Below are 57671 nucleotides of genomic sequence, written 5' to 3'. Positions count from 1 at the left end.
ACACTCGCCACCTTGATCATTTCCTGGATTGTGTTGGGTCTCGGTGCTTATCTGGTCGCCGACGGTCAGCTCGAAGGTGTTTTCCTCGCCTTACTCGTCATGACCTCGTTGACGGTGTTTGAAAATGCAGCCCCAATGGCGATTTTGCCGGGCTTCTTTGAAGACAGCCGCCACGCGGCGCGACGGCTCGATGATGTGGTCGAAGCGACGGTTGAACCGAACTATCGTCCGTTTGAGCTGACGCGGGCACCGGAACTCCGGGCCGAACAGGTCACGTTTGCGTTTCCCGATCAGGAACGTCCGGTCTTACGAGACGTCAGCGTGACATTTCCTGCCGGCAGCAAAACAGCAGTCGTCGGAGCGAGCGGCTCCGGGAAATCGACCCTACTGCAACTGTTGTTGCGCATGTATCCAGCAGACGGGATCCGGATTGAGGGAACGCTAGGTCAAGAGATTGATCCGGAAGCGGTATGGCGACAGTCGAATGTCGTCTTGCAACAAAACCATTTCTTTTATGGAACGATTCGCGACAATTTGAAGTTGGCCAGTAGCGAGGCAACGGATGATCAGATGATTGAAGCACTGAATCAAGTGGGTCTTTCGTTGCTCGCTCTAGACGACCGGGTGCTCGAAAAAGGGGAAAACCTGTCCGGCGGTGAAAAACAACGGCTGGCGATTGCCCGGATTTTCTTACGACAAGCTCCGCTCTACCTGCTTGACGAACCGACCTCATCGGTTGATGCCTTGACGGAACAGACCATCTTACAGCACTTGTTCGCACGTGCGGCGGATGCAACGCTGTTGCTAGTCAGTCACCGTCTCGCAGGACTTGAGGAGATGGACCAAATCGTTGTTATGGAACAAGGTCAAGTCGTCGAAGTTGGCACGTATGCCGATTTGATGGCACGACAAGGTGCTTTTTATGCTTTAAAACAAGTCGAACAGTCAGTTTTTACACCGGATCAACTGGTCCGCTGAACGAAAAGCCACATCCTTCGCTTTGTCAGCGTGGGATGTGGCTTTTTTTGTGGAATCATAGCTGGTTATTCAAAAATGGAGTTTCGATAACAGACGCTTTGATCCAACAGTCAGGCTGCTTAAGATGACAATCAGACAAACATACAAGAAAAAAGTATTGAGATTAAACACTTGAGCATTCATGAAGATACTAAATGCGTTGGTGAGGGACTCGGCATACTCAAAATCATCCGTGTTCTCTACGACGATCCGGATCAGCTCTTCTTGATAAGCCTGGTACCGGATGATTTGATACAACGAACCGCCGATGAGGTACAGTCCGCTTAGCAGTGTCATAATCATCAGCCAAATCGGGTGAAACGTAAGGTGCAGGAACAGACGTGCCATCGTAATCGTAGTAAATATAGCCAGTACCGGGAGAAGCAGAATCAACAGGAGAGCGGGATTGCCATTACCGGACGACTGATGCGGATAGGGTGTCATGACATAACCAAAACAAAAGCAACCAGCTGCAAGCAACAGTAAACCAATCGAGAGGCGTGAAAAATAGCGAATCGGCATGAGAACCTCCTGGAAAAGATGTAGTAGTTTTAGTGTACTCGATTGCCTGACGGGACAAGGGCAAAAGCTCGGACGATAGGTAAATGGAATTTTAATGGACGCTTCAAGCATCGGATGGTAAAGTAAGGAAAAAATTAAAGGGGGAGCACCGATGGAAATTCGTCGCTGTCAGACACAAGTGGGCGATCAAGCGATTGGCTATAATCATTATTATTCCGATTCGAACGAGGTCTGTTTTATGTTGTCCGGCGCAGGCTATGCTTATGACCATCCGTACTTTTACTTCAGCCGGATGATGTTACTAAAGCGGGGAGTCAACGTGATCGAGGTTCAGTATGTCTCGGACGACTTGTTCAGTTTACCGGACGAGCAGGGAGATGTGGAGATGAGTCGGCGGATTGAAGCGGTCATCGATGAGGTGTTACGGGCAAGAACGTATCAGACGATTCACTTCATTGCCAAATCGCTTGGAACAGTACCTCTGGTTTCCTTCATCCGGCGGGGACTTTTTCCGGATGCGACAATCGTTTTGCTGACACCCTTGTTAAAAGATCCGGCAATCGTCGAAGCGATTGCGAACAGCCGGCATCACGGTTTACTGGTCATCGGTGACCACGATCATCAGTTCAGTCCGGAAGCGTTGGAACGGTGCGGCAGTTCGAACCTCGTACTGGAACAAATAAAAGGGGCTAATCATTCGCTCGATATTGATTTTGAAGTCAATCCGTCTCTTCAAGTACTCGGACAGATCATGCAACGGACGGAAGAAGTTTTATTCCCCGTATCGGTTAAGGAGAACTGAAAAAACCGACAGAAAACTCTTGGAAGAGCGTTCTGTCGGTTTTTTTAATACGGTCGCATCAACGCACGGACAGGACTGCCGTCACCGTCGACAATCGGAAGCGGAACGGCGTTTAGATGATAGTCACCCGGTGTGATCGCATCGAGCACGAGCCCCTCCAGGATGTGGACACCGTGTGCTGCGAGGGCATGGTGGGCACTCATCTCTTTACTGTCGATCGCATCAACAGACGGCAAATCAAGTCCGATCAATTCGATGCCGAGTGCTCCGAGACGTTCGGCAAGACTCGGTGTCAGGACCGGAATTGTTTCCGGGAAAATCGACTTGTCGACCCAGCCGTCCGTTTTGATGATCAGTCGGCGGACATCGGTTAAATCAAACGCATCAAGGTCACTTGCGATAATCTCTGTTCGACCGGGCAGATAGATGACGCGGGCATGTCCGATATAGAGGTCCGGATCAAGATCAATCACTTTTTGACCGGCATCGTCAAAGTGAAACGGTGCGTCGATGTGGGTGCCGGTATGCAGACTCATCGTGACTTGACCGACGTTGACGGAACCGGTGTCGGCTTTACTCCAATTGATCGTGTAGTTGAACTTCGTATCGCCCGGCCAGGTCGTAATCGACGAGGTTAACGGTTGTGAGACATCAATCCAACGGTTCATTTCACATTCCTCCTCAAAGTTTTGTCCGGACTGACCAGAGTTCCGGGAAGAACCGGTGGTCGAGCACGCGGCGCAGGTAACTGACACCGGATGAACCGCCTGTGCCCGGTTTTTGACCGATGATCCGTTCGACGGTGCTCATGTGGTTAAAGCGCCACATTTGTTGCTGGCTGCCGATGTCGAGTAACTTTTCACCAAGTTCATATAAATCCCAGTACTGTTCGACGTCCTGATAGACGATGGCCCAGGCCGCTTCAACACTCGCATCGGCTTCCCAGTCTTGTGTGACGTCCCGGTTGAGGATGGCCGCATCAATCGGCAAGCCGCGTCGTTTCATCGCCCGCACGGTCTCGTCATAGATGCTCGGTGTCTTCAGGTCTGCCGTTAATTGAGCGAACAGCGCCGTTTCGTGCTCATAGACCCGAAGCATCTGTGCATTCTTAAAGCCGAGGGCAAACTCGATTTGCCGGTTTTGGTACGACTGGAATCCAGACGAATGTCCGAGCGAATCACGGAACTCCAGATACTCAGCCGGTGTCAGCGTCGACAGGACACTCCATGATTGAATCAGTTGTTGTTGAATTTTCGAGATTCGGGCGAGCATCTTAAACGACCGCTCGAGCTGATCGTCGGCAATCGCTTTAGTGGCGGCCGTCATCTCATGCAAAATCAACTTCATCCACAGCTCGCTTGTCTGATGGATGACGATGAACAGCATCTCATCATGGTGGTCCGATAAGCGTTGCTGACTCGTCAAGAGTGAGTCGAGCTGTAAATAATCCCCGTAAGACATATCTTTTTTGAAGTCGGTTTGAATCGTTTCCTCGATTTGTGTCGCATCCGTCTGTTTCATTCCAATCGATCCCCTTTACATCAAAGTGATTGTGAACGGTCCGTCTGATCCGCTTGCGGCGGATTGTTGCGTTTCCAAAAAACATAGGCAATCGTCAAGAACAGTAACCATGGAACTCCGAATTTCAAGACGATTTGGAAATCCGTGAACCAGGTCGTGATGACGAGGGCAAACAGCAGGATGGCCCCGAGTGCCGTCAAGTACGGATAGCCCATCATGCGGACCGGCAGTTTCCGCCCACCATCCCGTTCCCAGGCTTTCCGGAAATAGAGGTGGGAGATGAAAATCATGAACCAGGTGAAGATTGCTCCGAACATCGAAATCCCCATCATGAACGGATAAGACACGCTCGACTGGCTACTGATGACAGCGGCGAGGAAAATCCCCAGTGTCGAGACGGCAAGCGCGAACAAGGGAACACCTTTCGTATTCAAGCGGCTGAAAATCCGCGGTGCGTATGTTGCTTTCGACAACGAGTACATCATGCGTGTCGACGCATACAACTGACTGTTCATCGCGGACAAGGCAGCCGTCAGGATGATGAAGTTCATGATGCCGGCTGCTCCGGGAATCGATAACATCTCCATCACTTTGACGAACGGGCTTTGATCAACGCCGCCCGCCTGTTGCCACGGCACGATCATCAGCATCAAGGCAATCGTGATGACATAAAACGTCGATAAGCGGAAGACGGTGGCCTTCAGCGCTTTTGGCACCGCGACGTCCGGATCTTTCGCTTCGCCGGCCGTGACGGCAATCAGTTCCGTTCCGAGAAAACTAAACAACGAAATGAAGACGGCAATCCAGAGACCGGAAAAACCAAACGGCAGGAATCCGCCGTCGTTCGTGAAGTTTTGCGGTCCGATGTCCGGTGAGTTGCTGCCGAAGACCAGATAGGCGCCGAGAATCATGAACATTAAAATCGCACTGATCTTAATGACGGAGAACCAGTATTCAAACGTCGCAAACGTATTGACGGTCGTGGCGTTGATATAAATTAAGGCTACCGCAAAGACTAAAATCCAGACGTACCCGGGGACGTCCGGGAACCAGTATTTCATATAGATGGCGATCGCACTGACTTCAACACCGATCGCCAGGACGTTTGCGACCCAGTAGGAGTAGCGGACAAGAAATCCGGCATACGGACTGATGTACTGTTCGGCAATTGTCCCGAATGAGCCGGAGGTCGGGTGGGCGACGGTCATTTCTGCGAGGCAACCCATCAACAGCAGGACGATGAAGGCGCCGATCGCATAACTGACGAGGACGCTTGGTCCGGCGAGACTGATGGCGAGACCGCTTCCGAGAAAGAGTCCTGTTCCAATCGCACAACCCATCGCAATCATCGTCAGTTGGCGTGTTTTTAAGTCACGCCGTAGTTCAGTAGGGTGTTCTTTCATAATTCCTCCTTACGCGACGACTTCGCGTTCGTTCTTGAATTGTTCATATTGTTTTTCGTCCATGATCGTTTTCAAAATCGAGACGACCTCATAGACATCTTCAAACTTATTATACAAGGCAACAGGGGCGAGGCGGACAATATTCGGTGCCCGGAAATCAGGAATGACGTGATGTGCCTTCAATGCTTTACAGATCCGTGCCGCTTCCGGATGTTCGAGACTCAAGTGAGCACCACGCCGTTTGTCGTCACGCGGGTTCCCGATCACAAAGCCGTACGGCGTCAATTCCTGATCGACGAGCGTCATCATGTAGTCCGTCAGTGCGAGTGACTTTGTCCGGATTGCGTCAATCCCGACTTCTGCAAACAGCTCAAGTGCACCGATTTGCGGGGCAAGGCTCAAGACGTGCGGTGTTCCGATTTGGAAGGCACCGGCGTTTTCGGCGGGAGTCATCGTATGATCCATATCAAACTGTTTATCTTTACGGGAGCCGAACCAGCCGGTCAGACCTGGCAACGTGCCGAAATGCCGTTCATGGACAAACAGTCCGCCGACCGTTCCCGGACCGCCGTTTAAATGTTTGTAGTTGCACCAGTAGGCAAAGTCGACGCCCCAGTCATGAAAGGCATGGGGAATCGCACCGACGGAATGACAGCCGTCAAAGCCGATCAAGATACCGCGGGCATGCGCTTCCCGTGTCAGACGTTCCATATCTAAAATCTGACCACTCCGGTACAGGACGGTCGGTAAGACGATCAACGCAATCTCCTCCGTCATCGCGGCAATGATATCCGCTTCGTCGAGAAACCGTCCGTCACGACTCTCGACTTGGACGAGATGTTCTGCCGGATCGAGTCCGCGCAACCGCAACTGGCTTTGGAGCGCATAAATATCAGACGGGAATGTTAAGCTGTCGGCTAAAATCTTTGTCCGTTGTCCGGACGGGGCAAAAAACGTTGCCACGAGTTGATGCAGATTGACCGTCGTCGAACCGGTCACCATGACTTCATCCGCACTTCCGCCAACGAGCGGTGCGTTTAAGGCGGATAGTTTTTCCGACAGTTCAAACCACGGATGGCGTCCTTTCATCCAACCGTCAATCCCAAGTTCCCGCCAATCGGCGAGCGATTCCAGCAACGTTGCTTCCGCACGTTTTGACAACAATCCAAGTGAATTGCCGTCCATGTAAATCGAGCCTTCCTGCAGATAAAATTCGTCCCGGTAAGGGGCCAGTCGATCCTGTTCGTCTCGTTCGATTGCTTCCTCACGCTTAGCGGTCAATGCCATGTCCGTTCCTCCTTAAAATGAATCAGTAATCAATTTTGACAAAAGCGTAGCAAACAAATTGACATTGTGTCAATATTATCGGATAGAGAAGTAGGAGAGGTGGGGAAAATCATGAACTCAGACGACATGAAAATCGATAAACGGCATCTTCGGACGATCCGGACGCGGGAAAAACTGTTGGTGGCAGCCCGGGAAGTTTTTCTCGAAAACGACTTTCAAACGACGACGATTTCACAAATCATTAAGCGGGCCGGAGTGGGGTACGGAACGGCCTACGTTCACTTTGAAGGGAAGGATGAACTGCTGATCGTTTTGATCGAAACCGTAATGGATCAGTTCCATCAGGTCGCAGAACAGCCGTTTGAGCCCCGAACCGCCGAAGAAGCACGGGAGCAAATCGAACAGCAGGCGACTGCTTTTTTACAGCTTGCCGAACAAGAACGCGAGCTGCTCCGGATCGTCGAACAGGCAATCGGCGTATCGTATGCCATCCGGACCAAATGGAAACAAATCCGCGAACGCTTTATTGAGCGAATCAGCCGCGACATCCGTTATGCGCAAGCGACAGGACTCGCCCGTTCGGACCTCAATCCGACACTCGTTGCCCGCGGGTGGTTTTTTGCGAACGAAATGTATCTGTTCGAAGTCATCCGGGAAGAGACGACAGCGACGATTGACGAGATTGCGAAAACCTTGACGGCTGTTTATACGACCGGACTGTACCCACACGATTAAAGCCGACCGTTCCCGGGAATCCTTTAGGGAAAGGGAGCGATGTGCATGGCATTTGATTATGATTTGGATTTTGAGACGACAGATTTTCGGAAAGAACCGGAAAAGTATCGGGTCGGACGGGGCGAGCAGGGTGTCCTGCTCGTTGAACCCTATAAAGGAGAAATTCTGCCGCACTGGCGATTCAAGACGCCGGAGATTGCGAAGGAATCTTCTGAAAAAATCTATCAGATGTATCTCGATTATAAAGCGGCCGGAGACTTCGTCGGAATGGACATGGCGCGGAAGTTCATTCAGATGGGACATACACGGGCGCGCCGGTACACGAATTACAAAGGCGGACGCAAATATAAAAACAAAGCGACCGGTGAATTAAACGAGCGGAAAATCGATCCGGAAAAAGCGAAGTCGGCTGAGATTTTTCAAGAAAAATGGGATTTGATTCGGGCGGATGAAGAGTATTTAGCGTTAAAAAAAGCCCATCAAAAACAATACGGCTAAACGGACAGTCGGAAGTTCTTCAGGCAGAGGAGTGGAGACGGTGCGAAACGGATCAAAAATCATATTGGCGATCGTGGTTGTCTGTGTATTGGTGTTGAGTTGGTGGCTCGTGTCGCCGCTGTTCTTGAATCAAGCCGTGGACGAAGAGTTGCCGCCGAGTTCTTCGACGGTAAAACAGGAAGATGAGACAACAGCATCCGAGACGGACCAGTCGGAACCTACAACACCGGCTCCCGAAGAAGCACCGGCTGACTTCTCCGGAACGTTCGTGGACGGTGAAAAAAATTATCAAACGTCCGGAAAAATTAAAACAGTACCGGCAAACGATGCGTTATATCTGCGGTTCGAAGATTTTCAAACGACGAACGGACCGGACTTGTTTGTTTATTTGGTCGAGCCTGGTAAGGAGACAGCAGACGGGATCCGTCTCGGGGCGCTAAAAGGGAATCAGGGAGACCAAAACTATGTCCTCCCGAAAGACGTGGATTTGATGAAACACAGCCGTGTCGTCATTTGGTGTCGCGCCTTTGATGCTGATTTTGGCACGGGGGATTTAACAACAACCAGCCAATAAAAAAGCAACTTGCTTCCGGATGTGCTACTGGAAGCAAGTTGCTTTTTGTCTGGTATTAAGACGTTTGTTCGATTTTTTTGATCAGCCGGGATTGGCGGCGTTGCCAGATGACAGAACCAATCAAAGTCACAGCCAGGAAGACAAGTCCGAGCATGAACGGATAAAGAATGTTGACATCATATAACAGTCCGGCCAGTGTCGGACCGAGGACGTTTCCGATGCTCATGTAGGCGTTGTTCATCCCCATCGCAAATCCTTGTTCGTTTCCGGCGAGTTTTGAAATCATCGTGTTCAAAACAGGACGCAGGATCGACGTCGCAAGGAAGATGACGAGTGTGACGGCGAAGAAGCCGCCGTAACTTGCTGTCAGGAGTGACAATAAGAAGCCAAGCGTCGCGATCAACAGGAAGATGTTCAAGACTTTACCTTCGCCGAGACTGCGGGACAGTTTATCGACGACGAAAATCTGAGCAATGACACTGATGATTCCGGTCGATGTCACCATGATGGCGATGTCTTTTGGAGAGGCGCCAAATTGATTGTCGACGAACAGACCAAGAACGGACTCATATGCCATTAAACCAAAACTCATGACCAGTGTGATGACGAGCGGGACGAAGTACGGTTTATGGAACGACGCGCCGAGCTTGCTCCACATGGACCCTTCGTCGGGTGCCATCGCCGTTGCGTCATGGACGTCACTTTCTTGAAGAAGGATGACACTGAATAAGACGGCCAGAAGCGAGACGAGTGCCGAAACAAGTAACGGCAACTTCAGATCAAACTCGGCGAGGAAGCCGCCGATCCCGGGACCGATGACGATTCCGAGTGACATGGCAGCAGACACGTAACTGTTTCCTTTTGCCCGCTGATCCATCGTCGTGATATCCGCGACGTAGGCAAAAATCGCCGGAATCAACAGTGCTGCACCAACACCGCCGATCGCCCGTGAGATGTAGAGGATGGTGACGGAATTTGAAAAATAAAAGACGAACATCGATAAGGTTAATCCGATCAAACCGTAAATGATCATCTTGCGGCGACCGTACTGGTCAGCCCATTTTCCGGCAACCGGTGACATGACGAGCTGTGCTCCGGCAAAGATCGCGATCATCAAACCGGCAGCGGTACCGCCTTGACCGATTGAGGCTAGATAAGCGGGCAGAATCGGAATGATGATCCCGAAGCTCCCGACGGCGATGAACATGTTGATCATCAGGACCGTTAATTTTTTACGTTGATCCGCTTGCAAGGGGATCCCTTCTTTCTGCACGCTTGTGTAAGCGTTTATTGTGGCAACCTCTACTATCTTAGTTTCAAGGCAAAGATCCTGTCAATTTTATCGTACCGATACAAAAAGGACCAAATCTCAAGAAGCGAGATCTGGTCCTGGCATCAGGTGCTTTTTGTGAAGAAAAGTTTACGATGTTTTCTTGAACAGCCAGTTGACGTTTGGTGATAATAACGGTCGAAACAGTCGAACAACCGGACGACTCGATAAAATCCAGACGAAAAACAGGGCGAGCAAGAAAGATAAGCCGATTAACAGCAGGGGCGACTCGACGATCCAAGGCGGAACAGAATCCCGGAACAGGCGGACGATGAACGAGTGCAACAAGTAAATCGCCAATGTCTGAATTCCGATCTGATCAAATCGTTCCCCGAATGACCGATGTGGCACGAGCATCAGGACGGAAAAGATCATCACGGTACTGACCGCGTACAAAAAGAGTTGGATCAATGCCCCTTTTACAAGCGGCACGTCAAACTCACCGTACGTATCGCGGTAAAACAGCCAGACGGTATCAAAGCCGTTTTTCGTCCATACGGCCATCGCGACGGCAATCGAAACGGAGACAATCAATCCGGTCAATCGACCGACCGGTGACGTCAAGCGCTCCCGGATTGCACCCGTTGCAAGCCATCCCTGTTTTTTGACAAGGTAACCCATCAAGAAGAACGGGTAAAAACTGACGACTTTTTGGAGTGACAGGAAGTTCGTGATCGACCCCGGATTGGCATTGATGAGTAAGGCGAACGCCACACTGATCAACAACGGATAACGTAATGCCAGGAAACCGGGCGTCACGATTTGCCAGATGATGATTCCGAGAAGATACCACAGCGTCCAGCTCGGGACGAGCGGATGAAGCAATCCGTCAATGAGACCGTCGAACCCCTTATCATTGACATAAGCGAGATACACTTCATGAATCGATTGCCAGATGAGATAGAGGACAACAAACGAAATGATCCGTTTCGGCCGTACTTCTTTAAAGAAGTAACCGCTCATGAAGATGAAAGCCGGCATATGCAACAGATAGATGATGTTGTAGACGACTTGAACGGAATCATTTCCATCCAGATTACGGAACGTCTCGATCAGATGACCAAAAACGACCATGAAAATCAGTAAGACTTTATAGTTCCCGAGCCAATGATCATAAGAAGCGGTCACTGGTTTTGGTGTTGAATTCATTTGTTTTCTCCAAGAATGATTTGGTCGACGAAGCGCTCGCTTGACTTCCCGTCCTGATGTTCAAAGAAGTATTCGGCAAATGCTTTGACGTTTTGCATCTCGAAGTCTTCGTTTTTAATCCGTTCAATCAATTCTTCGGATGTTCGAACGATTGGGCCCGGAACAAATTCTTCGAAATCATAATAGAAGTCGCGTTTTGAGATGTAGTCTTCCAAGTCGTACGCAAAGAACAACATCGGGCGGTCGAGCAGTGAAAATTCAAAACAAGTGGACGAATAGTCCGTGATCAGAATATCAGAGACGAACAGCAACTCGTTGATTTCCCGGTGGTCGGTCAAATCAAGGAAAAAGTCGGCGTAGACTTCCGGAATCTCGAGGCGGCGCCGGACGAACGGGTGCATCTTCAAGACGAAGACATAGTCCTCGTGGAAGGCTTCATAAAGCGCATCCAAGTCCAGTTGGCTGAAATCGTAGTGTGCGCTCTTTGCGCCGTTTCCACGGAATGTCGGTGCAAACATAATGACTTTTTTTGTTTTAAAGATCGGATATTCTTCATAAATCCGCTCCTTGGCAGCTGCGATGTAATCTTGATCAAAGAACATGTCCGTTCGCGGAATACCGGTTGCGATGACTTGGTCTTCCCGCAGCCCAAACCCTTCAGCGTAATGACGGGCGACATGATGCGAGCTGACGATGGCTTTCGTGTAGTTCCGGTGACTGAGTGAGTTGGCACTTGGACCACCCGGTTTTCCGAGACGGCTGTAGCCGAATGTCTTAAAGGCGCCGACGGCATGCCAGACTTGGACCAGATCACTGCCTTTGCGGATATTAAGCGGATAGATCATCGGATAAAAATCATCCACTAAGATCGTCTTCGCCGTTGCGAGATGATACGGTAACGTAAATTTATCACGCCAATCACGTCTCGATTGAAGGTTCGGTTTGAAAAACGTTTTGACATCGAGGTTCAAGTCACGTCGTTCGATCTCGTTCAAGATGTAGGCGAAGTTCCCGCTGACATCACTTCTTGAATCAGAAGCAAAAATAACTTTATTGTCTTGGATTGGTTGCGTCCATTTCGTCACATTGTAAATCGTCTTGAAGGTAAACCGACGGAATTTAAAAGCCCGTTTCCGCCAATTTTTTTTCGACTTGTTGTATTTTTCAATCAATCGGACAAAACGTTTCGTCTCCCCTTGCTTAAGGGAATGGAAACCTAAAGTATTACTGTATTCCGAGTACTGGACGACCAGTTCATACTCGAGTTTGAGCAGAGCGTTGCTATGTTTTGTGTCCACGCGGTAGATGACCGGAATCAAGGCGCGTGTATCACCAAATGGTGCTTCATGTAAGATCGATTTGCCTTGGACAATGGCAAAAAAGGCATCAAAATAACCCATTGGCAACGGACGACCGGTCGGAGTAATGTGATTGAGGTCAAGTTCGCCACGGAATGTTTCTTCTGTCCAATCTCCTTCAAACGGGAAACGGAGGATAAACGTCCGTTTGTTTCGTTTGTTGCGGAAAATGACAGCCCGCTCGAGCGGAATCGGCTCCTCTGCGGCTTCGGACTGGATGTATCCATCCTCCGGCTGTGTGTCTTCTGTCAGTTCGGGAGTCGCTGGATTTTCAAAAAGTAACTGCTCGGCTTGAAGAAAATCAGTTAATCCGAAAAGACGTGCCTCAAAGCGGAATTTCGTTCCGGCTAGCTCTAGATAATCAACCTGTGCCTGCAAAATCGGCATCTGTGTTTCTTCTGTCAAAACAATCTCTCCTCGCTTAAATGGTTACAATGCATTTACACAATAATGACAGATTTTTAAAATCAACATGAACATAGTATAGTGATATTAGAAATCACCCATCATTATATCGTGATGAACCAAAAAAAATAGAACTTTGTCTATTTTTTTTGGTTTGGTGAACAAAATCGTCGAAAAAAAAGACCATATTTGAAGACATACCCACATCGCTGGCAAGTGGAAACAAAAAATTCTTTTTGACAAGGGAGGGAAGCAGGGGAACTCATGACAGCGCCGTCGTTTAGGGATGAGTCCTTTGCGTTACAAGATGATTTATGCAGCAATTTTAGCAGGTGGAAAAGGCACAAGAATGGGGAACGTGGATCGTCCGAAACAATTCCTCTCGATTGGAGAACGCCCGATTCTCGTCCATACCGTCGAAAAATTTTTACTACATGAAGATTTTGATCACATCATCATTGTGACCCCGACAGCGTGGATCAACTATACCCGCGATATCTTAGAGAAGTATATCGGCAAAGACCAACGCATCGTCATTACGGCCGGCGGGAACGATCGAAACGAATCCATCATGGCTGCCATCAATTGGATTGAAGATAAAAATGGATTGTCGGATGAAGACATCATCGTCACGCATGATGCGGTCCGTCCTTTCTTGACACACCGTATCATCAAAGAAAATATATCGACTGCTTTGGAATACGGGGCTTGCGATACCGTCATCTCGGCCATCGATACGATTGTTGCTTCAACGGACGGGAAAACCATCTCCGAAATTCCGGTTCGCGATCAAATGTATCAAGGACAGACACCACAAAGTTTCCAGATCACGAAACTCAAAAATCATTACGAAGCGTTGTCAGCAGAAGAACGTGCTATCTTAACGGATGCTTGTAAAATTTTGTTGCTAAAAGGCGAAGATGTTGCGCTCGTGACGGGTGAACTGTTTAACATCAAAGTCACAACCCCGTATGACTTGCGGATCGCCAATGCAATTCTGAAGGAGCGGATTCACCAATGATTAACCAAGTCTATCAACTCGTGGCGCCACGCCAAATCGAGGTGACGTATGACGAACGGTCACTCAATTCAGACCGGGTTGTCGTCCGTCCGACTTACTTGTCCATTTGCCATGCCGATCAGCGATACTTCACAGGAAGCCGCAGTGCGGAAGTGTTGGCGAAAAAGCTGCCGATGGCGATGATTCATGAAGGAATCGGCAAAGTAGTCCATGATCCGTCGGGAACGTTCCCGATCGGTACGTTAGTGGCGATGGTCCCGAACACGCCATCGGAAACGGATGAGATCATCGGTGAAAATTATTTGCGGACCAGCCGTTTCCGTTCGAGCGGATACGACGGATATATGCAGGATTATGTCTTCATCAAACCGGACCGGCTCGTCGTCGTTCCGGCTGACTTGGATCCTGAAGTCGCGGCATTCACAGAACTTGTCAGCGTCTCTGTGCATGCGATGACGCGTTTCGACCAGATTGCACACGGCCGCCGGGAAACATTCGGCGTCTGGGGCGACGGGAATCTCGGATTCATTACCGCCTTGATGTTGCGGAAGTTGTATCCGGAAGCAAAATTACTTGTGTTCGGAAAAACCCAATCGAAATTGGATTATTTCTCGTTTGCGGACGAGACGTACCACATCGATCAAATTCCGGAAGGCGTGTCCTTTAATCATGGATTTGAATGTGTCGGGGGCATCGGCAGTCAATATGCGATCAATCAGATGATCGACTACATCATCCCGGAAGGCACGATGGCCTTGCTTGGTGTCTCGGAAGAACCCGTTGCGGTCAACACACGAATGATTCTTGAAAAAGGATTGCGTGTGTATGGATCAAGCCGCAGTACACCGGCTGATTTTGCCCGGACGATGGAACTGTATCAACTGTATCCGGATATTCCGGCATACCTCTCGAATTTGGTCTCGGGTGTTTTCCAAATTCGACAAATCGAAGATATCCATCAAGCGTTTGAGAGTGATTTGACGAACCGTTTCGGGAAAACTGTCATGGAATGGTGTATGTGAGGATGAGACCGGAAAGAGAAGGGATCGCTTTATGAAACAGAAATTACGTTTGATTCAACGACGGACGGTTCACTATCTGCTTTTGTTAACGTATTGGGTGTCGAAATTTTTTCCACTCCAACAAAAAAAAGTTGTTTTCGCGACGTATCGTTCCGACAAGCTCGTCGATAACTTCCGCGCCGTCTATGACGAACTGGAAAGCCGGGAACTCGGTTTTCAGTATGTCTTTTTATTAAAACGGTTCCCGCAAAATGTATTCGGTCAGATCAAATATGTTTTTCATATGATGCGGGCGACTTATGAGCTGGCGACAGCACGTTATTTCATCATTGATGACTACTATTATCCGGTCTACGTCTCGCGGTTGCGTCCAGGAACCGAGGTCGTTCAATTGTGGCATGCGTGCGGCGCCTTCAAGAAATTCGGTTACAGTGTGCTCGATAAGTCGTATTCACCGGACGATGATTACCTGAAGATGGTGGTGATTCACCGCAACTATGCAAAGGTCTACGTGTCCGGCGAAGCGTGTATCGCACCGTTTGCTGAAGCCTTTGGAATGGATTCAAGCCGGATTTATCCACTCGGTGTTCCACGGACCGATCAGCTGTTAAATCAAAAACGGCAACTTCAGGTTGAGAGCAAGCTGTATGCACAATATCCGGAATGGCGCGCAAAAAAACTCATTTTGCTGGCACCGACGTTCCGCGGTAACGGACAGACGACCGCTCATTATGATCAAGAACTGAATTTCCAACAATTCCGAGACCAGCTCGGACCTGATCATATTCTCCTGTTACGGATGCATCCGTTTGTCTTGAATCGTCCTGTCGTTCCGGCAGAATTTGCTGATCAAATCATCGATATGACGGATTATCCGGATATCAACGACTTGATGCAGATTGCAGATATCTTGGTGACCGATTATTCTTCCGTCATTTTTGAATTTGCCTTGCTGAAAAAACCCATCATCTTTTTGGTCAACGATTTGAATGCGTACAAGGAAGAACGTGATTTTTACTTCCCGTACGAATCCTTTGTTCCGGGACCCATCGTGTCATCGTTTGATGATGTCATTACGTGGATCAAAACCAATCAATACGAAGCGGAACAAATCGAAGACTTCGCGGCCCGATTCTTTACGTATCAAGATGGACAGGCGACGAAACGTATCGTCGATCATATCCTGACCGGTGCGCTTCCGGATGCGGCTTATCAGGAAGAAATGAAGACCGTCTAACAAAAACGATTTTTCAACAAGTTCTGAACAAGCTGATTTTAAAATCGGTTTTTCACAAAGCAGGCAGGTGGATTTCAATATCCGCCTGCCTGCTTTTTAGTTTGAAAAAATCGGGGATACACAAAGACTTCTAAAGGAACAAGTGTAAATCGACCTGCGCCGTCTCGCACGCTCTTTGAAAACAAAAAGAGCCTACTTTTTACGATTCCGTTTGGGGAGGGAATGAAAAAGTAGACTCTTCGATTTTAATGGGGCTTGATTGGCGCGAGCAGGGGTAGCTCGCAAAATGCGCACCGGGTTAGAAGTGCGTTAACTTGTCACGGGCAGCTGTCCGTTTTTTCAGCGGCGGGATCAAGGCAGGCCAGCCGAGTTGAATGACACCTGCGACACGCTCCGTTTTTGTTGCTCCGATCAATTCGGCGTATCCATCGGTAAACCAATGTTTGCCGCTTTTCCAACAGCAACCTAAACCAAGTTCAGTCGCCAGCAATTGAATGTTTTGGATCATCGCTGCCGTTGCGAGTAAATCTTCCATCTGCTGATCTTCCGTTCCCTGTACCTCATATAAAACAGTCAGATAAACGGGGACGTCTGCAAATTTCTGACGCATCATTTGCCGTTGCTCGTCTGTTTTCTGATCGAGTTGACCACGTGCAGCGAGCAAATTCATCAGCTGATCGACGTAACGTGCTTGTCCATCCTCATTTGCCAGGACGAAACGCCATGGCTCACGCAATTTATGCGTCGGGGCATAGATGGCAGCTTCTAAAATTTCTTCAATCATTTCGTTTGGAATGGGCTGATCCGTATAGGCACGAACCGAGCGACGTTCCAAAATCAGTTGTCGTGCGTTCATCGTGATCATCTCCTGACGTAAGTACTCTTAGAATATAATTGATAACGATTATCATTGTCAATGGTTAATTAAAAAAACGCTGAATCGATTCAGCGCTTTTTTAGATCAAGAAGATAGTTTTTTCTTCAGCTGACGAATTCGGAACAAAGCGAACAGATAGTGGGCAAAATAAATCGTAAACCCAAAGAACAGAGCCATCGCACTGCTAAGCTGAACACCAGGAACAACCGTCAAATTGAGGTAGAGCAACAATGCCATCGAAAGGGTGTAAAGCGACGCTTCCAGTAACTGCGGCATCATCCGATTTTTTTTCAGGAAGAACGACCGTGCAATCGGCAGGACGACTAAACTGACGAGCCGATCAAGGAGACCGATGACAAGAACACTGATGATGATTGACAAGGGACCTGCGAATTGAATCAAGTTCGGGAACAGGACATAAGAGACGAGCAGAAGCGGTCCAATCAATAGGAAGATCGATACCGAAGCCCGGAAAAAGATGAACAAGCTGTTGATACTCGTTAAAAAGGCACGGGTGACTTTTTGGGACCAAGACGAAGGGCGTCCGACTTGCCACGCAAAACAACAAGCAAAAATGAACGCATAGAACTGTAGAAAGGCAACCATAAAGCAACTCCTTTTGGATATGGAACTCAATGACCTTAGTGTAGCGATTTTATAAAAGAAGTGCAAAGGCGAATGATTCAAAAACCCGTTGACGATGTGCCGTCAACGGGAGCAGTCAAACATTAATCAAGATTCGGTTCTTTTTTCCCGTGCAGGAAGAAGGACAAGACTAAGGCAAGGGCAGACAAGACGGTGGCGACCCAAAAGGCATCTGTGATACCGGTGATCGTCGCTTGTTTCGTCAACTGGGAGAACCAGCTGAGCGAAGCCGCTTGCGAGCTGCCTAATTGTTGACCAAGATCCCCTATATGTTGCGAAAGCGCAGGATCAAGTGTCGTGAACTGGTTGGCATCGTCTGCAAGGTGGGCTGTTGTCTGGCGTGTCATCACCGTGACGAGGATCGCCGTTCCGATTGAACCGGCCACTTGACGCAATGTGTTTTGCGTCGCATTTCCGTGCGGAATCATCTTCATCGGCAAGGCGTTCATGCCGGCCGTCATGATCGGCATCATGATGAAAGCCATTCCGAACGACCGGAGCATATAGATGCCCATGATGGAATGATATGACGTATCCATATCGAGTTGAGTCAGTTCCCAGGTCCCGTACGTCATCAAGGTCAGCCCGAAAATCGCCAGAGGGCGGATGCCGAAGCGGTCAAACAGACGACCGGCAATCGGACCGGTAATTCCCATGATCAGTGATCCGGGTAACAATAAGAGACCGGAATCGACGGGTGAGAAACCCCGAATGCTCTGCAAGTAAATCGGAAGCAATAACATTCCGCCAAATAAGGCCATCGTGACGATGACATTGATGAATAAGGTAAACGAAAACTCAGGGACTTTGAGCACACGGATATTCAACATCGGATCATCCATGGAGAGTTCACGCAACGCAAAGGCTGCAATGCCCAAGATGCCGATTACAATCGTACTGATGACGACGGGACTGTCCCATCCGTCATTTCCGGCCTCGCTGAATCCATACAGCAAACTCCCGAAGCCGATTGTACTGAAGATGACACCGAGTGCATCAAATGTTGGTTTCGACAACGGTTGAACAAGCTTGAACCATGCCAGTCCAAGGAAAAGCGTCAATAGACCGAAGAAGGACATGCCATAAAACAGAACATGCCAATCGTAGTTCTGAATGACATAACCTGTCACCGTTGGACCGACCGCAGGGGCAAGAATCATTGCAATTCCAAGCATCCCCATGGCGGCACCACGTTTGTGCGGCGGAAAGAGGGTCATGAAGACGTTGGAGCCAAGCGGCATCAAGATACCCGCACCGGCCGCCTGGACAACACGTCCAAGCATCATGACAGGGAAGTTCATTGCCATCGAACAGATGACGGAACCAAAAAAGAACAGCGTCATTGAAACGAGGAACAATTGACGAAACGTATAGCTCCGCATTAAAAATGCACTGATCGGAATCAAGATGCCGTTAACGAGCATGAAGCCTGTCGTCAACCATTGTGCCGTCGATGTCGAGATGTTAAAATCGTTGATCAAGACCGGTAAAGCGACGTTGATCAACGTCTGGTTCAAGATGGCGATAAACATCCCGATCAACAACACAGTCAAGACTTTCGGAATGCTGATGTCCGCTGTCGCGAGTGGTGTCCGTTCTTGAACCGGTGGACGCAACGTCTCTGATTCTTCAAGAGCCACTTCAAGCGATCCGTCGGTTGCTCCGGCAAGACGGGACGAACGGGAGCGCCGGGCGATCAGATTGACACTGATGAGGACGACAACCATAAACGCCATGTATCCGAACAGGAAGGTCATAGACATACAAGTCCCTCCTTAATCCTTATGAATGCGGACGGTCACATTCATACCAGGTCGAATGTCGAGTGATTTTTCTTGTGAAAGGGAAACCTTCACCGGAATGACTTGAGCGACTTTCGTATAATTCGCATTGCCGTTCGAAGACGGCATCATTGAAAACGTTCCAGCCGTTGTCATCCCGATTTGTTCGACTTCGCCGGATAACGTCGTATCCGGATAACTGTCGACATAGACATCAACGGTTTGTCCGACTTTGACTTCGTCAATGTCCGTTTCTTCAATGTTGGCCGTGACCCAGAGATTGTTTAAGTTAAAACCGTAAGCCAGTGGTGTCCCCGCACCGACAACACCGTTTTCTGTCGCCATCGACTGAACGACCGTTGCTTTAGTTGGCATGACGATTGAGATGGAGACAGGTTTTTGACCGGATTGCGCCATCATGACGTGACCTAACGTTGCGTCGCTGTCCAGTGTTTGACCCGTTTTAGCGGTCCAATCGGTCAGTTTACCGGCACCCGGGCTGGCAATCGTAATCATCTTTCCGTCAATTTTGGCGTTTTCTGTTTTGACGTAGCTCGTCGCTTGGTCGTAATAGTAGTAACCGATCGCACCGCCACCAATCAACACGACCAACGTCAAAATGTTAATCAGCAATACTTTTTTCATGTTCATAATATGAGATGCATCCTTTCTTCCGTCTACTCCACTGTCCCCATCAGCCATAAAAAAGACTCCTCTGGGGGGAGGAGTAGTTAATACAGTTAATTATATGGTCGTATAACCAACATACAACCGACAATTTCCGACAAAGTGTTGGAAAAGTCGATGAGAACGGATACACTATTAAAAAAAAGGGGGAAGAGCAGATGAATCCGGTATCCGATCCGCGACCAAAACGTTCACGTGACCGTATCACAAAAGAATTGTTTCATTTACTTGAACAGCATCCATTTTCAGTAATCACCGTAAAAATGCTGGCGGACGGGGCAAACGTGAATCGCTCGACGTTTTATGCCCACTTTACGGATAAATACGATTTGATGGATCAGATTGTCGAGGATCACATGCAGTTACTCGTCGACGCGATTCGGATTCACGGTGTAGTTCCATCCGAGTCTCCCTCCGTAGAAAAGGTCAGCCGTTATTTTGAACGGCTCTTTATCCACATCGAACAACATGAACAGTTTTACCGGACGATGTTGTTGCAAGGACCGATCAAGACCTTTATTTCCCGTTTCTTGGACACGTTAAAGGAAAACTACCGCCTCGTGTTTAAAGCGCATACCGTCAGTGAAACGAGACGGGTGGATCAGGATCTGTTGTTAAACTACGTGATCGGGGGACAATTGGGGTTATTGATTTCTTGGTTACGCAATGACCGCCCTTACTCGGCAACCTACATGGCCGACCAACTCAGTCGGATGATTGTGTTTGGAACAGTCGAGAGTATCGGTTTTCCGGATCGTACGCAAGATACTTTTTAAAAATCGGGTTTTGTTTGTTTTTGCCTGCACCTGTGAAGAGAATCAGTCGTTGGGAACGAGACAAGGGTGGCAGAATTATTCTCTGCCACCCTTGTCTTATAGAGATTAATTTTTGAATCAGCACCAGTTGGGGTCAGGCCTGTTCGAGTTCAAATGCTTTCGTATAGATCGTACTGCGGTTACGTCCTGATTTTTTAGAATGATACAACGCCTTATCTGCTTGTTGCAACGCTTCAAGTGACGTATGCGAACCACTTGAATGTGCGATTCCGAGTGAAATCGTGATTTGCAGATCAGGGACACTCGTCGTCGGGAACAGATTCCGGGCAACCGTCATCCGGGCGAGCTCGGAGATTTTTTTCGCTTCAGCAGCGGACGTATCCGGCAAGATGATTAAAAACTCTTCACCGCCGTAACGACCGACTAAATCGTCCGGACGGGCAAGAGAAGCAAGGGTTGTACCGAGTTGACGCAAGACATCATCGCCGGCATCATGACCATATGTATCGTTGACGTGTTTAAAGAAGTCGATATCGATTAAGACGAGTGAATAACCGTCTTCCGCAGAACCGACAAGGGATAAGGAATCATCCAGTCGACGGCGGTTGGCGAGACCGGTCAAGGCATCCGTCATCGCGAGTTTTTGTTGGTACTGAATGTTCTCAAAGTGGCGCCGGAGTTCCGTCAGTAACTGATACGTCACAAAACCGGCAATCAGATTAAAGAAGATATATGCTGCCGATACTTTAAAGAATGTCGACCAACTATGGGTCAACAGATAGATGGCGGGTAAGGAATACAAGATTCCGATGCCGATCATCAACTCAAAATTCCAAAACGTCATGCGGACGTAGCGTCTGACGACACTAATCGTGACAATAAATACGCTGATGACAATCGCTGAAAGAATCGCCGCATCGATTTGGTCGAGCGGTGTAATCGCAAAGCGTGCCCCGATGATCATCAGACCGGTGACGGCAGCGCTTGTTAATCCACCGAACATCATGGCGATGGCGACCGGAATAATTCGTAAGTCAACCCGTGCAACATCGATTTGAATGCTGTTGAACATTAAGAGAACAGCGATGAGTCCGGCGGCTCCTCCTAAGAAAAGTCGCGTTTTTACATTTGTTTTAGGGGTGATCCTCGGTTGGTTTCGAAAGGGTAGAAACAAAAGAGTGATCGTTGTGAACAGTAGACAAAAATTGATGATGAAATTATTCATGATGGACAACAAATCCTCCCAGCTCCTCGTAAACGCATTTCCGTAACATACTTCCAGTATACTCATTTTACTAACGGCAAGAAATGGAAAAATGTGAAGTAAAACAGGAAAAGTCGACAAAAAAGACAAAGTACACAGTCAAGTGAACTTTGCCTGAAAAATAAGTTAAATATTTTTTACACACAATTTTTAGGAAGAAACGGCTTCTTCATCCATCGTCAAAAGAATCTTATCGAAGACACGAACCATGACGTTCAGTTCCTCTTCCGTCAATGTACCAAACCGTTCCTGCAGGTATTTCCGGCGGACGACTTCAAGTTCACGAAACGCCGCTTCTCCTTCATCCGTTAAAGCAAGGACGATTGATCTCCGGTCATCTGTTGAACGGGTCCGAGTGACGAAGCCTGCTTTATACAGGCGATCGGTTAAAGCCGTTACCTGACTTGTCGCAAGCTCAAACTGTTCTGCGAGTAGAGTCGGACGTTGGGGACCATTTTCGGACAGGCTGCGTAAGATGAAAAATTCACTTCGCGTCGCGGTTCCTTCAAACAGTCGGTTCAGTTCACGACGTAATGTCCGGAGAATGACACGCATTTGTTCCTCTAATCGGTAAGTCAGTTGATCACGTTCTTGTGGCATTCAAGCAACATCCTTTCTCTCGGTTAACTTCTATTGTTTAGTGTACTAAAAATTACGGAATTTTACCATGAAGAGCCGTCAATTCAAAAAAAGAATTGACAATTTAAAGACGATTTGTGTAACATGACGAGGTAATCACGAAATTAATCACTAACTTAATTAGTTCTCACTCAACCAGTGGGATGGAGGTTGCGGTTCTTATGAGTACAGTTACGGATGTCGTCAAGCGGCAGATGAGGTGACTGAAAAGGAAGAATTGCCGAAATCAATCATCGCTTTGAAGATGATCGATTGGGATTAGATCAAACAGGTCTAATACTGTCACAGGTCAACCATGACTTGTGGGGAGCTATCTTTCACGACGGTAGAATGAGGCGCATCCTTTTACTATGTTGCGTTCTCATCTTCCTTCTGGAAGATGAGGGCGCTTTTTGTTTTTTTCAAAAAGTGTCCTCTCAAAAAAATCTAAGAAGAGAGAAGCGAATCACATGAATACTTTACAACCCCAAAGAAAACTTGATTCAACTGAAGAAGGCTTAAAACGTGGTCTGCAAGCCCGTCACATGTCGATGATTGCGATTGGCGGTGCCATCGGAACCGGACTCTTCATCGCATCCGGTGCATCTGTTGCCGCTGCAGGTCCGGGTGGTGCCCTGTTGTCATATGCTATCGTCGGACTGATGGTGTACTTCCTGATGACGAGTTTGGGCGAGATGGCAGCTTACATGCCGGTCGCCGGTTCGTTCTCGACGTACGGTGCGAAATTCGTCGATCCATCGTTCGGTTTTGCCTTAGGCTGGAACTACTGGTACAACTGGGCGGTTACGATTGCGGTTGAACTCGTTGCGGCACAAATCGTCATGACGTACTGGTTCCCGGATGTACCTGGTTTCTATTTCAGTGCCATTTTCTTATTGTTGATGATTGGTTTAAATTTCTTCTCCGTTAAAGGGTTCGGAGAAGCAGAATATTGGTTTGCGATGATCAAGGTCGTGACTGTCATCATTTTCTTGATTGTCGGTGTTGCAATGATTTTCGGTGTCTTCACATCGGAAGCACCGGTCGGCTTTAAAAACTTTGCATTAGGTGATGCACCGTTCGTCGGTGGTATTCCTGCCGTCATCGGAATTATCCTCGTCGCCGGGTTCAGCTTCCAAGGAACCGAACTCGTCGGAATCGCGGCGGGAGAGTCGGAAGATCCGAAAAAGAACGTTCCGAAAGCTGTTAAACAAGTTTTCTGGCGGATCCTGTTGTTTTACGTCTTCGCGATTTTTGTCATCGGGATGTTGATTCCGTATACAAGTCCGAACCTGGTTTCAAATGATATTACGGACGTAGCCGTCAGCCCGTTTACACTCGTCTTTGAAAAAGCCGGACTCGCGTTCTCAGCAGCTTTAATGAACGCCGTCATCTTGACGTCCGTCTTATCAGCCGGGAACTCGGGGATGTATGCCTCGACACGGATGCTGTACACACTGGCACGTCAAGGCGACGCACCAAAAATGTTTGCTAAAGTCTCGAAAAACGGTGTCCCGCGTAATGCCTTGCTCGCGACCGGAGCCATCGGTGCACTCTGCTTCCTGACATCGATGTTCGGCGGTCAAGTCTATCTCTGGCTGTTGAATGCCTCAGGTATGACCGGTTTCATCGCGTGGCTTGGAATCGCAATCAGTCACTACCGGTTCCGTAAAGGATTCCTTGCTCAAGGACATTCGTTAAGCGACTTGCCGTACGTTGCACCGGCATTCCCATTTGGACCACTGTTTGCCTTTGGACTTTGTTTCCTTGTCATCGTTGGTCAAAACTACGCCGCGTTCCTCGCGGATCAAATTGATTGGGTCGGAATCGCCGCGACGTATATCGGTATTCCGTTGTTCCTTGCCTTCTGGTTGGGTCATAAATTTAAAAACCGGACATCGGTTGTTCCTTATGCAGAAATGGATTTCCCGGAACATCCACGTCCATGATCAACAGTCATCCTTTTTAAAAGGATGACTTTTTTTGTATAAAAAAATCAATAGAATCAATATAATTCTGAAATATTGTTTTGTAGAGGTGATAAAAAGGAATCATATAAACAATTGTTTGGCTTAAAAAAGGGGAGAAGGGGAGAAAACAATGAATACATATGATTTAATTTTGACGCTGGGATCGGCAGCCTTTTTTATGGCGCTTGTCGCTTACGTCGCTTACCGGATGACGCGGGGAAAAACGGAAGGAATTGATGAATATTTTTTGGCGGGGCGCGGGTTGAGCGGCGTATTCATTGCCGGGTCTTTACTTTTAACGAATTTATCGGCAGAGCAGTTAATCGGCTTGAATGGACAGTCGTTCGTAGGCAATATGTCGAGTATGGCGTGGGAAGTAACGGCCGGTTTTGCAGCCATCATCATGGCGATTTATTTACTTCCGAAGTTTCTCGGGATGGGGATCTCGACGTTACCGGAGTTTTTGAGTCAACGTTACGATGAGACCGTACGGCGTATGACGGTCTTGCTGTTTTTACTCGGCTATATGTGCGTCACGATTCCTTCGATGCTGTATTCCGGAGGGATTGCCGTCTTACAACTGTTTGACGTACCGGCTTTGTTCGGTCTCGGATACACGGAGTCACTTTGGATTGTGATTTGGATTGTCGGCATTATTGGAGCCGTCTACGCTATTTTCGGTGGATTACGGGCTGTTGCTGTATCGGATACATTAAACGGCATCGGATTAGTCATCATCGGGTTTTTAGTGCCGATTCTTGGATTCTTTGCTTTAGGAGACGGCAATATGCTGGCAGGGATGAAACAAATCGCAACCGTCCATCCGGAAAAGTTAAATGCCATTGGCTCATCGGATGATGCGGTACCCTTTTTCTCTATTTTCACAGGGATTTTGTTCGCAAACTTATTTTATTGGTCGTTGAATCAATATGTCATTCAACGGGTGCTTGGCGCAAAGGATTTAAAAGAAGGGCAAAAAGGTGTGTTGATGACCGGTTTTTTAAAGTTATTAGTGCCGATTTTCATGTTGCTTCCGGGGATCATCGCGTTTCACTTGTATGGTGGCAGTTTGGCAAGCGGCGATTTGTCCTATCCGAAACTGATCACGGAACTCCTGCCGGTCTCCTTGATGGGCTTTTTCCTGGCAGTGTTGCTAGGTGCTGTGTTCAGTTCGTTTAACTCGTTGCTCAACAGCATTGCGACGTTATTCGTTCTCGATATCTATCAACCGGTGTTTGCCAAAGACGCTTCGGAAAAGCAGTTGATCCGGGTCAGTAAGATATTCGGAACCGTCGTGGCATTGATTTCGTTCATCGTCGCGCCTTTTCTCATGTATGCACCGGATGGTCTGTGGAGCTTAATTCGTCAGTTTACAGGATTCTTTAACATTCCGATTCTGGTCATTGTCCTGATGGGGATGTTTATGCGGACAATCCCGCCGATTGCCGCTAAAATCGTCATCGTGTTCCACGTCATTGCCTATTACTTCTTTGTGTTTGGTCTCAAACAGATTTTCGGATGGGATCACGGCATCAGCTATATTCACGGGTACGGCATTTTGCTTGTGATTGAAGTCCTGTTTATGATCGTGATGGGGAAATACCGACCGGCGACAGCGACCAAGAAAACGTACCGTCGCGGCAATGTCGAGTTGACGCCCTGGAAATATGCGATCCCGGTCTCGGTCCTGCTGACGTCATCCATCGTCTGGATGTATGTCTTATTTTCGAAAATCGGTGTCGCTTATCCGGATGGCATCGTATCGAATTGGTTCTGGCCGGTCACGCTTCTGTTGGTCGTAACAACAGTGATTTTGTGGCGGTATGCCTTGCAAGCATGGAATACGCGTTATGCGGAATATCTCGAGGAATATAAACGTGCGCAATAATGTCACTACGGGGTCGGGAAATCAAGTAAGATAAAAGAAAAAACGGAGGCGACCCCAGTGAATTATTGGTATCACTTTAAACGAGCATTCATCCCGATTGCGATTCTGCTTGTGACGTTAGCAATTTATCAGATGCTCTATCGCATGAACAACATCTGGTATTCGTTTGGTGGATTGATCTTAGTGTTTGTCGCGATTTATTTTGTCATGCGGCGCTTAAAAGCGAATCCCGAAGATTGACTGAGCAAGATAGTAGGGGAGTGGGACGGAACGCGTTAAAATAGGCATATACAGAGGAGGGGAAGCTAGATGGCAAAAGCAATATTCGCAGGTGGCTGTTTTTGGTGCATGGTCAAGCCATTTCATAAATATGATGGTGTCGAACAAGTCATTTCCGGTTATACAGGTGGTCATACAGAAAACCCGACTTATAAAGAGGTCTGTTCAGAAACAACAGGACATTTAGAAGCCGTAGAAGTTACGTATGATCCGTCTGTCATCACGTATGAGGAATTACTTGAAGTTTTTTGGCGCCAAATCGATCCGACGGACGGCGGCGGGCAGTTTAACGACCGCGGTCAATCGTACGAACCAGCCATTTTCTATGTTGATGAAGAACAAAAACAAGCAGCTGAACGTTCAAAAGCGGCGCTTGACGCATCCGGCCGTTTCTCACGACCGGTAGCTGTCGACATTCGTCCGGCGAAACCATTCTGGCCGGCGGAAGAGTACCATCAAGATTATTACAAAAAAAATCCGTTCCGCTATCAGATGTATAGTGTCGGCTCCGGTCGGGCGAAGTTCGTCAAAGAAGCCTGGAAGGATCAAGGCAAGGAACAGGAATTGAAACAACGTCTGACGCCGATCCAGTATAAAGTCACACAGGAAAACGGTACAGAACCGGCTTTCCGCAATGAATACTGGGATGAGGAACGACCGGGTCTTTATGTCGATATCGTCGATGGAACACCACTCTTTACGTCAAAAGACAAGTTTAACTCGAACTGCGGATGGCCGAGTTTCGCAAAACCGATTTCTGAAGACAAAATGGAAGTCGAACTCGACACGACGCACGGCATGACGCGGACAGAAGTCCGTTCCGCTAATGCAGACAGTCATCTTGGTCATATTTTTGATGACGGTCCAAAAGAGTTGGGTGGCTTACGCTACTGCATCAATTCGGCAGCCCTGCGATTTATTCCGTTAGAAGAGCTTGATACTGCGGGATATGGGGAATATAAAAAACACTTCGAATAATGAAGACAAAAGACAGCAAAGCGGATTCGTTTTGCTGTCTTTTTACGAATTTTAAAAAGGAGGGTTTTCCATGTTCACACGTGTATATGAAGAAATTCGACAGTTAACGATTGCAAAGGTGCTCGATTTTTACGATCACGAAATTCGGGGACTGGATGAAACTGCGCGGCAAGTGAAGTATCAAAAGATGAGTACCAGTCCGTTTCTTTTTTTCCGTGGCAGCTCCCATCTCTTTTATTACGATCTGACCCGAATTCCGTTGGGATTTGATACACCAAGTGAAACGCCGACTTGGATTCAGGGTGATTTACACTTCGAAAATTTCGGAGTCCACGGGAATGCCAAAGGCGAAATCATTTATGACGTCAATGATTTTGATGAAGGGTATCTCGGTTCTTATTTGTATGATGTGATCCGGATGGCCGTCTCCGTCCAACTGTTTGCGAAGGAAGCGGGATACGATCCGGAACCGGCAATCGCCGCCTATGTCCACCATTACTTAGATGACTTACGGAAATATGCCGACGGTAAAAATCCAAGCAAAGTATGTTTTACGATTGATAATACAAAAGGACCGATTCGTAAACTAATCAAAAAGGCAGAGAAAAAGAAGGCGGACTTGTTGGGGGAGCGAACCACTGTCGTCGAAGGACAACGCAAATTTGCCGATTTACCGGACATGAAGCAAGTCGATGCAGCGACGTATGCCGCCATTGAATCGATTTGGCCGGATTACATCGCTTCGATTGATGAAGAAGACCGGCAGAAAGATGCCTTTTACGAAATTAAAGATATCGTCTATAAACTGGATAGCGGCACGGCATCAATTGGTCTCGAACGGTATTACATCCTCGTGGAAGGAAAGGGCGGCGAACATGAGGATTTGATTTTAGAGATGAAACAAGCGCAATCGCCAGTGCCGGCGCTCTTCCTGCCCGTTTATTTGGAAGACGTCGAAGCGGTCCATCAAGGACGCCGTGTCGTTACGTCGCAAAAAGCCATGCAGGCGCATGAAGATCCTTATCTTGGATATGTGACGATGAAAGGAAGAGAATATTATCTGCGTGAACGTTCCCCTTACAAAAAGAAATTAAAAGCGAAGCATATCAAGAGCCAGGAAGACCTCGAAAACGTCCTTTCGATTCAAGGTCAAATTACCGCCAAAATCCATGCGCGGGCAGACATGGATGCCGGAATTGATGTTGATATTTTAAAGCATCATGCGGACGTCGTCATCATCGAATCGATCGGAGTATCCGATGCAGAATTCACCCGGCAAATCCAACGCTGGTCAAGTGCCTATGCGGCACGCACAACCCTTGATTTCCAAGTGTTTTTAACTTGGTTAGCTAATCGGTGATCCCTATATTTGATCTCTGTGTTTGAAGATTATTTCATCTGAAAAATTCTTTCTGGAAGCCTGTTTAAAAGGCTGCGGAAAGAATTTTTTTTAGTGACCGGAAATTATGTAAGCGGATATCAATTTGCAAATAGTACAAATGACCTATATCAATTTATCTGAAAACTTCGTAAATTTTGGTTTAAGTAATTGCAAAACATGTTTTGTAATACGAACTAAACACACAACAGGGGGAGTATCATCATGAGTTTGACGCGGAAAAAAGATGTTTCCGCTATGATTGCTGCGAGTCAACGTAACAGTGGACTTGCTCGAAATCTTGGCGCAATGGATTTAACGTTTTTAGGAATTGGCGCCATCATTGGTACGGGAATCTTCGTCCTAACCGGAACAGGAGCATTGACAGCAGGACCTGGTCTTATTGTTTCTTTCATTTTATCTGCCATTGCCTGTGGGTTAGCAGCACTCGCTTATGCGGAGTTCGCTTCGACGATTCCCGTGAGTGGATCCGTCTATACGTATACGTATGCGACGATGGGTGAAATCTTTGCCTGGATCATCGGTTGGAACTTGATACTGGAGTACGGACTCGCCTCCAGTGCCGTCGCGGCAGGGTGGTCCGGTTACTTCCAATCTTTACTCGGCGGATTCGGGATTCATCTTCCGACAGCCATTTCAGCAGCTCCCGGTGCAGTGGAGGGAGCGAGAACATTCTTTAACTTACCGGCCTTCTTGATTTTACTTGCGATTACAGCTCTCTTATCGATGGGAATTAAAGAAACAAAACGTGTCAACAATATCATGGTCGTCATTAAACTTGCCGTCGTCGTCTTGTTCATCGTCGTTGGTGTCGGCTATGTCGAACCGACGAACTGGGCTCCGTTCACTCCATTCGGTTGGGGGGGCGTCTTCTCAGGAGCCGCCATCGTCTTCTTCGCGTATATCGGCTTTGATGCCGTTACATCAGCAGCAGAAGAAGTACGGGAACCACAAAAGAACTTACCGCGTGGAATCATCGGTTCATTGGCAGTGTGTACAGTGCTTTACGTCATCGTCGCCGCCATCATGACAGGGATCGTTCCTTACCAACAGTTTGCTGGTGTCGACCACCCGGTCTCACTCGCCATTCAAATGGCAGGTCAAAACTGGGTTGCAGGATTCATCGATCTAGGTGCCATCCTCGGGATTACAACGGTTATTCTCGTCATGACATACGGAATGGTCCGCTTAGCGTTCGCCATCTCTCGTGACGGAATGTTCCCGAAAGTGTTCTCAGAAGTTCATCCGAAATACCAAACACCATTCAAAGCAACATGGATGATTGGTCTTGGAAGTGCGACCGTCGCAGGACTTGTCCCACTTGACGTCATCGCCAACCTCGTTAACATGGGAACTCTTGCAGCATTCGTCTTGATCTCAGTCGCTGTCTTGATTCTTCGTAAAACACAACCGGATCTCCCGCGGGCATTCAAATGCCCGGGTATGCCGTACGTACCGATTGCAGCAATCGCTTCTTGTCTCTTCTTGATGTTCAACTTGAAACTCGAGACGTGGATTGCATTCCTTATCTGGCTTGCGATTGGACTTGTCTTGTACTTTGCGTTTGCTCGAAAGAATTCAAAATTGTCTCCAGAAAATATGCCGGCAGCTGAATTCGCAGCTTCGGACGACAAATAAAAAAATGCGATCCCGAGAGGGGTCGCATTTTTTCTGTTGTGATGACTTCAACCAAAGAAGAATTCCGTCAATGATGCATCAGAGTGCTGGAATCGAGCTTTTAATTCGAACGGCGTCAAACTCCCGTTGAATGCTTTCGTTGGCTTTGGCTTCTTCTTCCGCTGACCAACCAAGTTCACTCCGCATCAAGGCGAGTACACCGTCAGCATGTTTTTCGGCATTCGGGAAATCAAAGAAGACGGCAGAAGCGCGGCGGTTCAAGAAGTCGCCCGGTTGCATGACGAGTTCCGCTTCAAGTCCGTACAAGAGTCCGCCGAACCAGTGTAACGGCAACTGGTACCGTTCGGCTTCGCTGCCGCGCGAACGAATCAATTCAAAGACGCGTTCGACGTCGGTGCCGTAGCGTTGAATCAACCAAGTTGCTTCTTTCGGCGACAGTCCAAGGGCTTCGCCTTTTGGCTGCTGTTCTTTTAAATAACGGGCAAATCCTTTACTGCCGTCGGGATGGCCACCACCGAGTAAGATATCGTGGGTCCGCGATGCCAGATAAATCCGATTTTCTTCCTCTTTGAACTGATCAGCGACCATGTCGATGATCCGCTCGGCCATCTTCCGGTAACCGGTCAATTTACCGCCGGCGATAGACATCAATCCGGATTTTGAGACGAAGATTTCGTCTTTCCGTGATAATTCGCTCGGGTCTTTTCCGTCTTCATGAATCAACGGACGTAATCCGGACCAGGTCGATTCCACATGTTCCGGACGAAGTTCGACATTGAACATCTGGTTCGTCGCGTCGAGGATATAGTCGCGGTCCTCTTCCGTGACACCGGGTTCCAAAATATCCCCTTGGTAATTCGTGTCGGTCGTTCCGACGTACGTTTTGCCTTCGCGTGGAATCGCAAAAATCATGCGTCCATCGGCGACGTCAAAGTAGACCGCTTGCTGCAACGGGAAGTGGGCCTGATCGATGACGAGGTGAATCCCTTTTGTCAGGTGAAGTGATTTCCCGGCTTTTGAACCGTCTTTTTCGCGCAACTCATCCACCCATGGACCTGTTGCATTGATGATTTTTTTCGCACGAATCGTGTACGTCTTACCGCTTAAGACGTCTTGGACTTCGACCCCGACGACTTTTCCGTTATGGTAGACGAGTGACTCCGCTTTCGTGTAGTTAACAGCGCGTCCACCGTATCCGACAGCCGCCTTTAAGACTTCGACGGTCAGTCGGGCATCATCCGTTTTATACTCGACGTAACGTCCGCCGCCGACGAGGTGTTCCGATCGGAGAAGAGGTTCATAACGAAGCGTCTCTTCTTTTGACAACATCGTCCGTCGTTCATGTCGCCGGACTCCTGCCAGTTGATCATAGACACGTAAACCGATTGACGTTGAAAAACTGCCGAACGTGCCGCCTTCGACAAGTGGCAACATCATCCACTCGGGTGTCGTGACATGCGGGGCGTTCTCATACACGATTGCCCGTTCTTTTCCGACTTCTGCGACCAACTTGATTTCAAATTGTTTCAGGTAACGTAAGCCGCCGTGGACGAGTTTCGTCGAACGGCTTGATGTTCCCTCTGCGAAATCCTGCATCTCAATCAACCCGGTCCGCATGCCCCGGCTTTGAGCGTCCAGTAAAATCCCGGCCCCGGTGATTCCGCCGCCAATGACCAATACATCGAGCAGTTCCTGTCCCATCTCTTCTAGCCATGCTGTTCGTTCCGTACTTGAAAACATGCATATTTCCCCCTGTTCGTCTGAAATGGATTAATTTATTCTACTTCTATCCATTTACCCTCTTTTACGCTTTTTTGAGCACAATCGATGATTTTCATGACAAGCAGGGCTTGCTCTGTCGTAACAGCCAGTGGTGCCTCGTTTCGAAGCGCGGCTGCGAGATCAAGATAATAGTTCTTAAAGCCGGATTCAAGGAAGGGACGGGCTTCGAGCGGTTGTTCCGGTCTGCCCCATGTATATGTCTCTTGTTTCGTATCGACATGATCGACGAAATAACTGGCTTTTGTTCCGTGAACGGCAAGCGAAGGACCGGGAGCCGGCACAAGCGATCCGATGTGCAGGATGGCACGGCGGGTTCCGAAGGTCAGGATCAGATGCGTGTAATCTTCGACCGGACCATCAGGACGTTGGATCGTCTGATCACAAAAGACACGGTCGGGCTGCTCGCCAAACAACATCAGTGCTTGATCGATCAAATGTGACCCCAAATCGTAAAGGAGACCGGCTCCGGGAACGTCTTGTTCCCGCCAGCGTGCCCGAACAGTCGGACGATACCGGTCGTAATGCGCTTCCAGCGTCTGAACCCGTCCGAGTTCGCCGTCTTCGACCAGTTGGAGTAAGGTCCGGAAGTCTTTTGTGTAACGACGGTTATGGTAAACTGTCAGTACACGCTGTTGTTTTTGTGCAAGATCCGTCAACTGTTCGGCTTCAGCCAAGGTGACGGTAAAGGGCTTTTCGACCAAGACGTGACACCCTGCCAAAAGTGCCGTGTTGGCGAGAGGATAATGTTCGGCGTTTGGTGTGGCGATGACGACAAGATCAATCGTTTCCGACGCCAATAACTGTTCGAGTGACGAATAAACCGGCACATCCGGATAACTTCCGGCAACGGCTTCCGGACGACTGGATTGGACGGCAACGAGCTGATAATCAGGAGCAGTGATGTACGGAGCATGCAGATGTTCGCCGGCAAGCCCAAAACCAACTAAAGCAGTACGGATCATAAGGACACTTCCTTTTCGGTTAATACATTCAATTTATCATACGAGGTGAGAAAGATGATTACAGAACAGCATGTCATCGAAAAAATGCGACAGACGATGACGAAGATTGAACAGACAAGCGGCACCGATCAAACGGGACACATTGCGGCCATGAAAGCCTACTGTGAATTGTTATTGGAGCAACCGCAGACAGAACAAACGACTGCATCTGTCATGATTCCGACATCCCAGCCGGCAACGCCGGAAGTTGACCCGATGCTGGCCCGATTCATGGGAGTGGCTCAGGAAAAAGAGGAAAAAGGACCGTCTTTACTCGATTTTTGAGTAAATCAAATTGATTCCGGGAATAGAGTAGAAGCAAAAAACAAGGGGGAACAGATTATGAAAACAGTCATCGTCATCGGAGCAGGTCCAGGAAACGGAGCCGAAATCAGTAAACGATTCGGAAAAGAAGGCTTTCAAGTTGTCTGTGCTGCGCGCACGCAAGAAACACTGGCTGCCGTCATCACGGAATTGAAGGAACAAGGCATTGAAGCCGTTGGCGTCGAATGTGATGCGTCACGCCGGACGGATCTGGAATCGCTTGTCGAATGGACAAAAGATCAGTACGGGCAAATCGATGTCCTCGTCTACAACGCTTCGATTTTACATCAGGCATCGGTCCTTGAGGTGTCGGCAGAACAGATTACAAAAGAATTCGAAATCGATGTGCTCGGGGCGTTACATGCCGCACAAATCGTTGCACCGGATATGGTTGCGCGTAAAGAAGGAGCAATCCTCATCACAGGTGGTGGTGCCGCTCTTCACGCCATCAAATCACTGCCGGGTCTCTCAATCGGGAAAGCCGGCGTGCGTCAGTTGACGCATATGCTGCATGACACGTTAAAAGATGACAACGTCTACGTTGGTACGGTCACAATTGCGGGTGAAGTCAAACGTGGAACGGCGCTTGATCCGAAGAACGTGGCTGAAGCCTTCTATACGTTGTATACGAACAAAACGGACGTGGAAAAAGTGCTGGCTGCCGAATGAGAACGTTGACGGTTTATTTTGACGGCTGGTGTCCGCTTTGTCAGAAATCCAAGCGGTTCTTGGAACAGCTGGATCGGTTTGATCAGTTGACGTTCATCGATGCACGGCAAGTCCGGACGTTTGAACAGCCGGCTTTACTCGAGCGGATGCATGTCGAAACCGAACAAGGTGTCCGGTATGCCGGGATTCATGGTATTCGTTTACTGACAAAGACGTTGCCGTTTCTACGACCGGCGTATCCGTTTGTCTCGTTATCGATTCGTCTCGGAGTCGGTGCAGTAATCTATGACCGCGTCGCTAAAAATCGGGTCATTCCCGTCAGCTGTACGACGGATTGCCGGATCAATTGAGGAAATAAAGCGTCGACGTGTCTCATGTCGGCGTTTTTTTCATGATTCGTCATCGGATAGGAGAGGAACTTTCAGATGAAAAGATGGATTAGTTATATGTTATTCATAATCGGCGTTATGTTCATAACCGGCTGTGCACTTGACCCGGAACCGGATGCACAGACCGGGATTCAACAGCCGGATGAGGAGAAGGTGACACAAGCGACCGTCGAACGTGTCATCGATGGCGATACGGTCAAAGTCCGACTGGAAAATGGTCAGACAGAAGATGTCCGCCTGCTGTTGGTTGATACACCAGAAACGGTTAATCCGGAAAAACCGGTTCAACCGTATGGACCGGAAGCTTCACGTTTTACGAAAGACGCCTTGCCTGCCGGCAGTGATGTCCTGATTGAACGGGGTCAATCGAAAACAGATCGATACGGACGGCTGCTCGCGTATGTCTGGGCAGACGGAAAGATGATCAACCAGGAATTGCTTCGACAGGGGCTGGCGCGTGTCGCCTATATTTATGAACCGGATACGCGTTACGTCGAGACGTTTCAAGAGATTGAAGCAGAAGCAAAAGAGAAGAAGATCGGCGTTTGGGAGACGACCGGTTATGCGACTGAGCGTGGATTTGATGCTTCCGTCCTGACCGAGAAGCCGGTGAAGCAAACGGATGACTGTCAAAACATCAAAGGCAACATCAACCGTCAAGGGAAAAAAATCTATCACGTCGAAGGGGGACGCTCATACGAGGAAGTGAATCCGGAAGAGATATTTTGCAGCGAACAGGAAGCGAAAGAAGCAGGATTTATCCGGGCTGCCAATTAAACGTTCATCACAAAAGAGGTACCTGCCGAAAAAATCGGAGGTACCTCTTTGACATGTACGCTACTGTTGTGATCAAGGTTGCGTCGGGGGTTGATACTGTTGAATCTTATCATCTTCATCAAAGGCAATCGTCACATCGGTGATGCCTTTGAGAATACGGATTTGCAACTCGAGACGGTCTTTAATATCGTCTGCTTGAGCAATCGTCAGTCCCGGATCGACTTCGAGTTCGATTTCAACATGGAAGTGATCGCCTTCTTTGATGACTTCCAGCTTTTCGATATCTCGCACATCTGGATCGCGCATCAGGATTTCGCCGATTTTTGCCGTCAAGACTTCATCAATCTCGCCAAGGGCACCGGCCGCATTTTGGATAAAGACGTTATAGACGACATAAAACATCATCAGACCGATGAGAATCGAAGCAATACCCTCCGCTTGATAAAACGACGTATAATGGGAAATCAAGACCGCGATGATGGCGATTATACCGCCAAGCGTCGCTACTAAATCTTCCATAAAGACGAGACGGGTCGCAGGTTTTGCTTGCGACAAGTTCGCAAAACTTTGACCGACTAATGTCAGACCACGTGATTTCAGACCGGTTTCATGACCGACTTCAATCATCGCTTTATAGAAGACACCCACTTCAAGGACGACACCGATTCCGAGTGCAGTCAAAATGATCCACAGACCACTTGTCTTATCTCCCGGGGCATGCAGAATATGCAAAATCCCTTCGCGGATGGTTTCATAGGCAAGGATCGCGACGACGAGAATCGCTGCGAGCAAGACAAGGTTGACGAGGCGACCGAAGCCGTTCGGAAACCGTTTGGTCGGTGCTTTTTTACTTAAAGCTGATCCGATGTACACGAAAAACTGGTTGGCTGCGTCACCAATCGTATGCATCATTTCCGCAAACATGGCGATGTTCCCGGTTAAGATGTAAGCGACGAATTTTATAATGGCAATAATGGTGTTGACGATGGCGGCAGCGAGGGCGGATTTATTTCCGCGCCTTAACAGCGTAAAAAAATTCGACATGAGGGGTTCCTCCCTTGATAGAGCAGAAACGCGGGGGTTACCCGCGTCCAGCTTGGAATGATGGATAAAGTGTCATGCCGCCGTCTGCGAACAGCGTGATGCCTGTGACATAACTCGCTTCGTCAGAGGCAAGCCATGCGGCGACCGCTGAAATTTCTTCCGGTTTGCCGATGTTGCCCATAGGAATCATACTTTCGACATCCGCCCGTTGTTTCGGGTCTTCGAATTTTTCGGCGTTGATTGGTGTATTGATGGCACCGGGACCAATCGCATTGATGCGAATCCCTTTTGGAGCATACTCCATCGCCAGTGTCTGGGTCATCAGTTTGACGCCGCCTTTACTGGCAGCGTAATGAACGAATGTCGGCCAAGGGATGATTTCATGAACACTCGACATGTTGATGATGTTTCCTTTGACGTTGTGTTCAACGAAGTATTTGAGTGCTTCACGTGCTCCGAGGAAAGCACCGGTCAAGTTGACGTCGATGACCTTTTGCCAATCTTCGAGTGACATTTCGTGAGACGGGGACGGCATCTCGACACCAGCATTGTTGACGAAGACGTCGAGTTGTCCGAAATGCTCGACCGCCTGTTTGACGAGATTGATCATATCGTCTTCTTTTGACACATCACCTTGAACGGTAATGGCTTCACCACCGGCTTGCTTGATGGCATCTGCGATTTTAGTAGCTTCTTCCGGATGGCTCCGGTAGTTGATGACGACACGCATGCCTTCTTCCGCATAACGGCGGACGATGGCTTCACCGATTCCCATTGATCCGCCTGTGACGATGGCGACTTTTCCTTTTAGACTGTTATACATAAAATCAATTCCTCCTTATTATTGTTTCGTGAATCCAATCATGATTCCGCCAACGACGACCAAGATACAGCCGATGATGACAAACGTCATTTCCTTTTTCGTCTTGGCTTCTTTTAAGAGCACGACACCACCGATCGTCGAGATGACGACTCCGGTTTGTGATAATGAGAAGCTGGTTGCAACACCGACTTTGGCTGTAGCGAACAGTAAAGCGATGTTCCCGACGGCCCACATGAGACCACCAATCGTATTACCGGCTGTTTTCTTCGTGAACAAGTTCCCTTTACGAAGTGACAGCAGAATCGCACTGATGACCATTCCGATTGCTTGCGGCAATACCGCTTCCCAACCATTGATGTTGAACCAACGGGCGATGACGACATACCCGACATACCCGACCGTCGAGATCAACAGCAGGAGCAACCCTTTTCCGATGTTCTCATCCTGTTTGCTCTTGTCTTCTTTATAGGAAGTAAAAGCAGCTCCGGCGACGATCAGGACGAGCGCACTGATGCCGAGAATTAAAGCGGTCCGATTCGACCATTCACCAAAGGCGAGGACACCAAACAAAGAAGTCCCGACAAGTTGCATCCCGGTTGAAATCGGCATCGTCTTCGAGACACCCATCTGTTTGAAGGCTGCAAACTGGTTCATCTGACCAAGCGCCCAAAAAGCACCTGAGAAGAAGCCGGCAACCCAAGCCGTTGTGGAAAGTTCAGGACTGACAAAAAAGAAGGTGATGATGGCAAAAATCAATGCACCAAGTGTCGTTCCGATAATTTGTTGCTCCGTCGAACCACCGATTTTAGAGACGACTAACGGAAGTGTCCCCCACATCAAGGCTGGTACGAGCGCAATTAAGATATCAATCAAGTGTTTCACCTCTTCTGGTTTTGTATCTATCTACTTGAAGATGTACCCCAGGAACAGATTCGAAAAACATACCAAAACGGAAAAGTGTTATTTCAATATAAAAAAACGTCCTGTTAAAAGGACGTTGTGGCGGTTATTTAAACGGTTCATCGGCAATCCGGACAATCTGACGTCCGATGCGCCGGGCATTCCATAAAGCAATGATGGCAATGGTAAGGGATGCGCCCATTAAATCATACTGTGCCAAGAAGTAGCCGGCATAACTGACGGGTAAACTGACGATCCCGACGAGGGAACTGGTCCACTGGCGGATCTTCAGCGATTCCATGTTGGCGACCCGGGAAAACTTCTGTTGTTCAAACAGACGCCAGCGGGTCGGCTCACTGAGCGCATCGTTGACGAGGCGCGGGAAAGCAAGCAGTCGTGCTGCGTAGGAACCGGCGATTTGTAAGTAACGATTTTGGTTTTTGCCTTCTTCATCCAACCATCTTCGGACCATCGGTTTCGCAAGGTCCAGTAAATTAATCTGTGGCGATAAAATTTGCAGGATGCCAAGAATCGTCGAGGCGGCCCGACCGAAAAACGCAAACTCGGCCGGTAGTTGAATCGGTTCATTTCGAACAAGTAATTCAATATCGGATAATACTTTTTCAATCAACTTCGTATCGACGTTCTCCATGTCACTTTCAAGATAGAAGGTGACCGCTTTTTCAATCGCTTGTCGGATGTTTTGTTTATTGGCGTTTGGCAACAAAAACCGTAAATCTTCGAGCCCGTCGACGATCGCATCGTAATCGAGCGTGACGAACGACTGGAGGATACGTTGAATGGCCCGCATATCATCAGCGGTCGTCGCCCCGATCATTCCGAAATCCAGCAGGACGATGCGTCCGTCACCTTGGACGAGGACGTTACCCGGATGGGGATCGGCGTGGAATTTTCCACCGAACAACAGCTGTTCACCGGCATTTAAAAACAGATTACGGGCTAATTCGTCCCGGTCAATATTATGTTTTTCTAAATACTCGAGATCCGTGATCCGGGTACCTTCGATCCACTCCATGACAAGTACACGGTTCGTACAATGTTCTTCAAAGTAATCCGGAATATAGATGACGGGATTCGTTTCGTACATCTTTTTGAAGTACAGACCGTTTTTTAATTCTGTCCGGTAGTTCAGCTCATCTCCGATGACGAAGACCATCTGACGGTAGAGGCTCTGTAAATCGGTTGATTTGTTGAGTGATGTCCGGCGGAGCATGGCGATGACGAGGCGCATCGCCCGGAAATCGGTTTTGATGATTTGTTCGATGTTCGGTCGTTGAACTTTAATCGCGACTTTGCGACCGTTTGATTTGAGGGTCGCGCTGTAGACTTCACCGATTGAAGCAGAGGCAATCGGTCGAGGAGAGATATCGTCGACAATGTCTTCGATTGTCGTTCCCCAGTCCTCCTCGATGATTTTTCGGGATTCGCCAAGCTTGCTGGACGGGACTTTATCAACGAGTTCCGTCAGTTCCATTAAAACAGACGGAGGAAACAAGTCTGCCCGGATCGACAGGAACTGTCCGAGTTTAATGAGGAGTCCTTCGAGACGAAGGGCTTTTTTCTTATAATCACGGGCGATCGTAATCATGATCCGCTCGAATTCTTCGTTATTCGTACCGGGTCGGTTCTTCCGGGTGAATCGATAAATCGTCCAAATGTAACGAGCGAACATCGTTACGATGATGAAAATCCGATAAAGCGCCCAACGTTTCATACGGTCACCTAGCTTCCTGTACAGTTTGTTTCAGTATAGGTTACTTTACCTAAAAACGTCACTTACAAACGGTTGAATCGGTGACAGAAAAAATAAGCTTGCCGGAATCAAAAAAGAGCGTATAGTAAGTATTGGAATTTCTAATGGGAAAGGTGAAATGTGCGTATGTCCTGGGACTTATTAAATATCATTGGAACGGTTGCGTTTGCGATGAGTGGCGCGATTGTCGCGATGGAAGAAAAATATGATTTGTTTGGCGTGTGGTTACTCGCGTTGATCACGGCATTTGGCGGCGGCGCCATCCGAAACCTGCTGATTGGGGTCCCGGTCTCCGCGCTCTGGTCGCAAGGCGGTCTGTTTTTAATCGCAATTTTAGTCGCTTTGCTGATCTTCGTTTTACCGCAATTATTTTTACCGCACTGGACACGGTGGGGAGTGCTCGCTGATGCACTCGGTTTATCAGCGTTTGCGATTCAAGGTGCGTTGATGGCTTCCGCCAAAGGATTGCCATTATCGGCAACGATTTCCGCAGCTGTCTTGACGGGAGTCGGCGGCGGAGTGATCCGCGATCTGCTCGCCGGTCGCAAACCACTGGTCCTGCATAAAGAAATCTATGCGATGTGGGCCGTCATGGCGGCACTCGTCATCGATCGGTTTGAACTGACCAATCCTCTCCATTTGTTCACATTACTGGGGCTGATCACGATTTTACGTATGCTATCCTATTATTATGAATGGAATTTACCAGCACGACGTTTAGGGGGAGAAAAAGAATGAAAATCTTAATCATGATTGGGGCACTGTCGATGATGATGGCAGTGGCACTCGGGGCGTTTGGTGCCCATGCGTTAAAAGATATGTTGTCCGAGCGGATGCTCGCGAACTGGCAAACCGGTGTCCTCTATCAGATGGTTCACTCGCTTGGCATTTTGGCACTGGGCGGCATGCTATTAAAAGTGTCGATTTCACAATTTTCACTGGCCGGCTGGTTGATGCTCGCCGGAATCGTCTTCTTCTCCGGCAGCCTGTACGTGATGGCATTGACAGGAGTGACGAAGCTGGGAGCGATTACACCAATTGGTGGTGTCCTGTTCATCGCGGCTTGGATTTTTGTCGCCATCGGAGCGTATAAAGGATTGTAACAGTAAGGATCTACTTGCTTCACGTGACTCGAACAGAGAAACGTGAAGCGGGTAGATCCTTTTCTGATGAACGCAAAAAAACCGGCAAACAGAACATCGTCTGTTCACCGGTACGATATAGAGCGATGGAAGCAGATGCCTCAGCGCTTTGCAGGTTGTGTTTTATTTAGCTTCGATAATGCTTGCTCATAGCGATCCAGTACACGTTCCGCGACTGGCTTTAGCTCTTTTGAAAGCACAGCGAATTGCAATTCACGCGATCGCGTTGATCGGTTCATAGCATTCCCCATGGTAATTCCTCCTTCAGGTACAAATCTGACAGTTTTTGTGGCCGCAAAGAGTATATTCCCGTAGGGTTTTTCTATGAAACGTGATTTAGCAGATTAAAGTGCGAAATGTGCTTCGAGATCGGTAGACTCCAGACGATTCCCGATGAAGAACTCACCGAATTCGCCGTATTTCGCGCTGACTTCGTCAAAGCGCATTTCATAGACGATTTTCTTGAACTGGAGAATATCGTTGGCGAAGAGCGTGACGCCCCATTCCCAATCGTCAAATCCAGTTGATCCGCCGATGATTTGTTGAATCTTGCCGGCATAACTTCGACCGATCATCCCGTGACGGTACATCAGCTCTTTCCGTTTCTCCATCGACAGGGTATACCAGTTATCGCCGTCGCGGCGTGATTTACTCATTGGATAGAAACAGATGTGCTTCGATTTTGGCAGAATTGGATACAAGCGGTCACGGACGTATGGATTTTCATACGGATTGCCTTCTCCTGAACCACGGTATGTCCCCAGTTCGACCACAGACACATACGAATAGGTTGGGATCAGGTAATCGTAGAGATCAAGTTTCTGCATTTTGACTTCGACGGCTTGAATGTCTTCCATCGTCGGACGAAGCACCATCAAGACGAGGTCGGCTTTTTGACCGATGATCGTATAGAGGGCATGACTTCCTTCTTTTTGTTCTTCGACTTGTGCGAGTTCACTCAAGAAAGCTTGGAATTCATGAACCATCTTTGTCCGGACCGCAGCTTCGACTTGCTTGAGACGGCTCCAGTCAATCCGGCGAAAATCATGGAATGTATACCAGCCGTCGAGTGTTTCGGCGGCTTGTTGCGTAACGGTTGGTTCTGATGATTGATGTTGCATAAGAAAACCTCCTGAATCTGGAATGGTAAACGGGTTGATCCATGTTCAATCTTACCATATCTTTTCAAATTGCCCGTAAGAAAACGGTTCATTTCAAAAGCGGACCGGACATATATCCCGAAGGAACAGGGTATGCTCTTAAAGGGTGTGAGATTTTCAGAATGTCCGGAACTGTACTATATGAAAAAAATACTGTAATAGTATTCGAAAAGTCAGTCGCAGGAATGAAAAACACACTTTTTTGCAAATTGTTTTAATAACGAAACAGAACTGTGTATAATGAACACTGGAATGAACGTACAACAAAAACCGACACTTATTCGCCATAAAAGGAGCTAATATCATGCAATTATTCGAAATGCTTGAGACAAAAGTAAAAGCCCACCAACCAACGATTGTTTTCCCTGAAGGAATCGACGCACGTGTTCTTGGTGCAGCTGTCCGTTTGAAAAAAGACGGTCTTGTGACACCGATCGTCATCGGACCACGCGTTAAAATCGAAGAGACAGCGGCTGCGAACCAAATCGATGTCACGGATCTCGAAACAATCGATCCGGCTTCATATGATGGAATTGATGAACTGGTTTCGTCATTCGTCGAACGCCGTAAAGGAAAAGCGACAGCAGAACAGGCGCGTGAAGTCATCCTCAAAGATGTCAACACGTTCGGTACGATGCTCGTTCACACAGGCAAAGCAGAAGGTCTTGTTTCTGGTGCGATGCACGCGACAGGCGATACGGTACGCCCGGCACTTCAAATCATCAAGATGCAAGAAGGTTATAAAAAGACATCAGGTGTCTTCATCATGGTCCGTGACGACGAGCAGTACGTGTTCGCCGATTGCGCGATCAACATTGCACCTGACGCTAACGATTTAGCTGAAAATGCCATCGCTTCTGCCAAAACGGCGAAAACATTCGGCATCGAGCCGAAAGTTGCGTTGCTCAGCTTCTCGACAAAAGGTTCGGCGAAATCACCGGAAACAGAACGCGTCGTCGAAGCGACACGTCTTGCGAAAGAACGGGCGCCGGAACTTGCAATCGACGGCGAATTACAATTCGACGCAGCATTCGTTCCAAGTGTCGCGAAATCAAAAGCACCGGAATCAGATGTTGCGGGTCAAGCGAACGTCTTCATCTTCCCAAGCCTTGAGTCTGGAAACATCGGCTACAAAATCGCCCAGCGTCTCGGTGGATTCGAAGCGATTGGTCCGATTCTCCAAGGTCTCAACAAACCGGTCAACGATCTTTCACGTGGTTGTAACGAAGAGGACGTCTACAAATTGGCGATCATCACAGCTGCTCAAGCGGTTGAAGAACGCCAAGTATAAGCCATTTTCGAAAAAGGCTTTACTTTTTCAGTGAACTCCGTAAAATGGAACACATCACGCATCAACGAATAAACGTATAGCAACGCTCGTATAATAGTGGGAATTGGCCCACGAGTCTCTACCGGATCGCCGTAACGGTCCGACTACGGGTGGTGAGTTACTGCTCTCTTTTTAGCGTACAGTGGCTGCCCCCGGGTAGCGGCTGTACGTTTTTTTTCGTCAAAAAAGGAGAAATCAGTTATGAAACGTTTGGAAGATATGATTACACAAGAAGGACTGGTCTTATCGGACCAGGTCTTAAAAGTCGATTCCTTTTTAAACCATCAGGTCGATCCGACTTTGATGTGGGAAATCGCCTATGAATTCATGGATCGGTTTAAAGATGCCGGAATCACCCGGATTTTGACGATTGAAGCGGGCGGGATTGCCCCCGCCATGATGACAGCCTTACGTCTTGGCGTCCCGATGGTCTACGCCCGGAAAACCAAGTCGTTGACGCTGAACGAAGGGACGATTTCAGCGGAAGTCTACTCCTTTACGAAACAACAGACAAGTACGATCACCGTCGCTGAAAAGTATCTGCAGGCAGGCGAACGGGTGTTGATCATCGATGATTTCCTGGCGAACGGCGAAGCCGCCTTTGGTCTGGCGAAACTTGTTGAACAGGCGGGAGCTGAAGTGGCAGGCTTCGGAATCGTCATTGAAAAATCATTCCAACCGGGCCGTCAAAAATTACTGGATGCCGGGTTCCGCGTCGAATCGTTGGCACGGATTAAAAAACTGGAAGCCGGACAAGCGACGTTTGTTGACCGGGTGAACGTATGAAGACATTATCGAACGTCAAGGCAGCAAGCCTTGGTCTGCAACATGTATTGGCGATGTATACCGGAGCTGCGATTGTTCCTTTGATTGTCGGTAGTGCGATCGGTTTATCCGGTGAAGAACTGGCGTATCTCGTAGCAATTGATTTGTTCATGTGCGGTGTCGCGACGTTGCTGCAGGTCTTCGTGACGAAATATACAGGGGTCGGGTTACCGGTCGTCCTCGGCTGTACGTTTACCGCAGTCGGTCCGATGATTGCAATCGGGAGTCTGCAAGGCATTACAGCGATTTACGGTGCCTTGATTGCCAGTGGACTGATCATCCTAGTGATTTCCGGTGTGTTCAGCCGGATCGCCGTCTTGTTTCCGCCGGTCGTTCTTGGATCAGTCGTCACAATCATCGGTATTTCGCTGATTCCGGCTGCCATCAATGATATCGGTGGGGGACAAGGCGCAAAGGATTTTGGCGACTTACGCTACTTAGGACTCGCTGCGTTGACGATTGTCTTGATTTTGGTCTTCAACCGATACGGGACCGTCTTTTCAAAAGCCGCAGCGGTGTTGATTGCTGTTTTGATTGGCACATTGGTCGCATTCGGCATGGGAATGATTGATTTCAGTCCGGTTGCCGAGGCATCGTGGTTCCAGATGGTGACACCATTTTACTTTGGTGTGCCGACGTTCAATGCAACAGCGATTCTGACGATGACGTTGGTTGGACTTGTTTCGATGGTCGAGTCGACAGGTGTCTTCTTGACGCTTGGGGAAATCACCGATAAAAAGTTGACGGACAAAGACTTGGCGCGCGGTTACCGCGCGGAAGGGGTAGCGACGATCATCGGCGGGATTTTTAACAGTTTCCCGTATACGACGTACAGCCAAAATGTCGGTCTGGTTCAACTGACGGGGGTCAAAACACGGAAAGTCATCGTGTTTGCAGGATTCTTTTTGATTCTGCTTGGTTTTTTACCAAAAGTCGCAACGTTCACGACCTTGATTCCAAAACCCGTTCTCGGTGGAGCAATGCTCGTCATGTTCGGGACGGTTGCAGCGAGCGGGATTCGGATTTTATCCCGTGTCAATTTTGCCAAAAATGATAATGTGATTACCGTTGCCTTAGCGCTTGGTGTCGGGCTTGGCATCAGCATGAATCCGGCAATCGTCGCGTCACTGCCGGAACAAGTCCGCGTCTTGACGGACAGTCCGATCGTCGCCGGATCGTTGACGGCCCTTCTGTTAAACGGTTTATTCCGGTTGACTGAAAAGAGACCGTACACGGAGAAATCACGTCTCGCCAAAGTTGAATAAGGTTTGTAACTTCTCAGAGGGGAGCAGTCCGCTATACTAGTTTGTATAGACGGTTGCTCCTTTCTCGTTGCGTTACATAAATCAGAATATTTCGAGTATGTGTTCTTGAACAAAAATATCACTTGAAAACGTTTACAAAACGGACACAATTTCATTATACTGACAACGTAGCGGTTAGGGGAACTGCTAGGAAACAAACAGAGACGGGAAGGACGTCGTACAGATGAAACAACAGACAGAACTGAATCGTGGGCTGGAAGAACGTCACATTACGCTGATGTCGCTGGGGGCGGCAATCGGTGTCGGACTGTTCTTGGGATCAGCGAAAGCGATTCAACTGGCAGGACCAGGTATATTGATCGGCTACTTAATCGGAGGCATCATCATCTTCATCATCATGCGGGCACTTGGGGAGCTCGCTGTTCGGGAGCCGGTATCCGGCAGTTTTGCCGAGTATGCACGAAAGTATGTCAGTCCGTTAGCCGGATTCCTGACAGGCTGGAATTATTGGTTGCTCTGGATCTTTACATGTATGGCGGAAATCACGGCAGTCGGGATCTACATGCAAGAATGGTTCCCGAATTCACCGACCTGGATGTGGGCACTTGGTGCACTCATCTTAATGACGAGCATCAACTTCATTGCCGTTAAATTTTACGGTGAGTTTGAATTTTGGTTTGCGTTGATTAAAATCATCGCCATCGTCGCAATGATCATTCTTGGTATGCTGACCATCTTCATCGGTTTCGGAAATGGCGGCACACCGGTCGGAATTTCAAACCTTTGGTCGAATGGTGGATTCTTGCCAAACGGCTTTGGTGGTGTCTTGCTTGCCATGCAGATGGTCATGTTTGCCTTCTTAGGGATTGAAGTGATTGGGGTCACAGCAGGGGAAGCAAAAAATCCGAAGAAAACGATCCGTAAGGCGGTCAATAACGTCTTCTTGCGGATTCTCGTGTTCTATATCGGAGCGTTGTTCGTCATTCTGTCGATTTATCCATGGGATCAAGTCGGTCAGAATAACAGTAGTCCGTTTGTATTATTGTTTGATTCACTTGGTATTCCGGCAGCGGCCGGTATCATCAACTTTGTCGTCTTGACGGCTGCGTTGTCGTCGTGTAACTCAGGGATTTTCTCGACGGCACGGATGATGATGAACTTGTCGCAAAACCAGGAAGCACCGAAACGATTCGCGAAGATTTCAAAAAATGGTGTCCCGGCACTGGCAACGATTCTCTCGGGCGTCGCGTTGTTAGTCGGCGTGGCCTTGAACTACTTCTTGCCGGAAGATGTGTTTGCGATCGTCACGAGCATCGCGACATTCGGAGCCGTCTGGACATGGGCGATGATCTTGATTGCTCAAATGCGGGCACGAAAAGTGCATGGTACGGCTGAATTCGCCGTTCCGTTTTTCCCGATTGCGAACTATCTTGCGTTAGCCGCACTCGCAGGTGTCATCGTCTTGATGGCGTTTGATGCCGGCACACGGATCGCATTAATCGTCGGTCCGCTCTGGTACGTGATTTTGATTGCCGTTTATTATGCACGGGGCATGCATAAGGAAAAACGTCAATCGCTTGATCAAGCATCAGGAGAATGACCTAAGAGATCAGCTTCGGCTGGTCTCTTTTGTTCTGTTTCGACGTCAGTTTTGCTACACTGAACAGAGATGAAATTAGAGGAGGAACTACTATGAGAACGATCCATGTCGATGAATTACAAGAAAAGCTTGAAGCGGGCGAAGCGTTACACGTCGTTGATGTCCGGGAACAAGACGAGTACGACGCCGGTCATATTCCAAACGTCCGTTTCCTGCCGATGTCGGAAATCGGGGAGCGCTATACCGAACTGCAAGAAGGCGAAACGTATTATCTGATCTGTAAAGCAGGGGCCCGAAGTGAGAACGTCGGACGTTTCCTCGAACAGTACGGTTACGACATCATTAATGTCGAAGGCGGCATGATGAACTGGAAGGGCGATCAAGAAGCTTAACTGAAATGAGTGAAAAGAAGGAGGTTCCTTACAAAAAGGAATTTTCTTCTTTTTTTATTTGCTGTGAAAAAATACACATTCTAGCCGATAAAAAGAATAGAACAACGAGTCATCGTACTCGAGAATGGGAGAGAGAGATGAAAGAAAAGAAAAAACGCACGTTAAGCATCAAACAAAAACTGATTTTGACCTCTATGCTCTTATTATTGATTCCGTCACTTTTAATCGGCTTTGTCTCATACAGTCAAGCCAAACAAAAAATCACGGATCAGATTCTTCAGTCGGCCCATGCCGGTGTCGACCGGATGAATGACGAAATCATGAACATCGTTGATCCGATGCGACGGGATGTCGCGTTTTTTGCGGATCGCATCGACGGCACGTTATATGAATCGGGCAAGCAGAACCTCGACTTAAAAGAAAAAATGACCGAATACTTAGATACACACCCGCAAGCCGCCAACATTTATTATGCGACGACGACGGGGGAAATGACGATTTATCCGGAACAGTCGATGCCGGAAGACTATGATCCACGGGACCGTCCGTGGTACCAGGCAGCAGAAGATGCGAGCGGTAAAGTCGTCATCACCGATCCCTATGTCGATGCAGCTTCTGGAAAAATGATGGTCACCTTGTCTCAAACCGGAGGCAACGGACGTGGTGTCATCGCGGTGGACGTCGATGTCGATCGAATCGCGGAAATCGCCAAGAAAATCAAAATCGGTAAAGAAGGTTACGTGACGATTTTAGATTCCGATAAAAAATTCGTCAGTCACCCGACATTAAAACCCGGTGAAACAGCCTCAGGGGACTGGGTCGATTCAATCTACGCCGGTAAAGCGGGACAATTTTCCTATCTGTTTGAAAATGAAGAAAAACAAATGGACTTCATGACGAACAGTCTGACGGGCTGGAAGGTCGCCGGCACACTGTACGACCATGAAATCACGGATGAATCATCGAGTATCCTTTGGACGACACTCGGCGTCATCGCTGCGACATTCGTCTTGGCCGCTGTACTCTTATTCTTTATCTTACGTTCGATCATCAGTCCGCTGAACCGTTTGACGAAGAGTGCGGAACGGATTCAAGAAGGTGATTTGACGGAGCAGGTCGTCGTCGAATCCAACGATGAAATCGGGCAAGTGGCAGAAAGCTTTAACGTCATGATTGGATCGCTCCGGTCGATCATCACGAATCTTGATCAATCGATTGGTCAAGTTGCCGCTTCTTCGGAAGAGTTGATGGCAAATGCCACACAAACGACGGCAGCTTCTGAACAAATCGCCGGCTCGATCCAAGAGATGGCGGCAGGTGCCGGTCAATCTAAACGTCAACTCGACGGGAATGCCGTTTCTTTACAAGCCATTACTTCCGGCGTCATGCGAATTGCTGAAAGTTCGACCAACGTGTCCGAGCTGTCACGCGCGACGGCAACAGAAGCGGAAGACGGAACAGCAGCCGTTGCGAAAAACGTCGAACAGATGAAGGCGATTGATGCCTCGGTCGAAAACTTCGGGGAAGTCATCCAGTCGCTTGCACACCGTTCAAATGAAATCGGAAAGATTGTCGATGTCATCAACGGTATTGCGACGCAAACGAATTTGCTTGCGCTCAACGCGGCCATCGAAGCGGCACGAGCAGGCGAAAACGGGAAAGGATTTGCCGTCGTCGCAAGTGAAGTCCGTAAACTCGCGGAACAATCGCAGGACTCGACGAAACAAATCTCTGACTTGATTCAAAACATCAAACAGGAAACGGAACGATCCGTCTTCCTGATGAAAGAAGTGTCGCATCATACGAAGGCGGGACTGGAAACGACGGAAGATTCGGCAGTCCGTTTCGAACAAATCATGTTGCGGACACAAGAGATGACACCGCGCATTGAAGATGTCACGGCAACAGTCGAAGAAATTGCCGCAAACGTCCAGGAAGTGTCAGCCTCTGCGACGGAAATCGCGCATATCGCCGATGAGAATTCTTCAGCGGCAGAACGTGTCGCTGCGACAACAGAAGAACAGCTTGGTTCGATGGAAGATATTTCGCAGTCGGCCAAAACATTGTCCGATATGGCAGAAGAACTGCAAGTTCTTGTTTCACGTTTTAAAGTCTAATCTCTCAAACGATCGTCCCTGCGGGTGACGGTCGTTTTTTGTCTTTGAAAAAGGTCTTGTTTCCGACGAGATTTCCGGTGTTTTTTGCTTGAACGTCCCCTGAAACGGGAAAATACAACTATAGCCTGGTCATTCATAATCGGGAGGTGTTGACGATGGCACGACTGACAAAATTGATGGAGTGGCAACAAGCGGGTCTGATTGACGCAGAGACCATCAACCGGATCAAAGACTACGAAACACACCGGCAAAAAAAGAAACGTGTCCCGCTTTTGTTGATTGTCGGCCTGACATTCGTGGGTCTGGCCCTACTCAGCTTTTTAGCAGCAAATTGGCAAGCGATTCCCGCACTCATTAAAATTGGGTTAGTCCTGGTGCTCATGGTCAGCTGTTACGTCCTCGCCGATTTGTCGGAGCGACGGACGATCTGGAATCCCGTTGCCTTTCGTGTTCTCGGTATTATCGCGTTTGCGGGAGCCCTCATTGTCACGGTCCAAAGTTTTCATATGTCGATGCAAGGATCCTTCATTGGATGGGCCGTATTTCTGGCAGCGCTCGGTCATTTCTTCACTTGGCGTCATCCCGCATACGCGATTCTTGCCTTCATCGCCGGTCTGAACATCTTTACCGGCGTCGGGGGATTCGGAAGCGAGCAGGCGACGTTTCTTGACTGGACATCGATCGTCTTCCTCGTCCTTGTCTCGCTCGCATGGTTTTATTTCAACCAATCTTTCCCGTCCTTGATCCTCAGTTGGTTGTTTCTTTATCTGGCGGGTCTCGAACTGTTTGCCCTTGTCTCCTATGACGGTGTCCTGTGGCCGATTTGGACGTTATTTGCCCTCGTTCCGCTGTTACTCGTCGTCAAAGAAGAAGCGCATCGTCAGGTGTTATACCATCTCTACCTGGTCGTCGCCGCAATCAACTCCTTGATTTATCTGACGGTCCGTGCCGAGACGACGGATTCCTCGATTCCTTGGGGGGAAGCGATTGCTCTTGTGGTGTTCACGATCGGAATCGGTTACCTCGTCTACCGGAAGTTTCAACCGTTGCTTTGGATTTTGCCGCTCGGTCTGTTTGGATTGTTATGGTTTGATGAACGGGCGATTTTAATCGCGGCGCTCGTTGAAATCCTCGCTTTTGTCTATTTGATTGAACGGGAACGCCAAGGCAGCCGATTGACGATTCCGTTCCTCTATTTCATCGCCGTCCAGCTGACAATCTACTTCATCTATGCCTGGAACCGGCTCGATATGTCGCTGTTTTTCTTAGTCGGAGCAGTGCTCGTATTCCTGATTGCCGGCATCTTGTGGTGGATCCGAAAACGTCGTGAGGGAGGAGTGACGTCATGAAACGGTATCTGTTTCCGGTCCTGCAAATCATCATCGTCTTAGGTGTGATTCTGAGCTTTTATTCGATTTCCTGGTTGGGTGACAGCTATCGTTTCCGGGCGGAACCCTTTGATCCGTTTAGTCCTGTGTACGGAGAATATGTCATGCTGCAATATCCGGATTTAAAACCGGAGGACTCCGTCAAGAAAGGGTTAGTCTACGTCACGTTTACGACAGATGCGGACGGTTATGCGAAGATCGACCGGATCTCCAATGAACGCTTTTTCGGGTCTGTTGCCGGTGACTATTACGATCAATACGTGACGATTCCCCAGCTGACCCAGTACTATGTCGAACAAGGCACCGGTAAAGGATATGAAGATGCAAAAAAACTGGAAGTCAAAGCCGATGTTTCGCCTTGGGGAACAGTCCGGGCGACTGAATTGTTGGTTCGAAAGTAGTTGAATGGACTCAGAAAAACACAAAAACCGTTTGGACCCATCACCTTTAAACGTGATGATCCAAGCGGTTTTATGATTACGCCGACTTTTTAACTTTTTCCCAACGTGGTGAATTGAGCAACTCAATCCATTTGCGGACAGCAGAGATTGTGATGACAATCGCGAGTATCCCCATCGTGACGGAAAGCACCGTATTGAGGATGCTGAAGCCGGCAGATGCCGGATTGGCATAGACGTTTGCCACCATCCAGATGTCGGCGAACGTCACCGTCACGAGCAAGTAGACGAGCGGAATGAATGTCGTTAAGGCATACACCTTTTTGTCGGCAATCTTCAGGATGATCGTCGTTCCGATAATCAATCCGATGGATGCCATCAATTGATTCGAGACGCCGAACAATGCCCAAATCGATCCGATGTCACCGGAGAACAGCAGATAGCCCCAGAAGAACGTACCGAGTGCACTGGCAAAAATCGCACCGGGAATCCAGTCGACCCGTTTTAACGGTTTGTAGAATTCCCCGAAGAAGTCCTGAATCAGGTAACGGGCAACCCGTGTCCCGGCGTCGATTGCCGTTAAGATGAAGACGGCTTCAAAAAGAATCACGAATTGGAAGAAGAAGCCGGCAATTTCCCGGAACCATGGAATCGCCCGGAAGATGAACGTCATCCCGACGGCCAGGGAAACTGCTCCGCCGGTCCGTCCGGCTAGATCAAGCCCGATTTCCCGCGACATTTCGTCAAGATAGACCGTACTCATACCAAGTGTCGCGAACACTTCAGGTGTCGAGTTGATCGCGAAGTAGTCACCGACTTCGAGTGACGTCGCGGCAATCAAGGCCATGACGGCGACGAGACACTCGACGAGCATGGCGCCAAAGGCAACCGGTTTGATGTCGCTCCAACGATTGATCATCTTGGGTGTCGTACCGGAACCGACAAAAGCATGGAAACCGGAAATCGCACCACACGCGATCGTGATCGAGATGAACGGCCAAACGGGACCGGCGATGATCGGACCACCACCATCCACGAATTTCGTGAAAGCGGGGAAGCGGATTTCCGGATTGATGATGAAGACCCCGATGATCAAGGCAAGGAAAACCCCGATCTTCATAAAACTCGATAAGTAATCCCGTGGAGCGAGCAACAGCCAAACCGGTAAAGCAGCAGCAAAGAAGGCGTAGATCGGTAAAGCAATTGCCAGTTGGCGGGAAGATAAATCAAACCAACTGCCGATGAACGTATCTGTCAGCTGCGGACCAAAACCGATTGCTGCAAGAATCAGTAAAAAGCCGACGATTGATGCGAACACGAGATTTCCGCCTTTACGTAAGTAAATACCGACTGCCATCGCGATCGGAATCGTCGAGAAGACAGCAAACGTTCCCCATGGGTTATGTTCAAGGGCATGCAAAACGACCATCGACAAGCCGGCCATCGTGATTGTGATGATGAAGAGCATCGCAAGACCGGCACAAAAACCAGCGACCGGTCCGAGCTCTTTTTTGGCGACTTCCGATAACGATTGACCGTCTTGGCGCATCGAAGCGAACAGGACGACCATATCGTGGACGGCACCGCCGATGACGGCTCCAATCAGGAGCCAAAGCAGACCGGGTAAGTAACCGAACTGAGCGGCGAGTACAGGACCGACAAGCGGTCCGGCAGCCGCGATGGCGGCGAAGTGGTGACCAAACGAAACCCACTTGTTCGTCGGGACATAGTCTTTTCCATCGGCGAATTTATGGGCCGGTGTTTCCCGGTCCTCTTTGATTTTTAGGACCTTAACGGCCATGAACGTGCCGTAAAGACGATAGACGATTAATAAAATACAAATGACAGCAATGACAATCGGGGTAGCGCTCATTCATTAGACCTCCTCGTAAATTGGTATAAGGAAAGTGTACGCTAAATGAAAACGCTTTCTTTTATTTTGGGGACAAGTGGTTGTTTTTGAAGGATGACACGTTGGAAAGGGGCGATGAACGGAAAAAAGGAAACACTCAGATCCCGAGCGCTTCCTTTAAGATTTTGACATACGTCCGACTGACCGGAACATCAATTTGTTGGATTTTAATCGTATAGGCACCGTTGAACCATGGTTCGATTGCTTCGATGGCGGCTAAATTGACGAGATAAGACCGGTGGACACGCAAGAAACGGTGATCGGCTAATTTTTTTTCGAGTTCTTGTAACGTATCATTCGATGGATAGGCGTCCGAGCGGGTGACGATTTTGGTTTTACCGTTTTCGGCGACGATGTAATCGACCTCTCGCGGGGAAAGCAGCTTCAACTGATCTCCCGACTCGACCGCCAACCGTTCGACACGCGGCGCTTTGGCGAGTGGTTTTCGCATGACTTTTTCAATGGCCCGGACAATCCGTGACGGATCGTACGGTTTTAAGATGTAGTCATACGCATTCAGTTCGAAAGCTTCGAGTGCGTGGGCATCATAAGCGGTTACAAACAAGATAGCCGGAGGGTGGGGCATCGACTGCAACCGTTTGGCGATGTCGAGACCACTCCCGTCAATCAATTCGATGTCGAGAAAAACGAGGTCCGGTTGGAGCGTTCGCACGAGTTGCTCCGCTTCCAGGACATGTCCGGTCTCGGCGACGACATCGAGTCCGGCTCGGACGACGTGATAGCGGAGTTCGTCGCGGGCAAGCGGTTCATCTTCAATTAGAATCGTGCGCATGAAGCATCTCCTTTCCTGTTTCGAGCGGAAGATGGATGGTGATGGTTGTACCTTCCCCGGGCTGACTGGTCAATCGGAAGGCCCCTTTTTCCGCATAAAGACTTTTGATTCGTTCTGCTGTATTAAAGATCGCGGTTCCGGTTCCGTTTGACGCGACGACTTCACGACCCAGACGGGCGAGTCGTTCCGGTGCGATGCCGCATCCATTGTCGACGACTTCCAAGACCAATTGATCGGCCGTTGTCCAAGCGGTCACTCCCACATAGCCGGTCTGTCCGGGAGAGAAGGCGTGCTGGAACGCGTTTTCGATGAGCGGTTGGAGAATGAACGGTGGAACCAGCAACTGTTCGCTCCCGTCCGAAAGATCAATATCGACGAAGGGACGATTGGGAAATCGGGCCGCTTCGAGTGAAATATAGGCTTCGATATGTTCCAGTTCTTTTTGTAAGGGAATCTTCGTCGAACGGGCACCCTGCAAATTACTGCGGAAGAAAGTCGACAATTCGAGTAACAAGCTCCGAGCTTGTTCGACATCCGTCCGACAGGAAGCGTAAATCGTATTGATGGCATTAAACAAGAAGTGCGGATGGATTTGTGCTTCAAGGGCGCGGATTTCCGCATCCTTCAGCAAACCTGCCTGTCGTTCCGCATTACCGAGTGCGAGTTGCGTCGAAAATAATTTCGCTAACCCTTCAATCAGTTCGACTTCGACCGCATCCAGTACATCAGGGTGCGGATAATAGACTTTCAGCGTTCCGACGGTTGTTCCGCCGATTGTCAACGGAGCAATGATCCCGGCTTGAAGCGGACAATCTGATTTCGGACAGCCGATGTCATCGCGGTCAGTGACAAGCCGGAGTTGTCCGTCCATCAAGACATGTTCGGTCGGACGTGTCGTCCATTGACCACCCGCTTGATGATGGTCGCTGCCGACGCCAAGATGCGCCAGAATGACGGATTGATCGGTCAAGGAGACCGCGTCGGCACGTGTTTGTTGCAACAGGATGTCCGCGACGGCCTCGGCCGTTTGGATATTCAAGCCGCGTGTTAAGTACGGTAACGTCAAGTCGGCGATATGCAGCGAGCGCTCCGCTTCCCGTGCCCGGACATGTTCTTCCTCCCGCGCCGCCAATCGAATGATCGACAGGAACAGCCAGACGCCAAGCACATTGACGATCGTCATCGGGATGAAGATGAACTGGACGAGTTCGATCGCAGCCGGGAAGGGATCAGACAACAGAAGAATCAGTGACATTTCAAAAATCATTAAAAATCCGGTCAAACAAATCGGGAGCAGCGCTTGGCTTCCCAAGCGATCACGCCAATAAGCACGTAAGCACCCGCTGACACCACCTGCGATCACGGTCGCGAGGGCACAGGCGAAGGCGGTGAAACCACCGAGTGTATACCGGTGGATTCCGACGAGCAGTCCCGTAATCGTGCCGCCGACGGGACCGGCAAGCAAGCCGCTGATGACGACGATCATCGTCCGTGTATTCGCAATGGCAGACGTCCCGTTCACTTCATCAAGCCAGGTATGCGGTAAAAACTTGGCCAAATCGACTTTGACACCGGTGTAGTTGCTGAGTATGCCGTATGTGGCGAAAAATAAAATCAGCAAGCCGAATTGCCAACCGGCTTCCGGTTGCTTCAGCACACGACGTGTTGGTCCCCACTGGGCGAGGATGAACGCTAAAATGATCATGATCCCCAAACGCTCCAGTAAAAAGGGGATGAGTTCCAGCATGACATCCCTCCATTCGCTTTAAGTGTAAACGCTACCGAAAAAGAGGACAACGAAAAAAAGGATGACAGATTTTAAAGTCCGTCATCCTTTTCTATGCAGAACGCGACTTGGAAGCCCGCTCCTTGATGTTCTTGATTATTGTGCGTCTTTGTCGAACGTAATCCGAGCAATCGCATCGTGTTGGTGGATAGTTTCTTCATTTCGGCATTCAACGAAGAAGGACGCGATTGGATCCATTTCGTAAAGATCGGCAGCGATTAAGCGCACCATGTCTTCGACGAAACGTGGGTTTTCGTATGCCATTTCTGTGACACGTTTTTCATCCGGACGTTTGAGGACCGGGTGAAGCGGTGCTGAAGCATTTGATTCTGCAGCGTCGAGGAGCTCTTGTTTCCAGTTGAAGTCATCCGCTTCGTCGCGTAAAGCAGCTTCCATCGTGACGTAACCACGTTGGTTATGGGCACTGTATTCACTGATTTCTTTTGAACATGGGCAAAGTGTCGTCACATTGATCGTCAAACCGACCGACAATGTGGCTTCGTTTGTTTCGGTGTTGACACTGACGGTTTGCCATACTTCGGCATTCATCAAGCCACTGAGTCCCGTTGCCGGAGCTTTACGTGTGAAGAACCACGGGTAACGGATTGTTAATTGTCCTTCTGATTGCTCCATCCGCTCAGCGAGATCACGAGCGAATTGAATGAGTGATTCATTTGTGACGACCCAGCCTTCGTTATGGTACTGGTCGAGTTGTTCTGTCAAACGACTCATGTTGATTCCTTTACGGTCTTGTACAAGCGAAGTCGACAGTTCGAACGTCGCGATGGTTGCTTGTGTCGTCTCGCCATCTTGAATGACAACAGGATGTTTCACGTTCGAGATACCTACTGCATCCAGTGCAAATAAGAAATTCTTTGGTGTATTTTGCAGATCGACCATTTTATCTTTTTCAGTTGGTTTTGTTCCTTTAATAGGGGGAACAGAACCAAAAAGCTTGTGACGCTCTTCTTTGGTTGGCAGTGTAATCGGGTAGGTAGACATTCAGATCGGCCCCTTTGTCCTTTTGTAGTAGTGCAAGTAGTAATAACATGACAGGAATGCTAGAGACGAGCAAGTCTGATGATTCCGTGAATGTGTTTCGCGACATATCGTTGCTATGAATTTTATCACGAACACGACCCAAAACGAAACTCGCAAGTCTCGAAAGAAACAGTTTGCTGATTTGATGGAATAACTTGCTTGCAATCGGGTATACTATCATATAGTATGTGTTCATGTGAACGTGTAAACTATCGTGTCGTGTGAATTCTTAATTTAGCTTATATTGTATAGGAAGGAATGAAGTAGATGGATTGGCAGTTAGTACTTCAATATGCCTGGGTCGTCCTTGTTTTAATTGCTTTAGAAGGACTTCTTTCGGCAGATAACGCGCTTGTTT

56 protein-coding genes and 2 riboswitches (2 of these 58 only partly in view) are annotated in these 57671 nt (G+C 48.6%); of the genes, 30 read left to right on the top strand and 26 right to left on the bottom strand.

Features of this window, described 5'->3' with window-relative positions; translation table 11 throughout:
• Nucleotides 1–978, top strand: the 3' portion of a protein-coding gene (gene cydC / locus D3D03_RS13225) for a thiol reductant ABC exporter subunit CydC (RefSeq protein WP_119923808.1). Its footprint begins 741 nt before the window's first position; 978 of the gene's 1719 nt are visible here — the last part of the coding sequence; its start codon lies off the left edge, out of view; the stop codon is at nt 976–978.
• 69 nt (nt 979–1047) lie between these two features.
• Here the strand turns inward: cydC and D3D03_RS13220 are convergent, their stop codons facing one another.
• Nucleotides 1048–1539, bottom strand: a complete 492-nt coding sequence (locus D3D03_RS13220) for a hypothetical protein (protein ID WP_119923807.1) — start codon at nt 1537–1539, stop codon at nt 1048–1050.
• A gap of 151 nt (nt 1540–1690) precedes the next feature.
• Between D3D03_RS13220 and D3D03_RS13215 the strand changes: the two genes are divergently transcribed.
• The gene (locus D3D03_RS13215) at nt 1691–2341 is read left to right on the top strand and encodes a cyclase (RefSeq protein ID WP_119923806.1); all 651 of its coding nucleotides are present in this window, start codon (nt 1691–1693) and stop codon (nt 2339–2341) included.
• A gap of 44 nt (nt 2342–2385) precedes the next feature.
• Here the strand turns inward: D3D03_RS13215 and kynB are convergent, their stop codons facing one another.
• From kynB to kynU, 4 genes are read right to left on the bottom strand one after another with little or no spacing between them, the layout of a single operon-like run.
• Nucleotides 2386–3009, bottom strand: coding sequence for an arylformamidase (gene kynB, locus D3D03_RS13210; protein WP_026834238.1), 624 nt, complete (start codon nt 3007–3009; stop codon nt 2386–2388).
• A 13-nt stretch (nt 3010–3022) separates the two neighbouring features.
• On the bottom strand, nt 3023–3862 hold the full coding sequence (gene kynA, locus D3D03_RS13205) for a tryptophan 2,3-dioxygenase (protein ID WP_026834237.1): 840 nt from the start codon (nt 3860–3862) through the stop codon (nt 3023–3025).
• A 20-nt stretch (nt 3863–3882) separates the two neighbouring features.
• Nucleotides 3883–5265 carry an amino acid permease gene (locus D3D03_RS13200; RefSeq protein WP_026834236.1) on the bottom strand — a complete coding sequence of 461 codons (1383 nt, stop codon included), beginning with the start codon at nt 5263–5265 and terminating at the stop codon, nt 3883–3885.
• 9 nt (nt 5266–5274) lie between these two features.
• Nucleotides 5275–6552 carry a kynureninase gene (gene kynU, locus D3D03_RS13195; protein WP_119923805.1) on the bottom strand — a complete coding sequence of 426 codons (1278 nt, stop codon included), beginning with the start codon at nt 6550–6552 and terminating at the stop codon, nt 5275–5277.
• 111 nt (nt 6553–6663) lie between these two features.
• On the opposite strand from kynU, the gene D3D03_RS13190 reads away from it, so the two are divergent.
• Genes D3D03_RS13190 through D3D03_RS13180 form a run of 3 tightly spaced genes read left to right on the top strand, consistent with a single transcriptional unit; the run spans nt 6664 to nt 8359 of the window.
• The gene (locus D3D03_RS13190) at nt 6664–7287 is read left to right on the top strand and encodes a TetR/AcrR family transcriptional regulator (protein ID WP_026834234.1); all 624 of its coding nucleotides are present in this window, start codon (nt 6664–6666) and stop codon (nt 7285–7287) included.
• Between the two features lie 45 nt (nt 7288–7332).
• Complete coding sequence (locus D3D03_RS13185; protein ID WP_026834233.1) at nt 7333–7785, top strand: DUF4385 domain-containing protein; 453 nt, start codon at nt 7333–7335, stop codon at nt 7783–7785.
• Nucleotides 7786–7825: 40 nt separating this feature from the next.
• Nucleotides 7826–8359 carry a DM13 domain-containing protein gene (locus tag D3D03_RS13180; RefSeq protein ID WP_233550711.1) on the top strand — a complete coding sequence of 178 codons (534 nt, stop codon included), beginning with the start codon at nt 7826–7828 and terminating at the stop codon, nt 8357–8359.
• Nucleotides 8360–8414: 55 nt separating this feature from the next.
• On the opposite strand, the gene D3D03_RS13175 is transcribed toward D3D03_RS13180, so the two are convergent.
• From D3D03_RS13175 to D3D03_RS13165, 3 genes are all read right to left on the bottom strand, one after another.
• Nucleotides 8415–9611, bottom strand: a complete 1197-nt coding sequence (locus D3D03_RS13175) for an MFS transporter (RefSeq protein ID WP_026834231.1) — start codon at nt 9609–9611, stop codon at nt 8415–8417.
• A gap of 168 nt (nt 9612–9779) precedes the next feature.
• On the bottom strand, nt 9780–10838 hold the full coding sequence (locus tag D3D03_RS13170) for an acyltransferase family protein (RefSeq protein ID WP_119923803.1): 1059 nt from the start codon (nt 10836–10838) through the stop codon (nt 9780–9782).
• Nucleotides 10835–12601 (bottom strand): CDP-glycerol glycerophosphotransferase family protein, encoded by a 1767-nt coding sequence (locus D3D03_RS13165; protein ID WP_233550710.1) that lies wholly within the window; start codon nt 12599–12601, stop codon nt 10835–10837. The genes D3D03_RS13170 and D3D03_RS13165 overlap by 4 nt, the downstream gene beginning before the upstream one ends.
• 307 nt (nt 12602–12908) lie before the next feature.
• Here D3D03_RS13165 and D3D03_RS13160 point away from each other — a divergent pair, with 307 nt between their 5' ends.
• From D3D03_RS13160 to D3D03_RS13150, 3 genes are read left to right on the top strand one after another with little or no spacing between them, the layout of a single operon-like run.
• On the top strand, nt 12909–13622 hold the full coding sequence (locus D3D03_RS13160) for an IspD/TarI family cytidylyltransferase (protein WP_119923847.1): 714 nt from the start codon (nt 12909–12911) through the stop codon (nt 13620–13622).
• On the top strand, nt 13619–14644 hold the full coding sequence (locus D3D03_RS13155; protein WP_119923802.1) for a ribitol-5-phosphate dehydrogenase: 1026 nt from the start codon (nt 13619–13621) through the stop codon (nt 14642–14644). Before D3D03_RS13160 ends, D3D03_RS13155 begins: the two co-directional genes overlap by 4 nt.
• 31 nt (nt 14645–14675) lie before the next feature.
• Nucleotides 14676–15881 (top strand): CDP-glycerol glycerophosphotransferase family protein, encoded by a 1206-nt coding sequence (locus D3D03_RS13150; RefSeq protein ID WP_119923801.1) that lies wholly within the window; start codon nt 14676–14678, stop codon nt 15879–15881.
• 298 nt (nt 15882–16179) lie between these two features.
• On the opposite strand, the gene D3D03_RS13145 is transcribed toward D3D03_RS13150, so the two are convergent.
• The 4 genes from D3D03_RS13145 to D3D03_RS13130 form a co-directional block, all read right to left on the bottom strand.
• Nucleotides 16180–16737, bottom strand: coding sequence for a nitroreductase family protein (locus D3D03_RS13145; protein ID WP_119923800.1), 558 nt, complete (start codon nt 16735–16737; stop codon nt 16180–16182).
• A 105-nt stretch (nt 16738–16842) separates the two neighbouring features.
• Complete coding sequence (locus D3D03_RS13140) at nt 16843–17364, bottom strand: hypothetical protein (RefSeq protein ID WP_026834224.1); 522 nt, start codon at nt 17362–17364, stop codon at nt 16843–16845.
• Between the two features lie 122 nt (nt 17365–17486).
• On the bottom strand, nt 17487–19166 hold the full coding sequence (locus D3D03_RS13135; protein WP_119923799.1) for a DHA2 family efflux MFS transporter permease subunit: 1680 nt from the start codon (nt 19164–19166) through the stop codon (nt 17487–17489).
• A gap of 12 nt (nt 19167–19178) precedes the next feature.
• Complete coding sequence (locus D3D03_RS13130) at nt 19179–19835, bottom strand: HlyD family secretion protein (RefSeq protein ID WP_119923798.1); 657 nt, start codon at nt 19833–19835, stop codon at nt 19179–19181.
• A gap of 194 nt (nt 19836–20029) precedes the next feature.
• Here D3D03_RS13130 and D3D03_RS13125 point away from each other — a divergent pair, with 194 nt between their 5' ends.
• Nucleotides 20030–20647, top strand: a complete 618-nt coding sequence (locus tag D3D03_RS13125) for a TetR/AcrR family transcriptional regulator (protein ID WP_119923797.1) — start codon at nt 20030–20032, stop codon at nt 20645–20647.
• A gap of 133 nt (nt 20648–20780) precedes the next feature.
• Here D3D03_RS13125 and D3D03_RS13120 read toward each other — a convergent pair whose 3' ends face one another.
• Nucleotides 20781–21719 (bottom strand): GGDEF domain-containing protein, encoded by a 939-nt coding sequence (locus D3D03_RS13120; RefSeq protein ID WP_233550709.1) that lies wholly within the window; start codon nt 21717–21719, stop codon nt 20781–20783.
• Nucleotides 21720–22061: 342 nt separating this feature from the next.
• Nucleotides 22062–22511, bottom strand: a complete 450-nt coding sequence (locus D3D03_RS13115; RefSeq protein ID WP_028107185.1) for a MarR family winged helix-turn-helix transcriptional regulator — start codon at nt 22509–22511, stop codon at nt 22062–22064.
• A 175-nt stretch (nt 22512–22686) separates the two neighbouring features.
• A riboswitch (Lysine riboswitch) is annotated at nt 22687–22871 on the top strand.
• A gap of 128 nt (nt 22872–22999) precedes the next feature.
• On the opposite strand from D3D03_RS13115, the gene D3D03_RS13110 reads away from it, so the two are divergent.
• The 6 genes from D3D03_RS13110 (at nt 23000) to bcaP (ending at nt 30681) form a co-directional block, all read left to right on the top strand.
• Nucleotides 23000–24478, top strand: coding sequence for an amino acid permease (locus D3D03_RS13110; RefSeq protein ID WP_119923796.1), 1479 nt, complete (start codon nt 23000–23002; stop codon nt 24476–24478).
• 151 nt (nt 24479–24629) lie between these two features.
• Nucleotides 24630–26387, top strand: a complete 1758-nt coding sequence (locus D3D03_RS13105; protein WP_119923795.1) for a solute:sodium symporter family transporter — start codon at nt 24630–24632, stop codon at nt 26385–26387.
• A gap of 57 nt (nt 26388–26444) precedes the next feature.
• Nucleotides 26445–26627, top strand: coding sequence for a hypothetical protein (locus D3D03_RS13100; protein ID WP_026834217.1), 183 nt, complete (start codon nt 26445–26447; stop codon nt 26625–26627).
• A gap of 69 nt (nt 26628–26696) precedes the next feature.
• Complete coding sequence (gene msrA, locus D3D03_RS13095) at nt 26697–27644, top strand: peptide-methionine (S)-S-oxide reductase MsrA (protein ID WP_026834216.1); 948 nt, start codon at nt 26697–26699, stop codon at nt 27642–27644.
• Between the two features lie 70 nt (nt 27645–27714).
• Nucleotides 27715–29004, top strand: coding sequence for a DUF2252 domain-containing protein (locus D3D03_RS13090; protein WP_119923794.1), 1290 nt, complete (start codon nt 27715–27717; stop codon nt 29002–29004).
• A 243-nt stretch (nt 29005–29247) separates the two neighbouring features.
• On the top strand, nt 29248–30681 hold the full coding sequence (bcaP, locus tag D3D03_RS13085) for a branched-chain amino acid transporter BcaP (protein WP_026834214.1): 1434 nt from the start codon (nt 29248–29250) through the stop codon (nt 30679–30681).
• A 78-nt stretch (nt 30682–30759) separates the two neighbouring features.
• On the opposite strand, the gene D3D03_RS13080 is transcribed toward bcaP, so the two are convergent.
• Both D3D03_RS13080 and D3D03_RS13075 read right to left on the bottom strand, forming a co-directional pair.
• Complete coding sequence (locus D3D03_RS13080; protein ID WP_119923793.1) at nt 30760–32421, bottom strand: glycerol-3-phosphate dehydrogenase/oxidase; 1662 nt, start codon at nt 32419–32421, stop codon at nt 30760–30762.
• Nucleotides 32422–32456: 35 nt separating this feature from the next.
• Entirely contained in the window at nt 32457–33425 is a 969-nt protein-coding gene (locus D3D03_RS13075) for a Gfo/Idh/MocA family oxidoreductase (RefSeq protein WP_119923792.1), read from the bottom strand.
• Nucleotides 33426–33479: 54 nt separating this feature from the next.
• Between D3D03_RS13075 and D3D03_RS13070 the strand changes: the two genes are divergently transcribed.
• From D3D03_RS13070 to D3D03_RS13055, 4 genes are all read left to right on the top strand, one after another.
• Nucleotides 33480–33749 carry a DUF5327 family protein gene (locus tag D3D03_RS13070; protein ID WP_119923791.1) on the top strand — a complete coding sequence of 90 codons (270 nt, stop codon included), beginning with the start codon at nt 33480–33482 and terminating at the stop codon, nt 33747–33749.
• Between the two features lie 57 nt (nt 33750–33806).
• Complete coding sequence (locus tag D3D03_RS13065; protein WP_026834210.1) at nt 33807–34457, top strand: SDR family NAD(P)-dependent oxidoreductase; 651 nt, start codon at nt 33807–33809, stop codon at nt 34455–34457.
• Nucleotides 34454–34807 carry a thiol-disulfide oxidoreductase DCC family protein gene (locus D3D03_RS13060; RefSeq protein WP_026834209.1) on the top strand — a complete coding sequence of 118 codons (354 nt, stop codon included), beginning with the start codon at nt 34454–34456 and terminating at the stop codon, nt 34805–34807. The genes D3D03_RS13065 and D3D03_RS13060 overlap by 4 nt, the downstream gene beginning before the upstream one ends.
• A gap of 75 nt (nt 34808–34882) precedes the next feature.
• Nucleotides 34883–35623 carry a thermonuclease family protein gene (locus D3D03_RS13055; protein WP_119923790.1) on the top strand — a complete coding sequence of 247 codons (741 nt, stop codon included), beginning with the start codon at nt 34883–34885 and terminating at the stop codon, nt 35621–35623.
• 72 nt (nt 35624–35695) lie between these two features.
• Here D3D03_RS13055 and D3D03_RS13050 read toward each other — a convergent pair whose 3' ends face one another.
• The 4 genes from D3D03_RS13050 to D3D03_RS13035 all read right to left on the bottom strand — a co-directional run bounded on the left by D3D03_RS13050 (nt 35696) and on the right by D3D03_RS13035 (nt 40125).
• The gene (locus D3D03_RS13050; RefSeq protein WP_026834207.1) at nt 35696–36667 is read right to left on the bottom strand and encodes a cation diffusion facilitator family transporter; all 972 of its coding nucleotides are present in this window, start codon (nt 36665–36667) and stop codon (nt 35696–35698) included.
• Nucleotides 36668–36704: 37 nt separating this feature from the next.
• Entirely contained in the window at nt 36705–37490 is a 786-nt protein-coding gene (locus tag D3D03_RS13045) for a glucose 1-dehydrogenase (RefSeq protein ID WP_026834206.1), read from the bottom strand.
• Nucleotides 37491–37508: 18 nt separating this feature from the next.
• Entirely contained in the window at nt 37509–38360 is an 852-nt protein-coding gene (locus D3D03_RS13040) for a GRP family sugar transporter (RefSeq protein WP_026834205.1), read from the bottom strand.
• Nucleotides 38361–38496: 136 nt separating this feature from the next.
• Entirely contained in the window at nt 38497–40125 is a 1629-nt protein-coding gene (locus tag D3D03_RS13035; protein WP_119923789.1) for an ABC1 kinase family protein, read from the bottom strand.
• Nucleotides 40126–40290: 165 nt separating this feature from the next.
• On the opposite strand from D3D03_RS13035, the gene D3D03_RS13030 reads away from it, so the two are divergent.
• Together D3D03_RS13030 and D3D03_RS13025 are read left to right on the top strand one after the other, a co-directional pair.
• Complete coding sequence (locus D3D03_RS13030) at nt 40291–40902, top strand: trimeric intracellular cation channel family protein (RefSeq protein ID WP_014969240.1); 612 nt, start codon at nt 40291–40293, stop codon at nt 40900–40902.
• Complete coding sequence (locus D3D03_RS13025; protein WP_026830583.1) at nt 40899–41267, top strand: DUF423 domain-containing protein; 369 nt, start codon at nt 40899–40901, stop codon at nt 41265–41267. Before D3D03_RS13030 ends, D3D03_RS13025 begins: the two co-directional genes overlap by 4 nt.
• Before the next feature lie 140 nt (nt 41268–41407).
• On the opposite strand, the gene D3D03_RS16830 is transcribed toward D3D03_RS13025, so the two are convergent.
• A complete protein-coding gene (locus D3D03_RS16830; protein ID WP_012369127.1) occupies nt 41408–41557 on the bottom strand; it encodes a hypothetical protein in 150 nt (49 codons plus the stop codon).
• Between the two features lie 93 nt (nt 41558–41650).
• Nucleotides 41651–42427: a hydrogen peroxide-dependent heme synthase gene (gene hemQ / locus D3D03_RS13020; protein WP_119923788.1), complete on the bottom strand. Its 777-nt coding sequence runs from the start codon at nt 42425–42427 to the stop codon at nt 41651–41653.
• A gap of 343 nt (nt 42428–42770) precedes the next feature.
• Between hemQ and pta the strand changes: the two genes are divergently transcribed.
• The 8 genes from pta (at nt 42771) to D3D03_RS12980 (ending at nt 51784) form a co-directional block, all read left to right on the top strand.
• Nucleotides 42771–43757 carry a phosphate acetyltransferase gene (pta, locus tag D3D03_RS13015; RefSeq protein ID WP_119923787.1) on the top strand — a complete coding sequence of 329 codons (987 nt, stop codon included), beginning with the start codon at nt 42771–42773 and terminating at the stop codon, nt 43755–43757.
• Between the two features lie 66 nt (nt 43758–43823).
• Nucleotides 43824–43923, top strand: a riboswitch (purine riboswitch).
• Nucleotides 43924–43997: 74 nt separating this feature from the next.
• The gene (locus tag D3D03_RS13010; RefSeq protein ID WP_026834201.1) at nt 43998–44582 is read left to right on the top strand and encodes a xanthine phosphoribosyltransferase; all 585 of its coding nucleotides are present in this window, start codon (nt 43998–44000) and stop codon (nt 44580–44582) included.
• A complete protein-coding gene (locus tag D3D03_RS13005; RefSeq protein ID WP_119923786.1) occupies nt 44579–45886 on the top strand; it encodes a nucleobase:cation symporter-2 family protein in 1308 nt (435 codons plus the stop codon). Before D3D03_RS13010 ends, D3D03_RS13005 begins: the two co-directional genes overlap by 4 nt.
• A 223-nt stretch (nt 45887–46109) precedes the next feature.
• Nucleotides 46110–47486 (top strand): amino acid permease, encoded by a 1377-nt coding sequence (locus D3D03_RS13000; protein ID WP_026834199.1) that lies wholly within the window; start codon nt 46110–46112, stop codon nt 47484–47486.
• Between the two features lie 92 nt (nt 47487–47578).
• Complete coding sequence (locus tag D3D03_RS12995) at nt 47579–47878, top strand: rhodanese-like domain-containing protein (protein WP_026834198.1); 300 nt, start codon at nt 47579–47581, stop codon at nt 47876–47878.
• A gap of 137 nt (nt 47879–48015) precedes the next feature.
• Entirely contained in the window at nt 48016–49995 is a 1980-nt protein-coding gene (locus tag D3D03_RS12990) for a methyl-accepting chemotaxis protein (protein ID WP_119923785.1), read from the top strand.
• Between the two features lie 155 nt (nt 49996–50150).
• A complete protein-coding gene (locus D3D03_RS12985) occupies nt 50151–51344 on the top strand; it encodes a DUF2157 domain-containing protein (RefSeq protein ID WP_119923784.1) in 1194 nt (397 codons plus the stop codon).
• Nucleotides 51341–51784, top strand: coding sequence for a GDYXXLXY domain-containing protein (locus D3D03_RS12980; protein WP_119923783.1), 444 nt, complete (start codon nt 51341–51343; stop codon nt 51782–51784). Before D3D03_RS12985 ends, D3D03_RS12980 begins: the two co-directional genes overlap by 4 nt.
• Before the next feature lie 76 nt (nt 51785–51860).
• Here D3D03_RS12980 and D3D03_RS12975 read toward each other — a convergent pair whose 3' ends face one another.
• The 4 genes from D3D03_RS12975 to folE2 form a co-directional block, all read right to left on the bottom strand.
• Nucleotides 51861–53654, bottom strand: a complete 1794-nt coding sequence (locus D3D03_RS12975; RefSeq protein ID WP_119923782.1) for a carbon starvation CstA family protein — start codon at nt 53652–53654, stop codon at nt 51861–51863.
• A 136-nt stretch (nt 53655–53790) separates the two neighbouring features.
• Nucleotides 53791–54486: a LytR/AlgR family response regulator transcription factor gene (locus tag D3D03_RS12970; RefSeq protein ID WP_026834193.1), complete on the bottom strand. Its 696-nt coding sequence runs from the start codon at nt 54484–54486 to the stop codon at nt 53791–53793.
• Complete coding sequence (locus D3D03_RS12965; protein WP_119923781.1) at nt 54467–56233, bottom strand: LytS/YhcK type 5TM receptor domain-containing protein; 1767 nt, start codon at nt 56231–56233, stop codon at nt 54467–54469. The genes D3D03_RS12970 and D3D03_RS12965 overlap by 20 nt, the downstream gene beginning before the upstream one ends.
• 135 nt (nt 56234–56368) lie before the next feature.
• Nucleotides 56369–57274, bottom strand: a complete 906-nt coding sequence (gene folE2, locus D3D03_RS12960; RefSeq protein WP_028107166.1) for a GTP cyclohydrolase FolE2 — start codon at nt 57272–57274, stop codon at nt 56369–56371.
• Nucleotides 57275–57580: 306 nt separating this feature from the next.
• Between folE2 and D3D03_RS12955 the strand changes: the two genes are divergently transcribed.
• On the top strand, nt 57581–57671 hold the 5' portion of the coding sequence (locus D3D03_RS12955; protein ID WP_028107165.1) for a TerC family protein. Its footprint extends 767 nt past the window's final position; 91 of the gene's 858 nt are visible here — the first part of the coding sequence; it begins with the start codon at nt 57581–57583; its stop codon lies off the right edge, out of view.

The sequence above is a fragment of the Exiguobacterium sp. RIT452 genome (genome assembly GCF_003598705.1).
Taxonomy (GTDB): Bacteria; Bacillota; Bacilli; order Exiguobacteriales; family Exiguobacteriaceae; genus Exiguobacterium_A; species Exiguobacterium_A undae.
This window is presented reverse-complemented; position numbering and strand designations above follow the sequence as displayed.

Coding starts and splice junctions, on each gene's coding strand:
- D3D03_RS13215 (WP_119923806.1), top strand. CDS start 1,691: ATGGAAATTCGTCGCTGTCAGACACAAGTGGGCGATCAAGCGATTGGC.
- D3D03_RS13055 (WP_119923790.1), top strand. CDS start 34,883: ATGAAAAGATGGATTAGTTATATGTTATTCATAATCGGCGTTATGTTC.
- D3D03_RS12975 (WP_119923782.1), bottom strand. CDS start 53,654: ATGAGCGCTACCCCGATTGTCATTGCTGTCATTTGTATTTTATTAATC.
- D3D03_RS13000 (WP_026834199.1), top strand. CDS start 46,110: ATGAAACAACAGACAGAACTGAATCGTGGGCTGGAAGAACGTCACATT.
- D3D03_RS12980 (WP_119923783.1), top strand. CDS start 51,341: ATGAAACGGTATCTGTTTCCGGTCCTGCAAATCATCATCGTCTTAGGT.
- D3D03_RS13125 (WP_119923797.1), top strand. CDS start 20,030: ATGAATCCGGTATCCGATCCGCGACCAAAACGTTCACGTGACCGTATC.
- D3D03_RS13140 (WP_026834224.1), bottom strand. CDS start 17,364: ATGGTTGCCTTTCTACAGTTCTATGCGTTCATTTTTGCTTGTTGTTTT.
- D3D03_RS13075 (WP_119923792.1), bottom strand. CDS start 33,425: ATGATCCGTACTGCTTTAGTTGGTTTTGGGCTTGCCGGCGAACATCTG.
- D3D03_RS13050 (WP_026834207.1), bottom strand. CDS start 36,667: ATGTCGAATTTTTTTACGCTGTTAAGGCGCGGAAATAAATCCGCCCTC.
- D3D03_RS13155 (WP_119923802.1), top strand. CDS start 13,619: ATGATTAACCAAGTCTATCAACTCGTGGCGCCACGCCAAATCGAGGTG.
- D3D03_RS13070 (WP_119923791.1), top strand. CDS start 33,480: ATGATTACAGAACAGCATGTCATCGAAAAAATGCGACAGACGATGACG.
- D3D03_RS13220 (WP_119923807.1), bottom strand. CDS start 1,539: ATGCCGATTCGCTATTTTTCACGCCTCTCGATTGGTTTACTGTTGCTT.
- D3D03_RS13105 (WP_119923795.1), top strand. CDS start 24,630: ATGAATACATATGATTTAATTTTGACGCTGGGATCGGCAGCCTTTTTT.
- D3D03_RS12995 (WP_026834198.1), top strand. CDS start 47,579: ATGAGAACGATCCATGTCGATGAATTACAAGAAAAGCTTGAAGCGGGC.
- bcaP (WP_026834214.1), top strand. CDS start 29,248: ATGAGTTTGACGCGGAAAAAAGATGTTTCCGCTATGATTGCTGCGAGT.
- msrA (WP_026834216.1), top strand. CDS start 26,697: ATGGCAAAAGCAATATTCGCAGGTGGCTGTTTTTGGTGCATGGTCAAG.
- D3D03_RS12985 (WP_119923784.1), top strand. CDS start 50,151: ATGGCACGACTGACAAAATTGATGGAGTGGCAACAAGCGGGTCTGATT.
- pta (WP_119923787.1), top strand. CDS start 42,771: ATGCAATTATTCGAAATGCTTGAGACAAAAGTAAAAGCCCACCAACCA.
- D3D03_RS13115 (WP_028107185.1), bottom strand. CDS start 22,511: ATGCCACAAGAACGTGATCAACTGACTTACCGATTAGAGGAACAAATG.
- hemQ (WP_119923788.1), bottom strand. CDS start 42,427: ATGCAACATCAATCATCAGAACCAACCGTTACGCAACAAGCCGCCGAA.
- D3D03_RS12965 (WP_119923781.1), bottom strand. CDS start 56,233: ATGCTGGAACTCATCCCCTTTTTACTGGAGCGTTTGGGGATCATGATC.
- D3D03_RS13060 (WP_026834209.1), top strand. CDS start 34,454: ATGAGAACGTTGACGGTTTATTTTGACGGCTGGTGTCCGCTTTGTCAG.
- D3D03_RS13150 (WP_119923801.1), top strand. CDS start 14,676: ATGAAACAGAAATTACGTTTGATTCAACGACGGACGGTTCACTATCTG.
- kynA (WP_026834237.1), bottom strand. CDS start 3,862: ATGAAACAGACGGATGCGACACAAATCGAGGAAACGATTCAAACCGAC.
- folE2 (WP_028107166.1), bottom strand. CDS start 57,274: ATGTCTACCTACCCGATTACACTGCCAACCAAAGAAGAGCGTCACAAG.
- D3D03_RS13135 (WP_119923799.1), bottom strand. CDS start 19,166: ATGTCTATGACCTTCCTGTTCGGATACATGGCGTTTATGGTTGTCGTC.
- D3D03_RS13190 (WP_026834234.1), top strand. CDS start 6,664: ATGAACTCAGACGACATGAAAATCGATAAACGGCATCTTCGGACGATC.
- D3D03_RS13090 (WP_119923794.1), top strand. CDS start 27,715: ATGTTCACACGTGTATATGAAGAAATTCGACAGTTAACGATTGCAAAG.
- D3D03_RS13035 (WP_119923789.1), bottom strand. CDS start 40,125: ATGAAACGTTGGGCGCTTTATCGGATTTTCATCATCGTAACGATGTTC.
- D3D03_RS13120 (WP_233550709.1), bottom strand. CDS start 21,719: ATGTTCAACAGCATTCAAATCGATGTTGCACGGGTTGACTTACGAATT.
- D3D03_RS13080 (WP_119923793.1), bottom strand. CDS start 32,421: ATGTTTTCAAGTACGGAACGAACAGCATGGCTAGAAGAGATGGGACAG.
- D3D03_RS13065 (WP_026834210.1), top strand. CDS start 33,807: ATGAAAACAGTCATCGTCATCGGAGCAGGTCCAGGAAACGGAGCCGAA.
- D3D03_RS13030 (WP_014969240.1), top strand. CDS start 40,291: ATGTCCTGGGACTTATTAAATATCATTGGAACGGTTGCGTTTGCGATG.
- D3D03_RS13010 (WP_026834201.1), top strand. CDS start 43,998: ATGAAACGTTTGGAAGATATGATTACACAAGAAGGACTGGTCTTATCG.
- D3D03_RS13025 (WP_026830583.1), top strand. CDS start 40,899: ATGAAAATCTTAATCATGATTGGGGCACTGTCGATGATGATGGCAGTG.
- D3D03_RS12970 (WP_026834193.1), bottom strand. CDS start 54,486: ATGCGCACGATTCTAATTGAAGATGAACCGCTTGCCCGCGACGAACTC.
- D3D03_RS13130 (WP_119923798.1), bottom strand. CDS start 19,835: ATGAACATGAAAAAAGTATTGCTGATTAACATTTTGACGTTGGTCGTG.
- D3D03_RS13200 (WP_026834236.1), bottom strand. CDS start 5,265: ATGAAAGAACACCCTACTGAACTACGGCGTGACTTAAAAACACGCCAA.
- D3D03_RS12990 (WP_119923785.1), top strand. CDS start 48,016: ATGAAAGAAAAGAAAAAACGCACGTTAAGCATCAAACAAAAACTGATT.
- kynU (WP_119923805.1), bottom strand. CDS start 6,552: ATGGCATTGACCGCTAAGCGTGAGGAAGCAATCGAACGAGACGAACAG.
- D3D03_RS13170 (WP_119923803.1), bottom strand. CDS start 10,838: ATGAATTCAACACCAAAACCAGTGACCGCTTCTTATGATCATTGGCTC.
- D3D03_RS13005 (WP_119923786.1), top strand. CDS start 44,579: ATGAAGACATTATCGAACGTCAAGGCAGCAAGCCTTGGTCTGCAACAT.
- D3D03_RS13110 (WP_119923796.1), top strand. CDS start 23,000: ATGAATACTTTACAACCCCAAAGAAAACTTGATTCAACTGAAGAAGGC.
- D3D03_RS13160 (WP_119923847.1), top strand. CDS start 12,909: ATGATTTATGCAGCAATTTTAGCAGGTGGAAAAGGCACAAGAATGGGG.
- D3D03_RS13185 (WP_026834233.1), top strand. CDS start 7,333: ATGGCATTTGATTATGATTTGGATTTTGAGACGACAGATTTTCGGAAA.
- D3D03_RS13045 (WP_026834206.1), bottom strand. CDS start 37,490: ATGTATAACAGTCTAAAAGGAAAAGTCGCCATCGTCACAGGCGGATCA.
- kynB (WP_026834238.1), bottom strand. CDS start 3,009: ATGAACCGTTGGATTGATGTCTCACAACCGTTAACCTCGTCGATTACG.
- D3D03_RS13145 (WP_119923800.1), bottom strand. CDS start 16,737: ATGAACGCACGACAACTGATTTTGGAACGTCGCTCGGTTCGTGCCTAT.
- D3D03_RS16830 (WP_012369127.1), bottom strand. CDS start 41,557: ATGGGGAATGCTATGAACCGATCAACGCGATCGCGTGAATTGCAATTC.